Raw genomic sequence first — 57,671 nt, forward strand, 5'->3', positions numbered from 1 at the left:
ATACCGTGTCGAGCACACAGACGCCCTCTCCGATTGCCGACCAAGGGCGGCCTTGAGACTGTTTCACGGACATAAATCTTTGGCTCCAGGTAAGGGAATGGGATTGTAAAAACGGCTCGTGTTTACCAGCCGATCGATTGCCAGAAACCGCACGCAAACATTGCGCCTTCATGGCGTTTGAAAGTCCTCAATGGTTCGGCCGACACGAAACCGTTTCCTCAATTGCTGGCATGCGTGGAGTGACGGACTGAACTGGCCTCAGCGTGAAGGCGGGCAATTCGCCTGGACTTTGCCGACTGATGTTGGTTAGATTGACGTCGATAACCAGCCTTCCCAGGCTTTCCCTGTTTCTCTGAAAGGATTCGCCGCGTGTTTGTTGCCGCTTCGACTTTATGTTGGCCCGATCTTGAACTTCAGGCTGCGATCGAGCTGCTCCAAGATCTCGAATTCACGGCCGTGGAAATTGCCGTTCAAGAGTCCGTCGGCCCGATTCGGCCGGATGAGTTGCTCGAGGACGAAGACCGGGCCGTTCAGATCCTTCGGTCTTCGCACCGGATGGACATCAGCGGCTACCGGCTGGAATTGGCCAGCACGGGGGAGCAGCACTACGAACAGTTTCACGCGATGTGTCGCATCGCCAAAGCCACTAAAGTGGTCAATATTTCTGTCCCCTCGGCCGAGAAGGGGACACCGTTCAACGAGGAAGTCGAGCACCTGCGGAAACTCGTCGCGATCGCCGAGGGCGAAGGCGTTCGATTGAGCGTTCGCTGCATGTTGGGTTGTCTCAGCGAAGATCCCGATACCCTGTTGGTGCTTTGTAACAATGTCGACGGCCTCGGTGTCGCGTTGGATCCGTCGGTTTCGATGGTTGCCGCCGGAGACAATCCCGCGATCGCCAAAGCCATGGCGGTGGGCAAGGGATTCGATCAGCTTTTGAAATTTGTTACCAACGTGCAGTTGCGTGATACGCGCAAAGACCAATTTCAAGTCAGTGTCGGACAAGGCGAAATCGACTACGGTAAAATCGTCACTCAGCTTGAGCGAGAAAAGTACAAGCGAGCTTTGACCGTGGACATGGTCCCGATGGACGACTTCGATCACCGTATTGAACTGCGGAAGCTGCGACGATTGCTCGAGTCGTTGATTTAGTCTTCATCGAAACCCGAAGCGTGAGCGAGGGATACATACAAAGGACTTAATAGCGATGAATCCCTCGCTCACGCTTCGGGTTACGATTAAATCAACACGCGGCTAGTGCCGTCGGCTCACTAAATCAACACGCCGTCACGCGTCGGGTTATGATGCAGACTAAACCAACGGGCCCTCACGCGCCGGGGTTAACCAAACAAAAAACCACGCGAAGCTTGCACCTCGCGTGGTTTCTCTGGGTCGTTGATGAAACAGACCCGAGCGATCAAACGCTCAAGGCCGATTCACTGCTTGAACTAGTTTCCGCAGGTCGTGCAACCGCTGCCGGTTGCTGGGATGACCATCGGAGCCGATTCCATGACCGGGGCACTTTCGTAGCTCACAGCGGCTGGTGCGCTGTAAACGGGAACTTGCACGGTGGTTGGAACTTGCTTGCAAACTTGAACTTGAACTTCCTTCATCGTCGTTACAGGAACGCAGACGGAGTACTCTTCTGGCACTTCTTCGGTGACGGTGTCATAGACGGTTACGTTGTAGGTGCGAGTACGGGTTTCAGGAACACACACGGTGTACGAAACTTCGCGTGAGCGTTGTTGCGTTTCCATGCGGGTCTTGTTGACCGTACGAGTACGCTCTTCGGTCGTCATGGTCGTTTGAGGAACCATACGGGTACGAGTTTCGGTACGGTAGTTCGTGACTTCGTACGAACGCTCGCGGGTTTCCTGACGGCATTTTTGGACCGAGATGGTGCGTGAGCGTTGCTCGGTTACCATTTCGCAATACGGAACTTCGCGGGTGCGGGTTTCCATACGAGTCTTGTTGACAGGAACCATACGGGTCTTGGTTTCTGTCGTCATGGTCGTCACGGGAACTTCGCGGGTGCGGGTTTCCATGCGGGTCTTGGTGACAGGAACTTCGCGGGTGCGTTCTTCGGTGCGGTACTTGGTGACGGTATAGTCACGAGTACGCGTTTCTTGACGGCACTTTTGAACAGCAACCATACGGCTGCGGGTTTCGGTGCGGTACTTGGTCACGTTGACCATGCGCTGACGAGTTTCGGCCCGCATCTTGGTAACCGGAACCATACGGGTCTGCGTTTGGCAGGTGTACGAGGTCACGGTGTAAGAGTAAGGAACTTGCTCGGTGGTACGTTGATACGAGGTCGTTGGGACCTGTTCGGTGACCACGTTAGGAACGTAAACCTTACGATAGGTAACGGCCGGGGCACACGCTGGAGCAGGAGCGGCGCAGCCACAGCTGCTTTCGCATCCGCCACATCCGCCGCAAGGGCTTCCGCAGCTGCTGGTTTCGCAACCACAACCTGAAGCAACCGGAGCGGCCTCAACGGCTTGGCACTGGTAGCTGCCCAAGTCTTTGGTGACCGTTCGCATCGTGGTCACTGGGACGCACTTGCTAACGGTACGGTAAGCGGTCTTGGTTTCTTGAACCGGAACGCGAACGGTGTACGACTGAGCAACTTGCTCGGTGTACGGAACTTGAACGGTGTACGTTTGAGCGACTTGCTCGGTGTAAGGAACGGTCACATTGTACGACTGTTCAACTTGCTCGGTGTACGGAACGTTGACCGTGTACGTTTGCGTTTGAGTTTCCGTGTAAGGAACTTGAACGCTGTACGTTTGGGTCATCGTTTCGGTGTACGGAACCGACACTTCGTAAGTTTGAGTTTGCGTGGTCGTCACAGGAACCTGGACGGTGTAGCTTTGCTCAACTTGCTCGGTGTAAGGAACACAAACTTGGTACGATTCGGTGCGAGTCTTTTGGACGGGCACTTGAACTGTGTAAGTTTGCTCGACTTGCTCGGTGTAAGGAACGTTGACCGTGTAAGACTGAGTCTTGGTCTCGGTGTAAGGAACCGACACGTCGTAGGACTGTTCGACTTCAGTCGTCACAGGAACCTGAACGGTGTAGGTTTCTTCTTCGGTGTAAGGAACCGCGACTTGAACGTCGTAGGTTTCCGTACGAGTTTGAGTTTGAGGAACGTTGACAGTGTACTCTTGTTGTTTGGTTTCAACACGAGCGACCTGTTTGGTCACGCTCTTCATACGGGTCTGGGTTTGACGCTGGTACGAGGTGGTGGGAACCATACGGGTTTCCGTCACGTACTGTGAACGCATGACCGTTTGCGTTTCGTAGCTCACTTGCGGGGCACAACCACCGCCGGAGCCGTAGGCGACTGCGCTACCTTCGGCAGCACATCCGCTGCCGCTGGCGCATCCGCCGCAATCTCCGCATCCTGCGTAAGCTGACACGGCGAACACGATCGTCGCGGTGACGCTTAAAAACATCCTTAATACATTCGACTTCATTGAAAACCCTCCAAAATGCTCACAGCCAGGTGAGGCAACAGAAGAAACACGGGTAAGCTTTAACGGCTGCGTACTTTGGGCAGACATTGCCCACGAGCACAAAAGGTAGATGGTTGGCCCGCAGTGTCAACGATCCGAGGGGGTCCAAATTTCAATTTTTCCTTTATTTTTGTGGGTGTTGTCAGGTCGACTTCACATCAGCCACATCCTTGATGGGGGATCGCTCACAATGATTCGCGAGCACCCAGCGTAAAAATTTTTTTGACTCTGTTTCTCGCGGCGGTTTGATACCGATCCGATGGCAATGGAATCGACGAAGGGCCAACATTGCGACCTTGCGGTGCGGCTCAGGAGGCGATGACGGCATTGCCTCGGCCGGCTCGATATTGTGTGCGGCACTGACGCATTTCTGTCGATGAAAACAGCCGGCGCAATTTGAATGGAGTGCTTGAAAACGGTTATGAATCTGTAACCATAACAAAAAATGCGTCGGTGAATCGCAGGTTTCGCGATGCAGAAATTGTCTTCCTGAGGTGGGGGAATCTTAGCTGTGTCAAGACTGATCTGGGTAGGCGACGCCGCCGACTTTGCTCCCCCGGCTTCGCCCGACATGAGCCTCGGGGAATCTCCGAGCGAGGTACGCTATGGTGCTCCGCCGGAAAACGCACCGTCTCAAGACACCCACCGAGGTGAGGTGATTGAGTGGATTCACGTCGAATCGGTGGAAAAAGCCTTTCCGATGCTCGAGGAGGACGGTATCGACGGAATCTGGCTGAGCCGATCGGCGTTGCCCCAAGTCTCCGAGATTCGTGGCATTGTGCAGAGCGGGATCATGTTGCGAGACATGCCCGAAGGCGTTGCCTTGGTCGATTCCGACCTGCGGATAATCTGGGCCAACCGGAGGTTACTTCAATGGGCGCAGCGCGAAGAGGGCGTGCCGTTGGGCATGACGTTTTACGAACTGTTGCATAATCCGGAAATCATGGGTCCCGATTTTTGCCCTTTTCATACGTCGCTGGCGACCGGCGACCAAAGCCAATCGACGCTTCATAGTGAGAACAATCGATACTTCAAGGTGCACGCCGCGCCGATCCAATCACAGGACATTTCGCGGCAGCTCATCGTTACGGTCAGCGACATTACCGAAGAGATTCTTCAAGAACAAAAGCTGGCGGCGATCCATCAAGCCGGTCGTGAACTGGCCGATTTGCGACCCAACGAAATTTTCATGATGGAGGTGGACGAGCGGATCGATCTGCTCAAGGACAACATCCAACATTACCTCCGCGACTTGTTGAGTTTCGACGTGATCGAGATTCGCGTGCTCGAGCAGACGACGGGAAATCTCCTCCCGTTGCTCAGCGTCGGCATCGACGAGGAGGCATCTGACCGGCGGCTACTTGCACGGATGCACGAGAACGGGATCACCGGTTACGTTGCGGCATCTGGTTTAAGTTACATTTGTCACGACGTCCTGAACGACCCGCTGTTCATTCCCGGTGTGGCGAATGCTCGCAGTTCACTCACTGTGCCGTTGATCTTGCACGATCAAGTGCTGGGTACGATCAACGTGGAAAGTCCCGAGGTGTCGGCGTTCTCAGATAGTGATTTGCAATTCCTTGAGATCTTTGCACGTGACGTCGCTTTCGCCCTGAACACGCTCGAACTGCTTGTCGCGCAGAAAGCGAATACGGCACAACAGAGCTGCGATGCGATCCACAGCGCCGTCGCGATGCCGGTCGACGCGATCCTCAACGATGCGGTCCATGTGATGGAAGGTTACATCGGGCATAGCCCCGAGGTGATGGATCGATTGGGGCGGATTCTGCAAAATTCGCGCGACATCAAACGAACGATCCAGCAAATCGGTGAGAAGATGACGCCGCTCGAAGCGGTTCCGGCCGACGAGAAGTCTCAGCAGCACGGGATGCTTCGAGGAAAGCGAATCTTGGTGGTCGACGAAGACGACCAGGTCCGCGAAGACGCGCACCGTTTACTCGAGCGTTACGGTTGCATTGTCGAAACGGCTCACGAGGGCGACGAGGCCGTGTTGATGGTACGACGTAGCGGCGGCGAGGATTCGTACGACGCGATCATCAGTGACATTCGTTTACCCGATTACAGCGGTTACCAGTTGATGCTCCGTCTTGAGAAGGTGATGGATCATGTGCCGATGATCCTGATGACGGGCTTCGGTTACGATCCAGGCCACTCGATCGTTAAAGCAAAGCAGAACGGCTTGCATCCCAAGGCGGTCTTGTTCAAGCCATTTCGGCTCGATCAGTTGATCGACGTTTTGAAAACAGTCCTCGAAGCCAATCCATCTTCGGTGCCACCGGCGTAATTTGCCGGTGGCACCACAAACGCCGCCAGGCGTTGAATCGGCCTCAAGTAGGCTCGATGGATGAGTCTCCGCGACGAAAACTTGGCAATTGCTGTTCCTGCTTCTTCAAAGTCTAGTTTGAGGGTGGGCCGAACTCGCCAGCGTCGGGCGTCGAGCAATACCCGCCGCTAGCGGAGTGTTGATTTAGTCTTCATCGAAACCCGAAGCGTGAGCGAGGGATACATACAAAGGACTTAATGGCGATGAATCCCTCGCTCACGCTTCGGGTTACGATTAAATCAACACGGCGCTAGCGTCGGGTGTCGAGCAATACCCGCAGCGAATCGCTCACCGCCGCTTCCTGCCGGGTCTCCGCTATCGCTACGACCAGCCTACTAGGTTGCTTCGGACAAACTGTTGGGAGTTAAACCTAACTCGGCCAGCCAACGTCTGCCTTTAGGGGGAACACGGCCGTCGTTTTTCTTCTCTCGCTGGAGTTCTTCGAGTCGTTCTTCGAGCTCTTGTGTGCGTTTGGCGAGTTCTTGACGCTCGCGTGACAACTTGGCTCGTTCCAACGAAGCTTCAATTTCCGTTTGGCGGAACTTGTCTTCCCAGTCGTCCTTGAGCTGTTGCAAGCGGGCTCGTTCTTCGATGACCAAAGGATCGGCATCGATCAAGCCGGCGATCGCAGCGGCTCCGATCGCAATCCCGCTATTGCGAGTCTCCGACTGCCAAGTACTCGATTGGTTTTCGAGCAGATTCTTCAGGTCACGAATTTCTTGATCACGACGGCGGATAATTTCTTCCATCTCGCTAACGCGTCGGGAGAGCGATTCGACGAATTCCAACGGCGTGGGTTCGGTTCCGAATTCGTCTGGATTCTCCGGCTCATCGCTGGAGTGCGATCGTGCGCACGCTTTGGTGCGGTCGGACAGCGAGTTGATGAAGGAATCGGCGTCAAAGGAATCGGTTTCCATTTGCGCCATGATCATTGCTTTGCGATCCTCCCATGACAACGATTCATCCACCCCGATCTTGGATTGAATGGTTTGGCTGGCACTCGCTCGGGCGAGCTGAGCAGTCAAAGTTTCATTGTCGTGACGGAGGTCTTCGTTGCTCCTCCACGCTTCCTCGAGTTCGCTCCGGAGCAAGCGTAATTCTTCGACGTCAGCGATCGAGATTTCGCCTTGTGTCGACAAATCGACTTGTTCAAGGGAGAAGTGATCAAGCCGGTCGTCGAGTCGATCAAACCGATGGAGCAACTCCTCGAGCCGTTGGATGACTTCGGCAGATCCAGCGTCGCTCTCGGCCGAGGTGCCCGTCTCGGTGTGGTCGCTGTCCGTTGTCACCGAATCGATTGAGTCGGCGGTGCGGCAAATATCAGCCGGGCTGTCTGCGTTCGTTATTCCGCTTAAGCTCGCCGGGCTGGGGGTAGCCGATGCCTTTCGTATCGATCGTGATTTGCGGTGAGAGCGGGGCATACCGTGAGTCAGACGTTCAAGTGAGAAGGCTTCGCCACCCGTCGCGGGGTTGGTTCTGTCGCGATCACTGGACGTCGTGCTATACTCCGCCAAGGATCGTCAGTCTCTTCAAACGTAGGTCACGAATCGATCCGGAGCAAATAAGACACGCAAATAAGACACGCAAATAAGACACATCGACGAGTCTGATTGATTGGCTAAAAAGAAAACCAACGCATCCGCGAACGACGACGTTCTTGACGCCAACAACGCTCAGGAAAGCGATGCTCCGATTATCGACGTCCCGGTTGATTTCGAAACTGCCTTGGGCGAGATCGAAAAAATCGTCCGTGCCCTCGAAAGTGGGGAACTGAGCTTGGACGCTTCGCTCAAACAGTACGAATCGGCGGTCGCGAAGATGCGGCAGTGCTATCGGCTGCTCGAAATCGCCGAACGCAAGATCAGTGTATTGGCCGGATTCGATGCCGAGGGCAATCCCGTCACCGAGCCGCTGGAAGAACGATGAGCCTCGTGATCGACTCACAACTCGCCCCGTTTCGGGCTTCGATCGAGGAATCTCTCGCCAAGGCATGTCAATTCGCCGACGGATGCCCGCCCCGATTGGCCGACGCGATCCGTTACTCGGTTTTGGCACCGGGAAAACGGCTACGCCCTGCGCTCGTGATGATGGCCGCTGAGGCCTGCGGCGGTTCGATCGACGACGCCCGTCCGGCCGCTGTTGCCGTCGAAATGATTCACGCGTATTCGTTGATCCATGACGATCTGCCCGCGATGGACGACGATGATCTACGTCGCGGACGGCCGACGACACATATCCAGTTCGGCGAAGCCACCGCGATCTTGGCCGGCGATGCCTTGCAAGCTGAAGCATTCGGCCATTTAGTCCGAAACGTTTCCGATCCGGCGACAGCGGCCCGTTTGATCGGGGAACTCGCCACAGCGGCGGGTGCCTGTGGTCTGGTGGGTGGACAAGAAGACGATCTTGCGGCTGAAAAAATCGGCATCGAAGACTTCGAGTCCCCCCGTTCGGCGAGATTGCATCTAGAATCGATCCATCGTCGAAAAACTGGGGCACTGTTTGTCGCTTGCGTTCGAATGGGCGCAATTTCAGCGAATGCCGGTGCCGAAGTGATCAAAGACTTAGGCCGCTTCGCGGAATTGTTCGGGTTGGCGTTCCAGATTACCGATGATGTACTTGATTTCACCGCCACCGATGAGCAACTTGGTAAGCGGACTCAGAAAGACGCCGGGCGTGGAAAATTGACATTCCCTCACTTAATGGCGGCGGAGCAATCCGCGTTGAGCCAAACGTCGGCTAACCCGGCAACGAGCGAGGTCGATTTTCGTGCCGGTATCGAATTCGCACGGGCGCACGCGGCGTCGCTGATCCGCAACGCGCACGATTCCCTGAAGTTGCTAGGGGCATCGGCCGAACGGTTGCATATAATGGCGGATTACATTTTGGAGCGAACCTCATGAGCCACCCCATCGAACCGACACCGCGACACCCGTTGCTAGCCAGCCTCAGCGATGCCCGCGAGCTTTCGGCGATGTCAGCGGAAACGCTGGCGGACGTGGCCGTTGAAATTCGCGACGTGTTGTGCAACCTATTGGCGACTCGAACGGCCCACTTCGCGTCGAACCTTGGCGTCGTCGAGCTTTGCTTGGCCTTGCACGCGGAATTTGATTTCCTGACCGATCGTTTGATTTGGGACACCGGCCACCAGATTTATCCGCACAAACTGATCACCGGACGCTACTCTCAGTTCGAAAGTATCCGGACCCGGGGCGGCTTGATGGGCTACCCCAATCCGCACGAGAGCGACTACGACCTGTTCATGACCGGGCATGCCGGCAGCAGCGTCAGCACGGCGGTCGGTTTACGCAGCGGTGATATTCTGCGTGATCAACGCGAGCGACGAACCGTTGCGGTTATCGGCGACGGTGCGTTTCCCAGCGGGATCGTGTTCGAGGCGCTCAACAACGCCGGCGAGCTCGGCCAAGACATGACCATCGTGCTCAACGATAACAAAATGTCGATCTGCCATCGCACCGGTGCCGTGGCGAGTTATCTCGATCGCTTGCGCAACAACCCTTTCTACACGGGGCTCAAGACCGAGGTCGTGCGATTGCTCGATCATGTGCCGATGTTTGGTGATCCGGCCGAGCGGCTATTGGCGCAGATGAAAGAAGGCGTCAAAGCCGGACTCCTTGGCGGAATGCTGTTCGAGGAACTCGACATTCGATACATCGGCCCGATCGACGGACACAATATCCCGTTGCTTCGCAAATACCTGCAATTATGCAAGGAGACTTCCGGACCGGTGCTTTTGCATGTCGTGACCGAGAAAGGGCACGGCTATAAACCGGCCGCCGAAGATCCGGTCTTCTTCCACACGCCGCCGGCGTTCGAGGACCGCGGCGGCACGCCGGTGACCCGTCGCAGTGAAGGACGCCCGCCCTACACGACTCACGCCCGCGATGCGATCGGCGAAGCAATGAAGTCGGACCCGCGGGTGACCGTCATCACGGCCGCGATGTGCCAAGGCAATAAGCTCGAGCCGGTCCGAGAAAAGTTCCCGGACCGCTTCTTTGACGTCGGGATCTGCGAGTCGCACGCGGTCGCATTCGCGGCCGGTCAGTGCAAGACCGGCATGCGGCCGATCGTCGATATCTACAGCACATTTTTGCAGCGAAGTTACGATCAGATTTTCCAAGAAGTATCGCTTCAGGACTTGCCGGTCGTCTTCATGATGGATCGCGCCGGTTTGACCGGCCCTGACGGCCCGACGCACCACGGTGTTTATGACATCGGCTACATGCGTTTGTTCCCGAACTTGGCGTTGATGGCCCCGGGTTATGCGGCCGAACTGCCGTTGATGCTGCAGGCCGCGTTGGCTCATCTGCACCCGACCGGAATCCGTTATCCGAAAGCCTCCGCGCTCGAACTCAAACACGTGCCGGCACCGATCGAGATCGGCAAATCGGAGTGGATTCGTCACGGCGAGGACGGCACGATCGTGGCCTACGGAGCGATGCTAGAACAGGCAATCGCCGCAGCCGAAAAGCTCGACGGTGAACTGAGCGTGGGCGTTGTCAATGCAAGGTTCGTCAAACCGATCGACCATGACATGGTTCGCCACTCACTCGAAGGCGGCAAGTTCGTTGTCACATTGGAAGAAGGAACGATCGTCGGCGGATTCGGCTCCGCGTTCCTGGAATCGGCAGTGGACCAAGGTCTGGATACCCGCTTGATTCGGCGCCTGGCCCTTCCGGACGAATTCATCGAACACGGCGACCGCACCGACCTTTTATCGGATCAGCATTTATCGGCCGACGGCATTGTCGGCGTTTGTCGTCAGTCGGCGGCTCGAGTCAGCGTCGGATGACCGGCAAAGCGAACTCGGGAGAGGGCCCCGACTTGAGTTGGTGTGAATGCGGACGCCCGCCTCGCATACTCGTGATCGGGACTCCTGAACGGCAACGGGTTCAATCCGCGTGGAAACGTTTGCGTCCGGTCGTGCTGGCTCATTCAACACTGGTCGCCGAAGATTTCAACTTCACTTATCAATTTGTCGGTGATGATGCTGACCTAGTCATCGTGCTCGGAGGCGATGGTTCCATCCTTCAATCGGCACGGCAAATGGGCGCTCACCAAGTTCCGGTGCTGGGTGTCAACTGCGGCCGTCTGGGGTTCTTGGCCGCGTTGTCGCCCGAAGACTTCTTGGATGCTTGGCCCAAGGTGTGTGGTGGGGATTTTCGGGTCGTCGACCATTTAATGCTGCAAGTCGAGATCGTTCGTGGCGACAAGGTCGTGGCCGAACAGTTGGCACTCAACGAAGCCGCCGTTTTGGGCGGACCGCCGTTTAGCATCCTCGACATCGACTTGTATGCCGACGGTGACTTAGCGACGCAGTATCGTTGCGACGGATTGATTATCTCGACACCGGTCGGTTCGACCGCGCACAACCTGTCGGCCGGCGGCCCGATCGTTCGACGCCATTTGCAAGCGATCGTGATCTCGCCGATCAGTCCCCATACGCTGACGTACCGCCCGCTGGTCGATTCCGCCGATACGCTGATCGAACTCGCCGTGACGGAACCCAATCCGAGTACGAGCATTGTGGTCGACGGCCGAATTCTCGGCTCACTCAAACCTGGCGATCGAGTGCGTGTGCAACGTGCTCCGGTCTCGTTCCGGATGATGCGGGTGCCCGGCCAAAACGACTATCGCACCCTGCGTGAAAAATTGGGCTGGGGTGGTTCGCTGGAGTTGCGACGGTAAAAAGTTGACCGATAAAGCTTTGATCGAGATCGTTTGGCAATCCCGAATCGCCATCGCGGTTGATAAACCAGCTGGCCTGCCAACGACGGCGGCACCCGGCATTGAAAGCGTCGAGACACGTTTGGCGAAGCAGTTGCCGGATCTGGGTTATCTCACGGCGGTGCATCGCTTGGATCGCGACGTCGGCGGCATTCTGTTGCTGGCCAAGACCAAGAAAGCCGCACGTCTGTTATCGGAGCAATTTGCCGCTCGCAAAGTTCGCAAGACGTACTTGGCGTGGGTTGACGGCGAAGCGATCTTCAACAACGACGTCTGGGTCGACTACGTTCGCAAGCTACCCGATCAAGCTAAAGGGGAAATTTGCAGCGAGGTCAATGATGGTGCCAAACGCGCCGAGACGCACGTGCGTTCGATTCGATACGACCGTGAGAGAAACTGCACGCTCTTGGAGCTGTGTCCTCTAACCGGTCGGATGCACCAACTTCGGCTACAGACCGCAGGCCGCCGTCATCCGATTCGCCATGATCCCATTTATGGACCGGCTTCTCTGGAACCGGCAGCTCCGCGCGATGGTCTCATTTGCTTAACGGCTCATCGACTTGAGTTCCGAGATCCGGGAAACGGACAGGTAATCAAGATCGCGACGACACCTGAGGGCTATCAGTAACCGGAGTCGCAAGACTTGGGAATCCAATCGAAAACCATCTGAACTGTTGTGAGTCCAGCTACCCAACTAATCTGAACACCGCTCAAAAGGCAATCACATCAACGATCGCCGCGTTCGGTGTGTTTGAACGCAATGGATACAAGCCCGACGCGCGAGCTCTGAAGTTGTGCTTTTGCCTGTGGCATTGGTTTTTCGTAACCCGCTGCGTAAGCGAGGGATGAGTCGGTAACAATGATCCCTCGCTCACGCAGCGGGTTACAAAAAAACGCAGTCTTCAAAATGCGAAAGCGAGGGATGGGTCGGTAACAATGATCCCTCGCTCACGCTTCGGGTTACGATTAAATCAACACGCAGTTGCGCGTCGGGCTTGTCTGTTTGCGGTGTAGCCGCCTTACGAAAAAAGCACCGACCCGCGCGTGCGAATCGGTGCTTCAATGCGTTTTCAAGAAAACGAAGTCTGCTTGAGACTACTCGTTGTCTTCCTGAGTCGGGATCAACGGTCCGGCACTTCCCAAGCCGCCCTTCAGGTTCCCTTCGTCCATCGTTACCGGCACCGTCGATTCGGCGGCTTCGGCAGCGGCGGCTGATTTCTCTTGCTCTTCGCTCCAACCGACTCGCTTGAGCGACAAGCCGATCTTGCGTTCGTCGGTGTCGACGCGAAGCACTTTGACTTCGATCGAGTCGCCGACCTTAACGACTTCTTCTGGATCATCGACTTTGTCATCGGACAATTCGCTAACGTGAAGGAGACCTTCGAGGCCGTCTTCGAGGCCGATGAAGACGCCGAAGTTGGTGATCTTGGTGACCTCACCCTTGACCAATTGGCCGGGTTGGTATTTGTCAGGAATGTCGCCATCCCACGGATCGTTGTCGAGTTGTTTCAGACCCAACGCGATCCGGCGACGCGATTCGTCGACGCTCAAAATGCGGCATTCGAGTTCTTGGCCCTTTTCGAGCACTTCGCTCGGGTGAGCGATCTTGCGGGTCCACGACATGTCGCTGACGTGCAAGAGTCCGTCGATGCCTTCCTCGAGTTCGATGAAGGCACCGTAGTTGGTAAGGTTGCGAACCTTGCCGGTGACGTCTTTGCCTTCGGGGTACTTTTCGAGGACTTCGTCCCACGGGTTCTTCAGCGTTTGCTTCATACCGAGGGAGAGTTGTTGGCCTTCCGGATCGACACCCAAGATCATGACTTCGATCTTATCGCCGATGTTCACCAATTCGCTGGGGTGGTTGACTCGCTTGGTCCAGCTCATTTCGCTGATGTGGACGAGGCCTTCGATGCCTGGCTCGAGCTTCACGAACGCACCGTAGCTCATCACATTGACGACTTCGCCCGGGTGGGTCGATTCGACCGGGTACTTGCCTTCGATGTTTTCCCATGGGTTGCGGTCTTTTTGCTTCAGACCCAAGGCGATCTTTTGCTTTTCGCGATCGATGTGCAGCACCTTGACTTCGATTTCTTGGTCGATCGAAACCATTTCGGTCGGGTGGCCGATTCGTTCCCACGCCATGTCGGTGATGTGCAACAGACCATCGATGCCGCCCAAGTCGACGAACGCGCCGAAATCGGCGATGTTCTTGACGATCCCGATGCGGACCTGGCCGATTTCCAGTTCCTGCATCAGGTAGGTGCGGTCTTCTTCGCGTTGACGTTCGATCAGGCTGCGGCGGCTGATGACGATGTTGCGGCGGGTGTCGTCGATCTTGAGCACTTCGGCTTGAACGACGCGACCGATGAAGTCGCCGATGTCGCCGGGGCGACGGATGTCAACTTGCGATCCCGGAAGGAACACGTTGACGCCGATATCGACCAACAATCCGCCTTTGATTTTTCGGATAACGGTTCCGGTGACCACTTGGCCCTCGGCAACCGTTTCCATCATCTCTTCCCACTCGATGATCTTTTCGGCTTTTCGCTTCGACAGCGAGATCATGCCGTAAGGATCGTCGGCCGCACCGAGTTCGTCCTCCATCTCTTCGATGAGGACTTTGACCATATCGCCGACTTTAGGCGTGTCTTCATCGGGGCCCCATTCATCGAGCCCGACGGTGCCTTCGCTCTTAAATCCGACGTCGACGAGAGCCCATTCGTCGTTGATTTCGACGATCCGTCCTTCGACGATATTGCCGGAGTTGTAATCCTGCTGTTCAGCAGTGAAGTTTTCGATCATCCATTCTTCGACTTCGTCCTCCGGAGCCATGAGGGCCAAATCGGCTAGGATGTCGTCGTCTTCGAGAGAGCGGATGAGGTTGCGGTTAACCATGAATCAGTACCGGAGGTGAAATCGCGTAGTGGGCACCGGCCACAGCCCACGAGCTTTCACCCCGAGGGGTTGTAGGAGAGAATTGAAAAAGCCGGTCGCTTGCAAGCGCCGTAAGCTACCAAAGACGCCAAGCCGTCACAACGCCGTTGTCCCTAAAAGTCGGGGGCTGGGCACTTTTTCGGGCTGGACACTGGTTTTTCGGGCTGGACATTGGGACGACGGCTAACTTACAAGCCGTTTGTCCTGCAAAGCGAATTGGCGTGAACGCATTCCAACGCTCCCCTTTTTGATATGAAGAACCAAATATGAATTTCAACTTTTTCGATTGGCTTCGTGACGGCGTCCGTCAATCCGTGCTGCTAGGCGTTAGTGATGCGGTCGAACAGATCGGTGCTCCGGACCAAAATTCACAGGTAAACCCAGAAATCGCGGCTTTACTCAACGACGCCCCGGCGCGATCGGGCGGCACGGCGACCGCCAGCCGCAAGCGAGTTGCTCGCAAGGGCGCACCGCAAAAACGCCTCGGAAAATCGCTGCAAGAACTCAATCCGCCCGCCTAGTGCTTTGTCCACCCTTTGACTTAAGGGTTGGCAACATTAGCCGTTTGGGCCTAGCGGGCTGTTGATTTAGTTTTCACCGCAACCCGAAGCGTGAGTTTTGAAGTTGCGCTTTTGGCTGTGGCATTGGTTTTTAGTAACCCGAAGCGTGAGCGAGGGATGAGTCAATATTAATAATCCCTCGCTTACGCAGCGGGTTACGAAAAAAGCGCAACTTCAAAAAGCGTGAGCGAGGGATACCTACAAAGGATTTAAGGGCGTTCAATCCCTCGCTGACGCATCGGGTTACGATTTAATCAACAGCCCGCTAGCGTCAAAACGGCTAATCCTAAGATCAAGTTGGAACAAAGCACTAGCAACAGGGCTTTGCGACAATCCGTCGCGTGGTCGTTTTGCTCGGTTTTCTCTCCTTCGGAGGCGTCTTGCCCTCCCGTAGTGGTAAGCTTCCTGACGTTCCGCTACTCTACGGCGAATCTGAACGACGTTTTCCGCTTGAGTAATTAGACTGAAGCTGCGACACTGCTCCGGCCGTGGCTAAGCTCCGTTTGAGCCTTGGCTGAAAGGGCACCTCGATGGAATCCGGTCACTCGCGCCGTCTTCGTATTCGCGAAGGGTAACTATGCAAATCAAACTCCGCGTTCAATCAGGTAGCCATGCAGGCAAAGAAATCGAAGTCAATCAAGACACGTTCTTGATCGGACGAAGCGATTCGTGCCAGCTGCGTCCCAAGAGTGAATCGGTTAGTCGAAAACACTGTATTCTGGCCATCAAGGACGGTCGAGTCTTGGTCCAGGACCTCAAGAGCCGCAACGGAACCTTTGTCAACGAAAAGCGCTTGCCGCCTGATAAGGCCAAAGTGCTCAAGGATGGCGATATCCTGCGAGTCGGCAAGCTGAGTTTCGGGTTGGTAATCGAGCATGGCCTGCATGCGGCTAAGAAACCAGAAGTGACCAGCGTCGCCGATGCCGCGGTCCGGACGGCCGCTTCGAACTCCGACGATAGCAAGTTTGAAGAGGTCGATGTGAGCTCGTGGTTGGATGAAGCCGACGCCATCGACCGTGTTCGCAAAATGAACGACCCCGAGACTCGTCAATTGACATTGCAGGACCAACCGTCCGCTCCGGGTGATGAAAGCGACGATTTGTCGGTGAGTGAATCGGTTGCCGGCAAAGACGGGAGTGATCCAGGAAGTTCGGCATCCGAAAACGCTGGCGAAGAAGCCAATGATAAAAAAGACCGGAAGATCCCCCCGAAAAAGCAGAAGCCTGGCAAATTGCCCGAAACATTCAAAGCGGCCATGCAGGATAACTCACGTGATGCCGCCGACGATGCTCTCAAGCGATTCTTCAGCGGACGATGAGCGTTTCATCGGATCCAGTTTCGACGTTCGCATGTCACGGTGAATCGACCGCAGTCGCTGAATTGTTCGGCCGGCACCGGGAGATGGTTTATCGAGTCTGCATGAGGTTCCTGGGGCATCACCATGATGCCGAAGATGTCACCCAAGAAACATTTCACCGGGCCGCCGCTTCGATTAATCGCTGGGATCCGCAACGGCCGATCGAACCGTGGTTGGCAACGATCGCCGGAAATCGATGCCGAACCCTGTTGTCGCGTCGTCGTCGCGAGACGAACGTCCAATCGATCGATGAACTTCCCGCCAACCTGTTGCCGATCGGCACGGCCGACTCAACGTCCAGCGAATCGTCCGTCGTATTGGACGAGTGGCTCCACCACGCTCTTGCCGAGCTGCCCGATCACCAACGCCGCGCATTCGAGCTGATTCATCGCGACAACCTGTCCTACCCACAAGCCGCCGACCGTATGGGGCGTTCGACCGGGACGATCAAAACATGGGTCCGTCGCGCCCGGATGCTCGTTCGCGAACGGGGACGTCGTGAAGGCATCGGAATCCTGACCGCGTCGGTCGCGTCGATTCTGTTCGTCGTGTTCGGCTGGTTCACCCCGGAACCGACCGCTGTTACGCAACTACCGGCCGGCCACTTGCTGCACTCGAGCGGCCCGGCGGGCGAGAGCTCGGTCTCCACCGAGGTCGATTGGCAATACGCGTCCCTGCAAGCGTTCAGTGTTGCTGACATTGACTTTGAGTCGATCGAGATGATGCCGGCGGGGGCCATTCCGATCGAACTTTGGATCGAGCAAACTTCGCCCATTCTCGGCGAACTTCAACAAGGCGTCGCACCGGTCGGGCGTACCCTGCGTAATGTCTTCATGCTCTTCACGTATGCTTCGCCAACCGTATACCCGACATCAAATGCCGCTGACACGTCGGACGCGGTTGGCGACTTGGACACGCTTCCAATGTCCGATTTCCGTCAAACCTAATGATCTTCCGGCCCTTCGTCCTCACGTGCAGACATCGGTTGCGCCAACTGGCGACGGCCGCTTGGTTGATAGCAGGTTGTTGGATCGCCGGTCCGGCGGAAGCGGAAAAGCTGATTCCATTGCGAAACGGGCTAACCCTCCGTGGCATCTACCTCGAAGTCGCAACCCTGAACGAAAATGCGTTTTCGCTTGGTGCCGACGGCGGACTACAAAACCGTCCGATTTGGATGGTCGATGACGGTTTGCGGCGGACCTACGTTCATCGCCGAGGCATGATCAACGCCGAACCGGCCGACGTCCCCGATCTAGGATTGCGGATCGAGTTTGTTCAACCCACGCCCGACGGGGGCGATGAAGTTGGTTCGATCGGACAAATTCTCGGCGTGACCCCATTGAACGAATATGGTCGTCGCCAGATCACCGTTCGTGGCGTCGACGGGACGCCGACGGTGCTGCATCAAGGCTTGACCGAACTGACCGCTCGATATGCCAAGCTCGAGGGCCTCAAAGCGGAACGGTCGATCAAATTGGACATGCGGATCGCCACCGAGTCCATCGACACGCCGGCGCTGATGCGGATCTTTCGCAAACGTCTGGACCAAAGCAACCCAGACCAGCGGCTGGAGATGGTCCGGTTTTTCATCGAATCGGAACGCTACGGCGACGCACGACGCGAACTGCAAGCGATCCTGGATCAGTTCCCCGGTGAAGTCGAATTGAAACCGCAACTGACCGCGTTAGTCGAACGTCAAGCCATGCAATTGATCGAACAGGCTCAGATACGTCGCGAATCCGGTCAGCCTCAACTAGCGAGAACCATCTTAGAAAAGTTTCCGCTCGATCGCGTCGGACGCGTGACCCGACTACGAGTCGAAGACGAGTTATCGAAAATCGATCAAGGGACAACGCAACGAAACGAAATCATCGATCGTCTTGGCAAATTGGTCGCCGGTTTGCCTGCCGCTCAATCGGACGCACTCAAGGACATCGTTGCCGAAATCGACGCGAAGCTTACCGTCGATACCCTGCCAAGGTTGAGCGATTTTGTTCGCGCCGGTTCCAACGAGGCCGTCCCCGATCACCAGCGAGTTGCGTTGGCGGTCGCCGGTTGGATCTTGGGCAATGGTTCCGGTGAAACAAACTTAAAGCTGGCGATGTCGTTGATCGAAGTTCGTGACTTGGTTCAGCAGTACTTGGCCCATCCCGATCAGGCGGCCCGCGCTCAAATTCTTGAAAAGTTGGGGCCGCTTGAAGCGGCCCGTGCCGAGAACATCGCCAAACTACTGCCGCTGATTCCGCCTCCGCTGGCGAGCGAACAGGCGATCGAGATCGACCGCAACCTGAACCGCCAGCCAGACAATGCACCGGAGTCACCGACCATCAACGGACATCCGATGCCGCTGGGAGCGGTCGCCGATGATCGCATCGAGGGGATGTTCCATGTCGGGGCCGATTACATCGTGCAATTGCCGCCCGAGTACGACCCGCTGCGACCTTATCCGTGCGTCGTCGCCTTGCACGCCGCCGGTGCTCCTGCGGAAACCCAATTGAATTGGTGGTCGGGAGTCGCGACGGAGCAGTTCCTGCCCCTTGGTTCAAAGGACCAAGGCAACTCAGCAGAGGCTGCGCAACCGGAACCGGCCGAACCCGAGGTCGCCCCGCCACCACAACCCAAAGCGATGCGATTGGGCCAGTCGATTCGGCACGGGTTCATCGTCGTTGCGCCACGCTGGACGCGTCCTGGGCAGCGAGATTACGAATACACCGGGCGCGAACATGACGCGATATTGTCGAGTGTCCGCAGTGCGATGCGGCGTTTCTCGATCGACGCCGATCGATTGTTCATTGCCGGTCACGGTGCCGGAGGGGCGGCCGCCTGGGACGTTGCCTTGTCCCATCCCGATTTATGGGCGGGTATGATTTCGATCAGCGCCGAACCACAAAAGACATTAACGCACTACGACCCCAACGCGGTTCATGTGCCGGTCTACATCGTGATGGGCGAAAAGGACGGCCGGCCGCTCAAACGCAACGGTGCCGTCTACGACGACTACATGTCGTACAAACACGACGCGATGGTGGTCATGTATCGTGGACGGGGGAAGGAGTTTTTCTACGAAGAAAGCGACCGGATTTTTGAGTGGATGTCGACTCCGTTCCATCAACGCGCCAAGATCCCTCAGGAACTGGAACTCGTTTCGATGCGCGCGGGCGATCGATTCTTTTGGTGGTTGGAATGGGACGAATCGTTGCCCAGCGCGATCATGGATCCCATCCTGTGGGATGAAAACCCTCGGATCGCCCACGCGGATATCAAAGCGGTCATCGGAGCCAACAACGAGGTCCGCATCTCTCAAGGGCCAGCGAAAGCGTTCACGGTGTGGCTGACCCCTCAGATACCGCAATTGAATTTCTCTGAACCGATCGCAATCCGCTATGGAACCCGCCGCAACGACTTTCGGTTTGACGGTGAGTTCGCCACGATGCTCGAAGACGTCCGCACCCGCGCCGACCGCACCCGCCCGTTTTGGGGAAAGGTCAGCGTGCCCTAATCGTCCGATGATTTCCCTAGTCTTCCGATGATTGCGGCGGCGGCTCGAAAGCAAACTCCTGCCATTTGATCGCTTTGTCCATCGGCACGATTTGCAGGATCAAGAAGCCGTTCTGATACAAGCGAACCGTGCCGGTCGATTGGCTGACCACGACCGAAACAGCCTTGGACTTGCGAGTGATGGCGGCGGCGGCCCAGTGCCGCGAGCCGAGGCCCTTGGTCATCTTGAGGTCTTCATGGGTGACTTCCAACATTTGTCGACTGCGTTCGATCACGCCATCGGCGGTCACCACGAACGCACCGTCAAGCTGGGCCACTTCTTTGGCGTCTTCCTGGACTTTGGGATCCAGCAAGTTGCGATGTTTCTTGTTGTAACCGCGAAACGGGTCGACGCCGCTGTCATTGGCGTGTTCGAGAACCTTGCGAGTGTCGCCGACAACAAACATGGTGCCGACCGGTTTGCCTTCGCGGCCTTCCCGACCGATCTGCGATGCCAAATCCACAACCGCTTTGATCGTCTTCAGAGGCACGCTGGACTCGAGTGTCTGCAGATCGCGGACGGTAAACCGCCGCATCCGTTCATCGAGTTGCAGGTGACTGATCGAATCCAAACGCCCTTGTTGAAAGCCGCTGTAAACCGCGACGACCTCTCCGTTGGTGCGGATCAATTCGTCCGCAGCGGCTTCGAGCAAGGCTTCCTGCAGCCGTTCCAACAACGGCGCTTTTTCCTTGTTCAAGGCCAGTGGTTTGAGCCCTGCCTCGGCGGCACCGTCGAGGTCCTCGAGCGTATCAACGGCGACGATCACCACATTCTTCCCCGATTCGGCAAGCTCCGAAATGCGTTTCCAATCGGTGCTCCCGTCGAGCAACAGCAAGATCGCGTCCGCTCCCCGGTCCTCTTTCAACGCGACCCCCGCGCGAATCATCGACGCGTTGTGTTTGGTCAATCGTTGAGTCGCCATCAGTCAATTCGATCGGGAAAGAGGAATCTCAAGGTTGGTGTTGCCGTTTCCAGTCTAACCAACGTTCCAAAAAAACGTAGGCCGCAGCGAACCGCTTTACCGCACTTCTGGCTGGAACCTTCCAGAAATCCTCACCGGCGAGCTGCACAACACGCCCGCTCGCCGTTCCGCTAGAATCGAATGCCCCACCGATTCTCCACTCTCCACTCCCCACTCCCCACTCTTCACTCTTCACTCTTCACTCTTCACTCTTCACTCTTCACTCTTCAATTCCCATGCTCGCTCAATTCGAAAACATCAACACCTGGGTACTCGGTGGCGCGCTGGTCGTCTTCGCCGTCTTCCTCGTCATCTTCTTTGTCTTCGCCACCTATTTCGGATTATGGATTCAGTCGCTGCTGACCGGGTCGAACATCGGGTTTTCGAATCTGATCGCGATGACGTTTCGTAAAGTCAATACCCGCGCGATCGTCCGCAGCAAGATCATGGCGACCCAGGCCGGCTTGAACGATCCGGAACTGACGGCGGGGGCATTGGAGGCTCATTACCTCGCCGGTGGTAATGTCCAACAGGTGATCCGAGCCTTGATCGCGGCGAAGAAGGCCAAGACGATTTCGTTGACCTTCCGCGAGGCGACTGCCATCGATTTGGCCGGACGCGACGTTTTGGAGTCGGTGCAGACGAGCGTCTATCCCAAAGTCATCGACTGTCCTCCCCGAGGTGCGACCAAGCCCTCGCTCGACGCCGTCGCAAGGGACGGGATTCAATTAAAGGTCAAGGCTCGCGTAACCGTGCGGGCAAACCTGCAGCAGCTCATCGGCGGGGCAACCGAGGAAACGATCATCGCGCGGGTGGGCGAAGGAATCGTCAGCGCGATCGGTAGCGCGGCCAGCCACAAAGCGGTGCTCGAGAACCCGGACATCATCAGCAAAGCCGTGCTCGCGAAGAAACTGGATTCGCAAACCGCGTTCGAAATCGTTTCGATCGATATTGCCGATATTGACGTCGGTGCCAACATCGGTGCCCGATTGCAAGCCGACCAAGCGGAAGCCGACACCGCCGTCGCTCGGGCCAACGCCGAAAGCAAACGCGCCTCGGCCGTCGCCGAGGAACAGGAAATGCAAGCTAGGATCGAGCAAAGTCGGGCGGAAGTCGTTGAAGCCGAGGCGGCAGTGCCGCGAGCGGTGGCTGAAGCGTTCCGGTCGGGGCGGTTGATGATCATGGACTATTACAAATTGCAAAACGTCGCCGCCGATACCGAAATGCGCAAATCGCTCGCCGGACAAGGTATCGAATCGGCGAACATCAACGCACATCATCACCAAGCATAAGGTGACACCATGCCGCAACCTAATCACACCAACGAACTCGAAGAGTTTCTTCGCAAGACGGCTGAAATTCGCCAACGTAAGACGTTCGCGGAGAGAGTCGAAACCGAGGAGTTGCGACAAAACCAAACGCCGAAGCGACCCGAGTACACCAACGCCCGCCGCGAACGAATGACCGATTCGGATCGTTTTCGACACGACGAAATCGATGCCGTGATCATCGATGCGGACGACGACGAGGATAACATCGCCATTGCGGTCGAAATTATCGACGAGGACGAGCCACGCCTTCGCAGTCGTGACACACCCACGATCGGACACGTGCATAAGGAACATGGCGGACCGAACGCACTGCCGACGAGCCAGGATGTCACGATCGAAACTCTTAAAGCCATGCTCCATAGCCCCACAGGACTACGACAAGCATTTCTTATTCAGGAAATCTTCAAGCGTCCGTTCTAAAGCCGAACCAATCCCACTCGCGTCTTGTTCCAACGTTAAGTTCGGGTTGGCTGTAGTGGATCTTGTTAAAGATCCGACCGCTACAGGATCTTTAACAAGATCCACTACCCTAACTTTTAGCTGTCACAGACCTAGTGCTTTGTCCAACTTTAAATTTAGGGTTAGCCGTTTTGGCGCTAGCCACGGTTCCGTCGCAAAAACCGGGGCTAGCGGGCTGTTGATTTAGTCCTCATCAAAACCCGAAGCGTGAGCGAGGGATACTTACAAAGGAATTAATGGCGATGAATCCCTCGCTCACGCTTCGGGTTACGATTAAATCAACACGCCGCTAGCGCTCAAACGGCTAGTGTTGCCGACCCTAAAGTTGAATCTTGACAAAGCACTAGGGTAGAAGGTTGCTGCCCGCCCGCCGTTAAGGAAGCTATTGTGGCGGGGCGACTTGATGGCAGCTTGCGCAGTGGAGCGCTCCCAATCCCCAAGCGATTTTTTCGCACGGGACGCCTTCGATGCTGACGCCCGGGCAGAGGTCACGCAGAATCCCCAGCGCTTGCTGGTCGCTGGAGCGATGAGCGAAGGTCGGGACGAGGATCCGGTCAGGGCCCAGTCGCAAAAAATTGCAGTAGCTCTGTGGGACATTTTGGCCGTTGATTTGCCTCGGTGGCGGGCCGGGCAGTCGGTGGACGGTAACGGCGGGGGATGTTTCCCGGCCCCAGACCCGGATCTGGCGGTAGTTCGCTTCGAGTTCGCCCGAAAACGGGACGGTCGGGTCCGCGGCGACCGCGACGACGACATTCTCGCGATCAACGAACCTTGCCAGTTGGTCGATGTGCCCATCGGTATCATCGCCGGGTAACAGACCGCCATCGATCCAGGCGATCTCGGTGATTCCTAAGAACTGATGAAACTGCTGGGCGATCTCGTCTTTGGAGATTCCGGCATTTCGATCAGGATCCAAAATGCAGGCGGAGTGAACCATCAGCCGGCCTCCGCCGTCGGTTTCCAGTGCACCGCCTTCGACCGTCAATTCGGTTCGGAGGCAACGCAGACCGGCGACTTTGGCGATCCGGTGTCCGGCGTCGCGATCGAGGTCATAGGGATAATACTTTCCGCCCCAAGCGTTGAAATTCCAATCGATGGCCAACACAGAGTCATTTTCGTGAACAAAGGTCGGGCCGTAATCGCGGATCCAGCAATCGTTGGTAGGGACATCGATCAGCTCAATGTTCTGCATCTTCCCGATCAACCGTCTGGCTTCGTCGGCCAAATCCCGAGCCGCGAGAAGGCGCACGGGGGTGGATTGGGCGACCGTCCGGGCGAAATGAGCGAACGCCTCGGGGATGCCATCGAAATGCCCCGGCCAGGTATCGTGGTTATGGGGCCAAGCCAGCCAAACCGCTTCGCAGGGTTCCCAGTTGGCGGGAAACCGGCGTTGAGGCCGCGCTGGCGACCGCCGCGCACGCTGATCGGGTGAAACCTCGGGATCGGGTGAAAACTCGGGGGGTTCCGGCGTTTCCGCCGGGCGGTCCGGTGAAGTCACTCGGGCTTGATCTCTTCTTTGACCTTTTGGACGAAGTGAGGCGATTTGCCGCCCTTGCTCAGTTCGTCGGCACGCTTGACCGCATCGTCTCGCTGGTCAAACTCGAAGACCGCGACCCGCTTTAAATTTTGACTGAAAACGCCCCAGTATAGACGCAACCGAACGTCGGCGGCCGCTTTCTTGGTTTTGCGTTTGGCAGCTTTTTTACGCTTTGCCTCGGCAGCCAGTTTTTCTGCTGCTTCCGCTTCGGCGGCTTTTTCCTGCCGATTGACGACCTTCCGAGCCATAAATCTCAGCTGTGGGGGTTGGGGGAATACGATGAAGGGGAAATCCAATCCAGAAGGTTATCGCCCCGGTGCGATTTTGTCATGGGGCCCTGTGGTAAATTTGTCAGCGCATCCGAGTTCTCGAGCTAGCGGGTAGGTCCGGTGAAAAGAAATCCATTCAATCGCGGCCAATAACCGTTGGTTTGATCTCCATACCTGATACCTGAGAGTCGACCATCGGGCCGAGTGAAGACACGGCTGAGGGTGGATGAAAAATTGATGCCTGGGATCGCTATACCGCCAGCCAAGATTCCGCTAGGCTTACGCAAGAAGGATTCCGGTCGTTGCCGACCGATTCCGATCGACCCAGCGGCTACTTCTTATGGAACGAGTTTGAATATGCAGGTGAACGTTTCGGCACGTCACGGCTCTTTGCAGCCTGGTGACCAAGAACTGATCGAGGAAAAGACGATTAAGTTGCGTCGATTGTACGACCGCATCAATGCGATCGAAGTCACGATCGATTTGAAGCAACTGGACAAGCCTTCGGTCGAAATTCAGGTCTCCGCCGAGCACGCCGACGACATGGTGGCCCACGCCGAAGCGACTACCGTGATCGCCGCCCTGGATAATGCGATTCCCAAAGTCGAACAGCAACTGCGCAAACTCAAAGCCCGTAAAACAGACCATCGCACGGCCGCCCACAAACACATCGAACTTGTCGAAGTGGACGACGATGAGAGCACTCTTGACGAGTGAAGTCACCTCGGTCCCCTTCATTTTCATCACCACCCATTCCAATCCAAGACAACTCTTTCCATGAAGTTCTCCGATTTTGTCAAAACCGGCGCGATCCGCGCCGATTTGAAAGCGACCTCCAAAGAAGCGGTCATTGATGAATTGGTCCAATCCCTCCTGGATGCCGGCGAAATCGCCGCCGACCAACGCGACGACATCATCGCCGCAATCATGAAACGTGAAGAACTCGGCAGCACCGGCATCGGTCGCGGCGTCGCCGTTCCTCACACGAAACACCCCAGCGTCTCGCAGCTCGTCGGCACCGTTGGTGTCAGCGAACAGGGCGTCGACTTCGATTCCCTCGACGGCGAACGGGTTCAATTGTTCTTTCTGCTGATCAGCCCTCCCGAACGACCCGGCGATCACCTGCGTGCCCTCGAGAATATCTCGCGGCAACTTCGAGACGAATCGTTTTGTCGTTTCCTAAAGCAAAGCAAGACGTCCGAAGATATCCAACAACTTTTGCAAGAAGCCGACGACAACCAGTTCGCCGCCGGCTAGAAACTTGGTGACCTTATGAATTCGACTTCACCGGAGCGACCCGACCATCTTGAGCATACGGTCCGCGTCATCAACCCCCAGGGTTTGCACGCGCGGCCGGCTGATCTGTTGGTGCGCTGCGCCGATGAGTATGAATCCGTCATCCATCTTCAGAAAGGTTCTGAAACCGTCGACTGTCGTAGCATTCTGTCGCTGCTGACGCTCGGCGCGACCGAAGGAACTGATTTGCGAGTCACGGTCCAAGGGGCCGATGCGGTCGAGGCGATGGCGGCCATTTGTGAGTTATTCGAGCGTGGTTTTCATGAGTTGGAGTCGCCCACGCAATCGTCGATCACCGACGCGACGATCGCCGGCGATGGACATTAGCCTCGGCGACCGATCAACGGTCGCCGTGCAAGTGCCTGTCTGAAAAGGGGTCTGAACCTCTTCGGCAAGGCCACAAAACGAGACAAACGATTTGCCTTCCGAGGGTCAGACTCCTTCGGAAATGGGCTCTTATTTTCCATCAACACACAATCATTTCACAGAGAATCAACGGCGTTGTTTTTCTTCGATCCTCGTCCCCATCAAACGTGAGGTTGGTATGCCGATCCTTTGGCACACCGCGTTCATTTCATTCGCTCATCCCTGACGTCCTGATGGATCGGGCTCCCTTCTAAATCGTTCTTGGCAAACGGCGTCGACGGGAATCGAAAAAAACAAGCATCGACTACGATGCTCGAATTACAAGGCATTCCGGTTTCACCGGGGGTCGCAATCGCGTCAGCGCTCGTGCTCGACGCAGATGGTTATCGAATCCCGCGGTGCATCGTTCCGGCGTCGGACGTCGACGGGGAGTTCGCGCGACTGCACGTCGCGGTCGATGTCGTCAGCGAGCAGCTTGAACAAAGCCGTTTGGAGACGACCGCGCAAGCGGGACGTCAAACCGGCGATATCTTCGCCGCCCAGTTGCAGATGCTGCACGATCCGCGTTTGCATTCCGAATTGGAAAAACGCATCGGAGACGATCGCCAGTCGGCCGCTTTCGCCGTTAGCGCCGTGCTGCACAACTACGCCACGGCCCTGCGAAAGTTGGAGAACCCGTTGTTGGCCGACCGGGCCCAAGACGTGCTCGACATCGAACGTCAGTTATTAACCCAGCTCGGTGCTGTCACCCGACAACCTCTCGCCGATTTGACCGAACCGGTCATCGTGCTCTCGCGGATGCTGACGCCCAGCGAAACGGCAAGCCTCGATCGGCGTTTCGTCAAAGGTTTCTGCACCGAAATCGGTGGCGCGGGCGGTCACACCGCGATCGTCGCCAAAGGCTTGGAGATTCCTGCGGTCGTCGGAATCGGCGAGTTCCTGCCCATCATTGCCGGAGCCGATCGGGTCATCGTTGACGGCGATCGCGGGCGATTGATCATCGACCCCGATGATGAAACGATCGCTCATTACGAAGAACGTGCCGAATACCGTCGCTCGCTCGCAGCGAAGTTGGCAAAGCAGAGCCAATTGCCCGCCGAAACCCTCGACGGCACCCGCATCGCGCTGAATGCGAACATCGAGTTCCCGCACGAAACCGCCGCGTGTCTCGCTCGCGGGGCCGACGGGATCGGCCTGTATCGCACCGAGTTTTTGTACCTTTCGTCCGACGAGGAACCCAGCGAAGAAGATCACTATCAAGCGTATGCCGAAGTGATCAAACAAATGGAAGGCCGCCCGGTCGTGATCCGCACGCTGGACCTCGGGGCCGACAAAATGGGCCGAGGTAAACTGGCCCACCAAGAGAATAATCCGTTCTTGGGACTGCGCAGCATTCGCTTGTCTCTCAGAAACCTCGACTTGTTTCGGCCTCAACTTCGAGCCGTGTTGAGGGCGGCGGTGCTGGGAGACGTCCGGGTGATGTTCCCCTTGGTGACCACGCTCGGCGAACTGCGTCAGGCGCGGATGCTACTCAACGTCGTTGCGGAGGATTTGGCCGATTCGGACATTCCCTATCGTAGCGATCTGCCGGTCGGCATGATGGTCGAAGTGCCCGCTGCCGTGATGATGCTCGATCACTTTGCCCGTGAAGTCGATTTTTTCAGCATCGGCACGAACGACTTGGCGCAGTACACATTGGCCGTCGATCGGTCCAACGAATACGTTGCTGACCTTTATCAATCCAGCGATCCGGCGGTTCTGCGTTTGATCCAAGCCAGTATCGACATCTCCGACGCGAACCAAATTCCGATCAGCGTTTGCGGCGAGATGAGCAGCAACCCGGCGCGAGCGTTGTTGTTGTTAGGCATGGGCGTTCGCAATTTGAGCGTTCCGCCGTCGGCATTGCCGCGAGTCAAAAAGGCGATTCGAAACGTCTCGATCGAGCAATGCCAAGCGATCGCCGAACGCGTTCGCAAACTTGAATCGGCTCGCGACGTGGACTTGTACTTGCTCGACCGCTTGGCCGAATTGGCTCCGGAGTTGGTGATGCAATGAGTTACCCCTCCTCGTCTTCGTCGCCGTCTCGATCGACTCAACCAACCGCCTCAACGAATTCCAGCTCGTCGACTCATTCAGCGTCGTCAGCCAAATCTTCGGACACGCGGGAGCCTCAAAAGCGAACTCGCAAATCACGGATTTCCCCCAACTTGCATCCCGCCGGAACGCTTCGAGTTCGATACCGGGTTCGGTTTGCTAAGACGGACTTGTTGCGATGGATCAGCCACCGCGACTTGGCCAACTTGTGGGAACGAATCGGACGGCGAGCCGGGTTGCCATTTTCGATGACCGAAGGATTCCATCCCAAGCCGCGATTGATGTTTCCTTCCGCGCTGCCCTTGGGCGTCGAGAGCCTAGACGAAGTTGTCGACCTCGAACTCAATGAAGTGTGGGATGAAGATCAACTGCTGTCGGCCCTTCGCGACGACCGCCAGCCGGGACTGACCATCCATGACGCCACTCGTGTCGACCTGAGTGACGGCAAAGCTCAACTCGCCGGACGCCAATACCGTGTCACCTTGCCTGACGACTTCAGCGAACCGGAAGCCCGGCAAGTCAACGAACAAATCAAGAAACTGAAGCAGAACGAAACCATCACAACGGATCGAAACGGAAAAGAGATCGTCACGCATGTGCCGACTCAGATCCCGGTCCTTGAACTTGAACCTGAACCATTGCCCGAACAGTTGGTCGTGCGATTGATCAATTCCGAAGCGGCGTCATTGAAAATTCACGACGTCTTGGAATTGCTCAACATCGGCGACTGGCCGCAGCGAGGTGCGACGCTCATTCGCACTCACACCTTTCTGCAGGGCGAACTCGAACACTCGTAACTTCGGCGTCCATGCGGTCACCCTTGGAGGACCCGCATCTAGCCGATTTCAACACCAACGCCCGTCACAACATAAACAAGGCTGAATTAGATTATGAAACGTGAAATGTTAATCAACGTTCTTCAACCCGAAGAAAGCCGCATCGCGGTGGTCGAAGATCGTGTCTTGGAAGAACTCTACGTCGAACGAAAAAGCGTGGAGGCGTTTGCGGGGAATATCTACCGCGGCAAAATCGTTAATTTGGAACCCTCGATCCAGGCAGCATTCGTCGACTTCGGCGTCGGCCGCAACGGGTTTCTACATATCAGCGATGTCGAGCCACAATACTTCCGACAAGGCGGCTACGACCCCGAAGAGATCATGCGGGAAAGCGACGAAATGGCCGCCGCTTCGGCCGCCCGTAACCGCGAATCCGGACGTGGCAGCTCGCGGGTCTTCAAAGGCGGTCGCCCCCGTATCAAGCCTCCGATCCAAGAGATCTTCAAACGCGGCGACGAAGTCCTCGTGCAGGTCATTAAAGAAGGCATCGGCACCAAAGGGCCGACGCTGAGTACGTATATTTCGATCCCGGGACGTTACTTGGTCTTAATGCCCAACCTGTCCCGCGTCGGTGTCAGTCGCAAGATCGAAGACGAAGACGACCGCAAGCGTTTGAAGCGTTGCTTGAACTCGCTCAATCCACCCAAGGGATTGGGCTTTATCGTGCGGACCGCCGGTGCCGGTCGCAACGAAGATGAGTTGCAACACGACATGGATTACTTGCTGCGTTTGTGGAAAGCGATCGCTCGCCGCGTCAAGACGACGACCGAGCCGGGTGAGATCTACGAAGAAAGCGATCTGATCATCCGCACGATTCGCGATATCTACAGCGACGACATTGATCAAATCCTGATCGACGAAGTAGAGTCGTTCAACAAAGCTCGCGACTTCCTCAAGAACGTCATGCCGCATGTCGTCGATCGCTTGAAGCTTTACGACGGCGATTCCCCGCTGTTCCACAAGTACAACCTTGAGGAAGAAATCGTCAAAATCAACCAACGCCAAGTTCACTTGAAAGACGGCGGTTCGATCGTGATCGACCCGACCGAAGCCTTGGTCGCGATCGACGTCAACAGCGGCAACTTCCGCGGCAACGCCTCGGCCGACGAAAACGCGTTTCGTCTGAACGTGGCCGCAGCCAAAGAGATCGCGCGGCAATTGCGGTTGCGTGACTTGGGTGGCGTGATCGTCAATGACTTCATCGACATGCGAAAAGAAAGCTATCGCCGCAAAGTCGAACGAGTCTTGCGTGACGCGATGGCCAAAGACCGTGCCCGCACCAAGATTCTGCGAACGAGCCCGTTCGGCTTGATCGAAATGACTCGGCAGCGAATTCGCCCGAGTTTGAAGCGCAGCATCTACCAGGATTGCCCGTGTTGCAAAGGCCGTGGTTTGGTCAAGACTCCCGAAAGCATGTCAATCGAAGTCGTGCGGACGCTGGCCCTCGCGGTGAAGAACCATCACATCGTTCGCGTGACCGTGCGCGTCAACGACGCCGTCGCCGCGTTCTTGAATAACAAGAAACGCCGCGCCGTGACGGAGATGGAAGATGCGGGCAACATGACCGTGCAAATTCTCGGCAGCGAGGGTTTGTTCCCCGAGCACCTCGAAGTCGATTGCCGCGACAAACACGGCGAACGAGTCGAGATCGACTCTTAACGCATCGGCCAAATACCAATGATTGCCGTGTTTCACTTGATCGGAACGCGATCGATACAAGCCCGACGGGTTTCGTTGAAACGCTTACCTTTTTTGAAAGCCATCTGATGCCTGTCCGATTTGTTGTTGTCGTTCTTGTTTTTCTCGCATCGAGCATCGGCGCGGCAAACGCGTTCGGTGACCCAGGTTGGGATCAATGGCGGGGGCCGACTCGCGACGGGCACGTCACCGACGCCGAGTGGCCCGATCGGCTCAATGGGCCGTTGCAATTGCAATGGAAAAAAACACTCGGACCGAGCTATAGCGGTCCCGTCGTGATGGGCGACTTGTTGTTCACGACCGAGACCGTGGACCAAAAGTTTGAACGCGTCACGGCGATGAATCGAACCAGCGGCGAAGTCGTCTGGACGAGCCAGTGGGAAGGTTCGATGGCGGTTCCGTTTTTTGCGGCCGCCAACGGCAATTGGATCCGCTCAACCCCCGCCTGCACGGCCGAAGCGTTAGTGGTTTTGGGCATGCGCGATGTCTTGGTTTGCTTCGATCCGAAGACGGGTGCGGAACGTTGGCGGATTGATTTCCCGGCCAAGTATCAAACGCCGCTTCAGTCTTTCGGTGCGGTCTGTTCACCGCTCATCATGGACGACGCAGTCTACGTGCAACTCGGCGGCGGATTGACCAAGATCAACTTGGCCGACGGCGAAGTGGTTTGGCGAACGCTTCAGGGCGGCGACAACATGATGTCCAGCGGTGCGTTCTCGAGTCCTTCGGTGGCGACGATCGCGGGCGTCGAACAACTGCTCGTTCAAACACGCGACGAACTTTGTGGCGTCACGCCGGATCGCGGCGAAGTGCTTTGGAAGGAACCGATCGAAGCCTTCCGAGGGATGAATATCTTGACGCCGCTGGCGATCGGCGATCGTATTTTCACCGCCGCTCACAGCGGCAAGAGCCAATTGTTTGAAATTCAATCGACGGGCGACGGGATGCAAGTCAACGAAGTGTGGAACCAAAAAACACAGGGCTACATGTCCTCGCCGGTGGTGATCGATGGTTCGATCTACTTGCATCTCAAGAACGAGCGATTGACCTGTCTTGCCGTCGACGACGGCGCGATCCGTTGGACCAGCCCGCCGGTGGGCAAGTACTGGAGTATGATCCACAACGGCAATCGGATCTTATCGTTGTCAAGCGACGGATTGCTTCGTTTGATCGACGCCAACCCCGAGCAATATCAAGTAATCGATGAGATCAAAGTCGCCGAGGACAGTTGGGCGTACCTTGCCAAAGACGGGGATCAGGTCATCATTCGAGCACTCGACTCGATCCAGGTTTACACCTGGAAGCCATAACAACGTCACTTGTCAGTGCTTCATCAAGATTCAGTCTCAGGCTAGCAAAACCCGCCAAGAGTTTCGGCCTGGACTATCATTCAGCGAACGCGCCGGTTTGTGAATTTCACGCCCCGTGTGATCGTGTGATGGTTGTTTAAAACCACTTCGATAGCGTTCATCGACAGCGAGGGCCAAAAACCGGAATGCACCGTTTACGATAAAGCCACTTGGTGACACCATCGTTGCCCAGTTTGTTGTCGAACCGCCGAATCTTTCGAGTTTTTTCCATGGTTTCTTCCAGCATCCTTGCGTTAGACGTTCAACAACTCGACCAGGATTGGGAGTGGTTACTAGGAGCGCTCGCCAAGGTGCTTCGTCGGGGCGGCGATTCGGCATTGGCGGACCTTTTGCCGATGCCGGGCGTCACGTTGTCCGATCGGCCCACGCCCAACGACAGCGTGCAGTTGACGCAGGCCTATTCGATCGCGTTTCAATTGTTGAGCATGGCCGAACAAAGTTCCGCCGCCCGGTTCCGCGACCGGATCGAATCGGAATCGCATATGGATCAATTGCCGGCGCTTTGGGCCGATAGCCTGCGGCAACTCATCGACGAGGGCTGGACCGCCACGCAGATCGCGCAGCGACTGTCCTCGGTCCGCGTCGAGTTGGTCTTAACGGCACACCCGACCGAGGCCAAGCGTGCGACCGTCTTGGCCCATCATCGTCGGTTGTTCGATCGGTTTCAGCTTCGGCACGATCCTGACCTGCCGCCGTGGAAACGGGACGAGAACGAGAACGCGATCGAAGCCATTTTGAATGTCCTTTGGAGAACCGGCGAAATTTATCTCGACAAGCCGGACCTGCAGTCCGAACGTCGCAACTTGATGGACTACCTCAAACATGTTTTCCCGCGATCACTTCGACCGTTGGACCTGCGTTTGCGTCAGGCTTGGCGTGAAGTCGGTCTGGATCCGGCCGCGATCAGCGATCCCCTCTCGTTGCCTCGGCTAACCTTTGGTACCTGGGTTGGTGGCGACCGTGACGGGCATCCGTTGGTGACACCCGAAGTGACCGCCGAAACGCTGATGCAACTTCGCAGCGGTGCGATCGGTTTGTTGCGATCGGAACTGACTCAACTGGCTCGCTTGATTAGTTTATCGGCGTACTGGTTACCGCCTTCGAATCAGTTTCTCTCTCAGATTGCTTCCAAAGCCGAATCAATGGGCTGCGTCGGACAAGCGGCGCTTTCCCGCAATCCGAATGAACCGTGGCGTCAGTTCATCAACTTGATGATCGCCAAGTTGCCCGTCGAACAGTCATCCTCAAACGCAAGTCGAAATTGCCCCTCCTATCAAGTCGCCGACGAATTGCTTGCCGACTTGCGGACGTTGCACCGCAGTCTCGTGGCAGTCGACATGAACGACACGGCGACACACGCCGTCGCCCCTGTCATGCGAATTGCTCAAACGTTCGGGTTTCATTTGGCAGTCTTAGACATTCGACAAAACAGCAGCAAGCACGACGCCGCGATCGAGCAACTGTTGCAATCGGCGGGTTTCCAAGACACGCATTTCTCTCAATGGAACGAAGCCAAACGGATCGAATTCTTGGAACAAGAACTCAAGAGTTCTCGCCCGATGGTTCATCCCGATTTCACCGCCGGCAACGACGCCCAAGCGGTACTCGGCGCGCTGCGCGTCGTGAAAGAGCATTCGATCGAACATGGAATCGATGGCTTGGGGGCGTTGATCGTTAGCATGACCCGGAACACCTCCGATCTGCTCGCCGTCTATTTGTTGGCCCGCGAGGTCGGATTGTTGCAACCGACCGACGACGGACCGGTTTGCCCATTGCCCGTCGTGCCGTTGTTCGAAACGATCGACGATTTGGAAAAGTCGCCGGAAATCTACGATCGATTCCTCAGCCATCCGATCACCCAACGCAGCATGGCCGCAATTGCTAACCGCCGCGCCGCCTCACAAACGCTCGTCGCCGGCCAACCCGACAAGTCAGGCAAACAAGTCGATCCGAATGCCCTGAACATTGACGACGCGAAAGTCGGTCAGGTGATGATCGGTTACAGCGACAGCAACAAAGACGGTGGCATCTTGGCCAGTCTTGTCGGGCTTCGCCACGCTCAGCGCAGGTTGACCCAGACGGGACTTCGCCACGGTGTCCGAGTTCGCTTTTTTCACGGCCGTGGCGGCACGATCAGCCGCGGTGCCGGACCGACTCATCGGTTTATCAAGAGCCTTCCCGACGGAACGATCGCCGGCGACATTCGCTTGACCGAGCAAGGTGAAACGATCGCTCAAAAGTACGCTCACGAACCGACCGCAATTTATAACCTGGAACTCTTCTTGGCGGGCGCGACCCGCAAGACGCTCAGCGATTCACGTGAAGGCGATGGGCCCCATCCGCTCGAGAACACGTTGGTCGACTTGGCGTCGTGGGCTCGTTCGGCCTATCACGACCTCTTGCATTCGGACGGTTTTGTCGAGTTCTTTCGGTCGGCCACACCGATCGATGCGATCGAACAAAGTCGAATCGGATCACGTCCGGCGCGGCGGACCGGACAACAAACACTCGACGACCTCCGAGCGATCCCTTGGGTCTTCAGTTGGGGACAAGCGAGATGCTATTTATCGGGTTGGTATGGTGTCGGCACAGCGCTCGCGAAGTTGAAAGCCGAACGTCCGGAGCGGTTTCAAGATGTCATCGATTGTTTACGCGATTGGGCACCCCTGCACTATCTGATCAGCAACGTCGCGACGAGTGTTTCGGCGGTTGATATTGAGGTGATGAAGGATTACGCCGGCTTGGTCGAGAATGAGCCGCTGCGAGAACACTTCGTCACCGAGATCGAATCGGAATGGCGATTGGCGACGCGAATGGTGGAAGAGGTTTATGGCGGCGAACTGGAGTCGCAACGTCCCAACGTGCAACGCATGATCCAGCTTCGCAGCGAGGGATTGCGACTGCTACATCGACAACAGATTTCGTTACTGCGTCGTTGGCGAAGCTATCGCAAGATGGGCGAACAGCAGCAAGCCGACCAGTTACTGCCGGGCTTGTTGTTGAGCGTTAATGCGATCGCATCGGGACTAGGAACGACCGGCTAACGGGCTGTTGATTTAATCGTAACCCGAAGCGTCAGCGAGGGATTGAGCGCCATTAATTCTCTTTTAAGTGTCCCTCGCTCACCGGGCTGTTGATTTAGTCCTCATCGAAACCCGAAGCGTGAGCGAGGGATACATACAAAGGACTTATTGGCGCTCAATCCCTCGCTGACGCTTCGGGTTTCGATGAGAACTAAATCAACACGCCGTCACGCTTCGGGTTACGAAGAATACTAAATCAACAGCCCGCTAGCCTCCAAAGCAATCAAGCCTTGCAAAACTGGAACAGTCTACTTAGCGAGTTGGCCGACCTTTTCGTCACCGCGTGTGTAAGGAGGTCGATCAAACGCATCGCCTTCACCCTGGACGCGAGGGTCACCACTGCCGGTCAATTCACGGATCAATTGCGAACGAAGCTTTCCGGCAATTACCTGATGCGATTGGCTGTCGATTAAATTGTTCATTTGATCGGGGTCTGCTTGAACGTCATAAAGCTCTTCGGCCGGGCGTCGTGCGAAACCCAGATCCCAGGCTTGGCGAATGTCTTCGGAACCCTCGTGTTCGACAAAGAACGTACGCGTCGGCCCGAAGTCGATGTCCATGCGTCGTCCACCGTTTTTCTTCTTGGTTGCCGTTTGCAGCGCGGCCGACAACGGCGGTTCGGCGACGGGCCAGCGATCCGGAGCGAAGTTCTTAATGAACAAGTACTGTTCATTGCGAATCGCACGGATCGGGTAGGGCAATCCACCCGGTCTGGATTCATCGACATGGTTTTCACGGCCCATCAAGACCCACCCACGCATTCGCTTGACCGCATCCGGATCGGCGGATCGCAACACCGGCAAGAGACTTTCACCGTCCATCGGTTGACTCGCGGGTACGCCGACAACATCAAGAAACGTCGGTGCCAAGTCAACGAGGCTGACAGGAGTTGCCACACGGTGCACCGGATTTTGTTGTTGGCTCGGCTGCATGGATTGCGGGAGACGAATCGCAAGCGGGACGCGTGTGCCGAAGTCGTATAGATTGCATTTACCTCGCGGGAATCCCGGTGCCCCGTGATCGCCGCTGATGACGAACATGGTATTTTCCCATTGTCCGCTCGACTTGAGTTTCTCGATCAGGACCCCCACGGCGGCGTCGAACGCCATCGCTTCACCGAGATAGTCGGCGAAGTCTTCTCGAATGATATCGTTGTCCGGCAAGAATTTCGGCAATCGACCCTTTAAGTCATCGGGATTGAGGCCCCATAGCTCTTTGCCGGATCCTCGCACCCAATCACGGTGTGTGTTGGTCGGGTTGAACCAATAGAAAAACGGTTGGTCGTCTTGGCGATCACTCAAAAACGCGTCAAAGTTTCCCCGAACCTCGTCGAGCAACTTGGTTTTCGCGGCTTCGTGATCTTCCGCCGCGCTGACTTTCTGGCTGAACAGGTTGAACGCTTTTCCCGCGACCGTGTAATTGCGATTTTTGCCACCCATGCGGTCTTCACTCAAGTGCATCTTGTACGACCATCCGATGTGGTAGCCCGCGTCGTCGAGCATCAGCCCCATGCCACGAACATTTTCCCATGGATCAATCGGAGGAGCGCCGTCGACGGCCGACACATGCCACGGATGATGCAGTTGACTGTGGCTTCCGTTGCGGAAGAAATGCCGCCCGGTCAAGAACGCCGCTCGCGAGGGCGTACAGGAGGGGACGCTAACAAACGCGTTTTCAAACAAGACGCCTTCGGCGGCGACCGAATCAAAATGTGGCGTTCGAATGAGATCATTGGGAGAACGATGATCCGCATCGGCATAAGCACTGGCGTAACGACCGAGATCGTCAGCGAATGCAAAAACGATATTGTATTTCGGTGGTGTGTCGTCGCTAAAGACGGTGTTCGTAAAAGGACAGCTCAATAACAACGTGAACGTAATAACAACCGCCAACGAAACAAACTTCATGGGAACCAAGCTCAAAAGAGAAAAAAGTACGGGAAGTCGCATTGTAAACCGAATCGCCCGAACTCGCACGCGCTCGGTCGGGTTCAGCGTGGTGTGAACCAGTGGTTACGAGCAAACCCACGAAACCCCGCACCCGCCGATCGCTCGGCGCTGTCCGCGATTGAACCTTTTGCTCTTCAGCCGATCTGGTGGCGGGGAATCGAAGCAAATCTTGCCGGGTAGATTGGGCTTCTTGTGTGTCATCAATTTCTTGGCTTTGACGACCCGAGTTGCAAACCGAAGCCTTTGGAGAATTCAGTGACGTCGTGGTATCCGATCATTTCGATTTCATCGCTGTGGTCTCGAAACAGACGGCGTAGTTGCGAAAGACTTTCTCGTCGCCAATGATCGTTGTCTGCTCTTTGTGCAGCAAGATCGGAAACAGGGTGGTCGTCTTCGGTCAATTCGACTCGCAGGTAATATGCATCGCCAACATGAAGTAGCCAGCGGTCGCCCTGCTGAATTGCTACGCCGCAGTGACCAAGGGTGTGACCGAACAGTGGGATCAACAAGATTTCCGATGAAAACCCTGTTTGGACGGTTCGAGCTTCCAAGCCGTACCAATTCTGATTGCTTGCTTCGTGGGGCATCCATTTGGGGCTATGTTCGAATTGCTTTGCCACGTACCGCCAATGACCAGACTGCACGTGCGACAATTCTTCTTTGCCGACATGAACTTGGGCATTGGGGAAATCAGCTAACCCGCCCGTGTGATCCGGGTCGCAGTGCGTGAGAACAATGTGTCGCAATTGATCTGGTTGCAATCCGAGGTTTTCGATTTGCCGGATTGCCGTATCCGACTCATTGAACTGAAACCCGCCAAGATCGATCAACTCTTGTCCGAGACGATCAACAGGATCCCGCACATCGAGTAGACCGATGCCCGTATCGATCAAAGCCAAACCGCAATCATCTTCCAAGAGAAGACAATGACAAACAGCCGTGGGATAGCCGGGCACAACAAGTGTCCCGCAATTGATGTGGTGAACCTCGCTCATGGTCTACTTCCTTTGTATTGAACAGTCTTGGCCACTTCACCAGTCTGATCGAAGATACTCCACTGACCGACCAGTTTGCCACTGTTGTATGTTCCAGTCGATTGAAAATTTCCATTTGCGAAAAGAACTTCCAATGCCCTGTTCTTTCGCCATCGACGAACTTGCCGACCGAACAAACCTCACCACCTTTGTAACGGTCGGTGAATTGGCCATTCTTCAGGTTGCCGACAACGCCGCACAAGCACGATATCGCCTCGATCGTTGCCGTACCAGTGTCGAGCGATGGGAGTATCGATCCCGCTCGACTGAACAACGAGCTTCATGACTAATCGCTGTTCAGCGGTAGAAGTCGATCCAGCTTACCGAGATCGATTTCGGATTGATTTCAAACAAGGCTTTGGGCATCTGTATCTCGAAGTAGCCGTCCTTCAGCGGAATCGTTTTCACTGGCCTCCCATCCATGCCGACCATGCGAATCTCCAACCAGTATGGATGCTTCAAATCCAATTGCGAATCCTCGTTGCCTTCCTTCCATACGAACAACTTCTATAACAAGCGTGGAGTGTTCGTTCCCACCGATGGTGCGTACCTGTCCGAACTCAAGACAGGAGCGAACCACCACGATTGCGACAACGCTCACATTGTCGTTGGCAACATTCAGCAGTTCGCTGGAGAAAACAACCGCTGGTATGAACAGTTCGACCCTGACTACTTCCGCATGATCCTTGTGGATGAGGGACATCACAATGTTGCCGACACTTGGCAACGGCTCTTTGAATACTTCGGGAGCGCCAAGCTATCTCACTCATGCCATGCCGAGTCGGTCAAGCAAACGATTCCAACGCGACAATCGGACATCGCCAATTAGTTGTTCGCCTCGAAGAAAACGCACGATCTCGCTTCCGAGGCACTTCGCATAGCGATACTTTGCAAGACGTCGTTTTCCTATCGCCGCTGTGCCAAAACGCTTTGCTACTCGTTGGGGCTAGGCGACTGCGGCTCAGATTGGCTGCTTGAAGTTTGGCGATTGTCCACTGGTGTTCTCGCAGTCGAATTGGTTGGCTGGGAACTGTGAACCAAAATATTCCGCTTCCAACTGGGCCAAGTCTGAACTTCAGCCGTTGCCCGCGCAATTTGTTGGCGGATTTCCTTGTCAGTCATGACGCGCCTCCGTTTTCGGTTTTCATCGCTGCCTTCTTGCCAAACGCTTCACAGGCAAGAAGTTCCAGTCCCAAGTAGGAAAGTGGTTTCATTTGTAAACGAAGCTGGGCTTCTTCGATACGCCACTCTTTGGTCTCTCCAGTGTCTCTATTTTTTCGGATCAATGGGTAGCTGGACCCCAAGTTCATTGAAAAAAGTTCAAAGAATCGGCGTGGCCCTACACCCACGAATGGCTCGAAAACCACCATTGACTCTGCCGTTTTACCGGCCTTTTCCGCTTGAACAATCGAGTCATCGTGAAATTCGAGCGCCTTGCTCTTCGAGTACGGCTCGACGTAGACAACCCGCACCACCCCCGCCGCGACGATGTGTTTGGCGCAATTGTGGCAAGGGAAAGTAGTGCAAAGAAGCGTTGTTCCACGCGTCGAAATTCCGTTCCTGCCACAACTTAGCAACGCCTCCATCTCCGCATGCACGACTCGTCCAAATTCGGTCAAGTCTCGAATGCCGCTCTCACGCAGCACCGACAACAACGTGTCGCCATCGAAGTCGGGTTTCACGGATTTTGTTTCATCGATGATTCGCTTGATGATATTGAGCTGCTCGATGCGATTGGAATCACCCTCGCGAGTGTAGTCTCGCCCACGTTTCGCGTCTTCGATGCATCCCGTCTGAGGGTTACGTTCTGCCCAATATAAGCCTCCTCTCGCTGACGGGCATTCGTTCGCACCGGTCGCCAAAATCTCTTTCTCTCGCGTGATCACTGCGCCAACTTGGCGAGACAAGTCGGCCGAGCGAAGTGCGGCTGAAAAGGCCATGAACATGGCATACTCATCGAACGTCGGCGTGACAAACGGATCGCCAAACCAAAGACCGACAAGGCGGCGAATATCACACCGCAGTCGATCATGGTTGTCCGTCACTTGAACAAAGAAGTCGGCAAGGTGAAATGTCGAGTTCACTCGCTGGCCGTGCTTGCGATCGCCCTCTTGCCGATCTCGCTCAATTAGCTTGTTGGCTTCATCTTCCGACATGCCTTTGTTATCGATTAAGTGTTTCGTACGCCGATCGACCTCAGCGTGTATGCCTAGCAAAACAAAACCCGACGGATAAATGATCCGCAGCTTCTCAACCTCCTCCGGCCGTTTTAGCGAATCGATGATGAACGCGGTTTTCGGCAACGGCTCCGGTTCACCATCAAGATCTCGCTGTTCCACCTGGCGGCGTTCAGTATTTAGTTGAGTTCGCCGAGCAGCGATGTGCGTTGCGACGCCCAAAGCGAGAACAGCGTCGTCTGGATGTGTTTCCGCATCCTCGCTCTGTTCCTTCGAAAGTCCCATTTCACGACATTTGTTACCTGCATCCATCAGGTCGGAATAGCGTTTGTACTGACTCGTTCCGGGGTCTTCGACATCCACGAGTTGTCGAATCACGTGGGAAGAAACCTTGACGACTTCAACACTGTAGCCAACCCTGCCGAGGCGTTCTCGGAGCAGATCAATGACCAACCCTGTTTCCGTTCCAACTGCACAAACAAGACCGATTACTAGTTCTGAATCGAGTTCTTCGTTATTCAGATAATCGCTCATCACGCTTGCTCGTCTTAGAAATTTGATTTGCGATCTTCTTTGTGACCGCTGCGTTGCATTGCAATTCTACTGGTGAGCGTATGTAGCCCCCGTGACACGTTTGGTCATGGGGGCAAATTATCCGCGTTATTTGCAATTGCTGTCAATTAGTGGCAAAGCAACAAGAAGAGCCGGATACCTTTCGACGTCCGGCCTTCGGTTTGGCCGATTTCGAGTAAACGTTCATGGTTCGAGCGGGCGAGCCTCGATTTTCGCCAGCCGCACAAGCAACGCGTTGACCTTGTTTTTCGCTAGCTCGAACTTCACATTTAGGTCCGCCAGGATGCGTTCATGCTCCTCGACTTGGAACATGTGGCGGTTCGCTTTTTGACGGAAAGGTGTCGCTTTGGTCTTCTCTCTGTCTTGGCTTGCCCAGCTTTCGCGTTTGGTGATCGCCTAGTCCAGGCGGGCTAGTTCTTACTGAGCTTCGTTGAACTGCTCGATGACTTCGTCGTACTTGGCGACCAGTTCGCGGGGTTGCCTCAGAGTCATGCGGGGCCGGTTTGCTCGTTTGCGGATGGCGGCGATCTCGTTTCGGCGTCGGAGCTTTCGTTTGACATGGGAAGCCCCGCTCGTCACCCCGACAAACTCCGGCTTGTTCGTGCCTCACTAACGCCGAAGATTGCCCGTGTGCCAGCGTTTCAAGGCTTCGTTTATGCTCCGCCGCCTCGACACGTGGCCTGCGTTCGTTCCTCACTCCGGTCACGTCAAACGACGGCTACGCAATTTATTTGCACATGAAGAAAATTTGGTCCGGCAGTGATTTTCGCGAAAGCTATCCGCTGACGCCAGCGGCGGCAAATTAACTACGATTGTGGGATACGAGAAAATTCCAATTTCACGCGGAGGTTCATTTCCTCACTCCCCACATCGGGAAGGATTTCAACTGCCATTTGCCAAAAACGAAACAAGCCCCCTCCAAGGAGGGCGAGCGGGTGCCCTTATTCAGAAAAGCTTGCGGGATGGCTTTGGCAATCGTGGCAAGAGGCCGCGTCAACGGAACGTTGTCGGAGACCCTCCAGCGGGCTGATCCGCCCGCCCCATTTCGGTATCTCAACTCGGTCAAGCTGTAATCAAACGACCGCATAATATGGGCGGACACAATTACCGGTGAGAGAGTGTACCCAAAAATTCTGGGTACACTTCCGATGGAGAATCGACGTAAGTCGAGTACACCCCAGAGGATTCGAACCTCTAACCTTCGGTTCCGTAGACCGATGCTCTATCCAATTGAGCTAGGGGTGCTGGTGGGTTGAGAGGTTAAGGATTTTCCAGAGTGTTGGCAAGGGCTGTGGAGAGATTTTTCGCTGCTCAGGCCGCTCCGGAGAGTGGGTTCGCTTTTTTGCCTTTTATTCCTGAGGCTTGGACAGATGCCCCCTGGGTTACGAAAATCAAGATCGTTGAGACACCCAAAATTGGTCAACACGCCTTATCACATGTTACCTGCACTCTGTCACCTGTCGCCCATCGCCCGTCGCCCGTCACCCTTTCGCCTGCAGTCTGGAACAGGAAGCATTTGATGGACCAAATTCGGGGGACGGCTTGACGTTTTTTGGGGTTTGTCGATATTCTTGAGCCATCTTAACCGTGTTCATTCGTCTTGGTTGAGTGCCAGCGTAGCTTCAATTGGCAGAGCATCGCATTCGTAATGCGAGGGTTGCGGGTTCAAATCCCGCCGCTGGCTTTTTCTGTCGCCTCCCGCGTGCCGTTTCTTCCGCATGCCACTCCTCTAGGATGCCCACTTATGAGCGAAGTCGATCTCGATGTGCTCGATTTGAAGCAGTTGGTCCTCAACAGCAACTCGTTCGGTCCTAATGACGTCGCCGAAATCCGCCGTGCCATTACCGAAAACTATGGCCATTTCGGCGAGCTCCGTGATGCTGTTCAAGAAATGGAACAGGATTCCGGTCAGTCACCCGCTAACCGTACCAAAATGGGCGTTTGCCAGTTTTTGCTCGGTCGGTTCAGGGACTCGCTCGAAACGCTGTCGGCCGCCGACGGCAGCGCGATGGCGTTGTTTTATGCTGCTCGTTGCCGGTTCGAACTAGGCCAGTACGCGGAAGCGATCGAGGCATATCAGTCCGCAAAGACTTCGGGCTATAACGAAGATCGATGCAAGATCGGAATCGCCGAAGCGAAACGCTATTCAGGCGAAATCGAAGAGGCAATGGCGATCCTCGATGATATCTTCGGCCCGGCCGAACAGACGGCCGATTACATGTACCAGCGGGCCGCCACGGCGGCGCTGATCGGTGGCCGCATGGAAGAGGCGATCAACCTTTACCAGCGTGCCGTTTCGACCGACGAAAATCATGCGGGTGCGTTGTTCGGACTGGCACTCGAAAACGATCGTCTCGGTAATGACGAAGAGGCCTTGCATCTGTACGAACGTGCGGCCAAGGCGTTCCCGACCGGGATCGGTGCTTTGACCAACTTGGGCGTGATGTACGAGGACCGCAACGAGTACGACAAGGCTCAGCTTTGCTACAAGCGGATCCTGGACTGCTTCCCCGCCCACCCGCGGACTCAGCTTTACATGAAGGACGCGTCGGCGACGGGCAATATGCTCTACGACGAAGAAGCCCAGCGCCGCAACGATCGCTTGGCTCAAATCCTCAACATGCCGGTCACGAATTTCGAACTGAGTGTTCGAAGCCGCAACTGCTTGCAAAAGATGGGGATCGAAACGATCGGCGAACTGACCCGTCACACCGAACAAGAGTTGCTCAGCAGCAAGAACTTCGGCGAAACGAGCTTGGTCGAGATCCGCGAGATGCTCAACCAGAAAGGCTTGTCGCTCGGTCAATTCGCGGGCGAGAAGAAGAGCAGCGATCCGCCGATCGACACGTCGCACATGTCACCGGACGAACAAGCGTTGCTCGAACGTCCGATCGCGGATTTGAACTTGTCGGTTCGTGCCCGCAAGTGCATGACTCGTTTGCAGATCAACACGATCGGCGAGTTGATTCGCAAGACCGGCGACGACATGCTCGAGTGCAAGAACTTCGGCGTGACGAGCTTGAACGAAGTTCGTGAAAAGCTCGGCGACTTGGGCCTGAAGATGCGTGGCGATTGACGCCGAGTGTCTTCGTTCTCCTTTGATTTACTTCGCACGTCCCCGCTCAGCGACGCACGCTTGGGTGTATTCCATACGCCTCATGGGCTCGTGCGAACGCCGGGCTTCATGCCGGTCGGAACGCAGGGGACGGTGAAGGGTCTGACCATCGATCAGGTCGCGTCGACGGGCGCTGACATGATCTTAGGGAACACGTACCACCTGCGTCTGCGGCCAGGGCATGAAACGGTCGCGAGACTCGGCGGGCTGCACGCGATGAGCGGGTGGGACGGGCCGATCCTGACCGATTCGGGCGGCTTCCAGGTCTTCTCGCTCGGTTCGCTCAACCAAGTCACTGAACAGGCGGCGACGTTTCGGTCCCACATCGACGGCGCGATCGTGGTGCTGACTCCGGAGCACTCGATTGAAATTCAAGAGGCACTTGGCAGTGACGTGGCGATGGTGCTCGATCACGTGATCGCCTTGCCGGCACCTCAAGCGGAGGTCGAAGACGCGTTGGCCCGTTCGATCCGCTGGGCCGCACGTTGTCGCGCCGCGTCGACGCGGTCGGATCAAGCGTTGTTCGCGATCGTTCAGGGTGGCTTGGATGCTCAATTGCGTCGGCAATGTGCGACGGAGTTGGCGGCCATGCCGTTTGAAGGTTATGCCGTGGGTGGCTTGAGCGTGGGAGAAACTCCCGAAGAAATGTACGCGACGGCGGCGATCACGACGCCGCACTTGCCGGTCGACAAGCCTCGCTACCTGATGGGCGTGGGCACGCCACGCGACCTGATCGAAAACGTCGCTCGCGGGATCGATCTGTTTGACTGCGTGATGCCGACTCGCAACGGCCGCAACGGTCTCGCGTTCACCGACGAAGGGCCACTGAAGCTGCGAAACGCGACCCATCGTGAGGACCAGCGGCCTCTGATGCAGGATTGTGAGTGCTTAGCATGTCGTCACAGTCGCGGGTACTTGCGGCATCTGTTCAACGCCAAAGAGATGTTGGGCCCGACGCTGTTGTCGCACCACAACCTGACTTATTACGGTCGGTTGATGAGCGAAGTCCGGACGGCGCTCGAACAGGGGCGTTTTGAGGAATACGCGGCCGGCAAGTTGAGGGGATGGGGCTATGAACCGATTCCGCTCGGCTGATCCTACGCCGTTTGCGGGCGGTTGATTTGGTTCACATCGAAACCCGATGCGTGAGTTTTGAAGTTCCGCAATGCAAACGAAGGGGCAGGTAACTCGCATTAAACCAGACTCTCGTACTCGACCGTGTGTTTCGAGTACGAGTACCATTTCATTGAGTACGGGTACGCTTGACCCGCAATTGGCGCGAATTCAAAATGCGTTAGCTAGGGGAACCTAAAAAGGATTTAATGGCGCTCAATCCCTTGCTCACGGGCGTGTTGATTTAATCGTAACCCGAAGCGTGAGCGAGGGATTCATCGCCATTAAGTCCTTTGTATGTATCCCTCGCTCACGCTTCGGGTTTCGATGATGACTAGATCAACAGCCCGTCACGCTTCGGGTTACGATTCAACCAAGACGCCGCTGGCCAATGCATTGACTTGACTCACCACTAGATGTTCCGATTGAGTGACGTTTTCTCGTGGCTCGATTCGGTCAATTCGTAGGGTAGCGAAACTCGACAAGAGTTTCGGCTTGGACTGCCAATCACCGAAAGTCTTGGCGACTTTCGCTACGCACGACCTGGCGACTTTCGTTAAGCTCCGTAGTCTTGAAGCTCCAGCCTGCACATGGCGCTGGGGCGAATTGACGCATTGGCGCGAGCGGCTTGGGTGTGCACACTCGCACTCGTTACACTAGGTGTGCGTTTCCGCTCGCGGTTCATGGCGGTCCGATCCGAGGCACAAGGTTTTTTTTCTGCTAAAAACCTTAGCGTTTTAGGGATTTCCGAGATTGCTTGACTTCGGCGAGTCGATCGAACCGCTTTTGGCACTGCGGGTGTACTAAGGAGAGCAACCCAGCGTGGTAGCGCGCCGAGGCTCTCCATCCGCACACGTTGAATTCAACCGTTTTAAACAAGACTAGAGGGACAAGATGGCGACAGTGACGTCGACCGACACTCCGAACTCCGACGGCCACGGCGCTTTGGCGGCTAGCGAAGCCGGTCGGATGGAACAATTTACTTACGACGATGGCATCGTGCGAATGTTTGCGACGGCAACGATCGTGTGGGGCATCGTGGCTACGTTGGCGGGGTTGATCGTCGCCGTGCTGTTGATCGTGCCGGCGCTCACCGGCGGATTGCAGTGGCTTTCGTTCGCTCGGCTGCGCCCGCTGCACACCAATGCGGCGATTTTCGCGTTCGCGGGCAACGCGATTTTCGCGGCGATCTATTACAGCACACAGCGATTGTGCAAGGCTCGCATGTGGAGCGACGTGTTGAGCCGTATGCACTTTTGGGGATGGCAACTGATTATCGTTTCGGCGGCGGTAACGCTTCCGTTGGGCATCACGCAGAGCAAGGAATACGCCGAATTGCAATGGCCGATCGATTTGGCGATCGCGGTCGTGTGGTTGTTCATTTTCGGCGGTAACTTCTTGATGACGTTGATCCATCGTCGCGAGCGGCACATGTACGTGGCGTTGTGGTTCTACATCGCGACGATCGTGACGGTGGCGTTGTTGCACGTGTTCAACAACCTTGTCGTACCGATCGGTGCGTTCGCGAGTATTCCGATTTACGCTGGTGTGCAAGACGCGTTCATGCAGTGGTGGTATGGCCACAACGCGGTCGCGTTTTTCTTAACGACGCCGTTTTTGGGATTGATGTACTACTTTCTTCCCAAGGCCGCCGACCGTCCCGTGTTCAGTTATCGCTTGAGCATCATCCACTTTTGGTCGTTGGTGTTCATCTACATTTGGGCGGGGCCGCACCACTTGCATTACACGGCGCTTCCGGAATGGGCGAGCACGTTGGGAATGTTATTTAGTTTGATGCTGTGGATGCCGAGTTGGGGCGGGATGATCAACGGCTTGTTGACCCTACGCGGTGCGTGGCACAAGGTCGCCGCTGACCCGGTGTTAAAGTTCTTCGTCGTCGGGATCACGTTCTACGGGATGAGCACGTTCGAAGGGCCCATGTTGTCGATCAAAGCGATCAACGCGTTCACTCACTACACCGACTGGACGATCGCACACGTTCACTCCGGTGCACTGGGTTGGAACGGGTTCATGGCGTTCGGAATGTTGTATTGGTTGTTGCCGCGGCTTTATCAGACCAAGCTGTGGAGCGACAAGTTGATGAGCTTGCACTTTTGGACCGGAACGATCGGTATTTTGTTGTACATCATTCCGATTTACGCTGCCGGTTTGATGCAAGGTTGGATGTGGCGTGCGATGGACGACACCGGTCACTTGATGTACCCGGACTTCATCGAAACGACTCAATCAATCGTGCCGCTTTGGTGGTTGCGGGTCGTTGGCGGTTTGTTGTATGTCAGCGGCGCCGTGATGCTGGGTATCAACGCTCTGATGACGTGGTTGAATCGTCCATCGGTTTACGACGTTCCCGTTCAAACGGCACCCCGACTGACCAAAGAATACAACGTCGTCGAGGCGAAGACCAAGAGCCAACTCGAAGGCGCACCGGTGTTGGAGTTGAGCAAGAAGTTGGATCTATTCGGACGGATGGGATGGCACCGTCGGTGGGAGCGTTTGCCGGTCAAGTTCACGGTTTTGGTGACTTTGTCGGTGGTGATTGCGACGTTGTTCGAAGTCATTCCGACGTTCTTGATCCGCACGAACGTCCCGACGATCGCGACGGTCAAGCCGTACACCCCGTTGGAACTGGCCGGTCGTCACATCTTCGTTTCGGAGGGCTGTTACAACTGTCACTCGCAAATGATCCGTCCGATGGTTGCCGAAACGAAACGTTATGGCGAATACAGCAAGCCGGGTGAGTTCATCTACGACCGACCGTTCCAGTGGGGCAGTCGTCGGATCGGTCCCGACTTGGCTCGCGAAGGCGGCAAGCAAAGTAGCTTTTGGCATTGGACGCACTTCGAAAATCCGGAAAACGTGTCGCCGGGCAGTGTGATGCCGGCGTACGAGCACTTGCTCGCCGAAGACATGAAGTACGACGCGATCGCGCCGCACGTCAAAGCCGCCGCGTTCTTGGGGGCTCCGTACACCGACGAAGAGCTCAACAACACGGCCGAAGTGGCGATGAAGCAGGCCGAGCGAATCGCGGCGGAGATCGTTGAACAGGGTGGTCCGGCGAAGACGTATGAGAAACAGGCCGTCGCATTGATCGCTTACTTGCAACGAGTCGGCATCGACCTGTTCGCCGAAGAAGAAAAGCCCGCCGAAGCGGTACCGGCCGCTGACGAAGCGGCACCGACCGAAGCCGACGCCGAAGTCGCACGAACGTCCTCGCAACTCGAAGGGAACTCTTGAGATGATTAAAGATTTGGTGTGTGCGTTGGACTACTCGGCGTGTGCCGAATGGGCACTGGCGCTGTTCGTGGTGGCGTTCGCCACGATCACTTATGGAACCTTGAAACTCAGCCAAGAAGCGTCGGATCGATTTGCGTCGATTCCGTTGACCGACAATGTGGAGGATCCCCGTCAATGAGTATGGGAAGAATGGACAATAAACCGGCCAGTGATTCTCCAAGAGTCGATGAATCTCCCAAGACCGATCATGCCTACGACGGAATCGAAGAGTTCGACAATCCGTTGCCCGGTTGGTGGAAATGGTTGTTCGTCGCGACGATCGTGTTCAGCCCGTTCTATTACCTCTATTACCACGGCGGGACCCCCGGCCGTTCGATCGAGGAAGGCTATGGTGTGGCGTTGGCCGCGAATACGCGATTGCAATTTGAAGAGATCGGTGAACTGCAACCCGACGCGACCACGTTGGTCAACTACATGGAAAAGGACAACTGGATGCGGGTTGGCAAGATCGTCTTTCAAACGCACTGCGTGTCCTGTCACGGCCGCGAAGGCGAAGGCAAGGTCGGCCCTAACTTGACCGACGAACATTACAAGAACGTCAAAACGATCGAAGACATCGCCCACGTGGTCAATAACGGCGCGGCCGCCGGCGCGATGCCGAAATGGTCCAACCGTTTGCATCCCAACGAGGTCGTGTTGGTGTCGTCGTACGTCGCCACGATGCGTGGCAAGATGCTCGAAGGACCACGCGGTGCCGAGGGCAATGTGATCGCCCCGTGGCCCGAAGCGACTGCCGAATCCGAAACGACCACTGAAAATGATTCGAACAAGGAATGAACGAATGAATGACTTGAACCCCATCGCTACGGACGGCAGCACTCACTCGCACGGGCACTCGCATGATCGTTTGCCGGACCAGTTGAGCGCTCCGGCACCGGGAATCCTTCCGATCCGCAGCGGCGGATGCGGCAAGTGTGCCAATTGCACTTGCGATTCCGACAAGACCGAAACAAGCGAATCGCCCCAGGAAAAATAGGTGGTGGAGACCTTTTCCACATCACTCGAAAGAACATGGATACCTCATCCAACGACGCCCTTTTGGCTCCCGAAGAACACGTCCTCAGCACGCTCGAACGTGACGGCAGTCGCCGTTGGTTATGGCCGAAACTGGCGATGGGAACTTGGTGGAAACGTCGTCGCGTTGTGGCGTACGTGTTGATGGTGGTGTTTGTCGTAATCCCGCACCTGCGGATCGGCGGCAAACCGGTGGTGTTGTTGGACTTTGTCTCACGCCAATTGACGTTGCTCGGCAAAACCTTCTACCCGACCGACACGTTGATCTTGGCGTTGTTCATATTGACCGTGTTCGTCACGATCGTGCTGGTCACGGCGATCGCCGGTCGCGCGTGGTGCGGATGGGCGTGCCCGCAAACCGTTTACATGGAATTCTTGTTCCGCCCGATCGATCGTTTTTTCGAAGGCACGGTGGGTAAGGGCGGTAGGCCTCGTGGGGGCATCCCTGGTTTTTGGTGGGTTGCCAGAATTCTTGTCTACTTGATCCTGTGCATGTTTTTGGCTCACACGTTCTTGGCGTATTTCGTCGGAACCGACACGTTGGCGAGATGGGTACGTTCGTCACCGTTGGAACACCCGTCGGCTTTTGTCGTGATGGCAGGAACGACGCTCGCGATGATGTTCGATTTTTTGTACTTTCGCGAACAGATGTGTTTGATCGCGTGCCCTTATGGGCGCTTTCAATCGGTGATGTTGGACGAGCAGTCCAAAATCGTCGGCTACGACCCGGTCCGTGGCGAACCACGCCGAAAGGGCAAACGGACCGAGGTCGAGCCGGCCGGCGATTGTGTCGATTGCAATCAATGCGTCGTCGTGTGCCCGACCGGCATCGATATCCGCAAGGGATTGCAAATGGAATGCATTAATTGCACGCAGTGCATCGATGCGTGCGACAGTGTGATGGCGAAAGTCGGATTGCCGCCGGGTTTGATTCGATACAGTTCGCAAGATGAGTTGGCACGCAAGCCCAAGAAGCTCTTCCGCGCCCGCACGATCGCTTATCCGATCATCTTGCTAGCCGTTTCGACCGGGTTCTTTTTCGCGGTAATGAGCAAGGTCGGCTTCGACGCCCGGTTGCTGCGCGGCAAGGGAGCACCGTTTTCGATTTCCAATGCAGGGATGGTCGGGAACTCATTCAAGTTGCGGTTAGTCAATCGTACCGACTCGGACCAGGTTTACACGATCTCGGTCGCTCAGCCCGAAGGCGTGACGCTAGAAGTCATTCAGAAAGAGCTACTGTCGTTGCCATCAGGTGGTAACGTGTTGGTGCCGCTGAGCGTCGAGTTCGCCCCCACGATCACGCGTGGAGTGGGAAACCGTCCGGCAACCTTGAAGGTCGCCGACGACAGCGACCACGAAACCGAAATCGAATTCAAATTATTAGGCCCGCGGTAGTGGATCTCACTGCGAATGACAACCCGAGACGTGAGCGAGGGATCGCTGGTAGTCGGACAAAGGTGAAGTATCCCTCGCTCACGTGTTTTGATTTAATCGTTTAACGGTAAGCCGCAGGCGACAGAGTTTGAAAACGCAGGCGCCTGCGGCTTGCCGTTAAACGAAAACGCCCAAACGTGCACTAAATCAACACGCCGTCACGCATCGGGTTCTCCATCGTCCCAGCATGACCAGCTAGCACTCTTCACTCTTCAATCTTCAATCTTCAATCTTCAATCCCATGCCCCAACGCCCACCCGCCCATAAAACGCCCCTCGAAGTCCAATCCGAGCGTAAGGCCAAACGGTTTTACATCGGTTTGGTGTTGTTGCTGTTCGCGATCCAGTGCACGATCTTAGGCACGGCGATCAAGCTGGCGATCGGTGATCCGTCACTGGCCGTCGTGCCGGACTATCACCAAGCGGCGCTGCACTGGGACGACGCTCAAACTGCCGCCCGGGCGGCCGATAAGATGGGTTGGGATTGGAAGTTAGATGTTTCCGATGTCGCCGACGGAAAAGGATTGCGTGCGATCGAGTTTCGCGTTCTTGATCGCGACGGTAAGCCGATGTCGGACTTGACCGTCCAAGGCAAGGTTTATCACCACACGCAAGCCGATCAGGTCGATCGGTTCGAGTTCCAAAACGTCGGCGAAGGACGATACATGGCGATGCCTCCGATGTCCAAAGACGGCTTGTGGCAAATCGAGTTGGATCTGAACAACGCCGGCGAGCCGATGTCGTTCAAGCGGACGGTCGAGTTACAAGGTTAGTGAGATCGAATCGAACATGTGGATCCTAATCACCGCCGTCGTCACCGCGAGTTTACTCGGCAGCATGCACTGCGTCGGCATGTGCGGGCCGCTCGCGATTTGGGCCAGTGGCGCGGGCGAGAAAGCGCCGCGGCGTCAGATCATCACGTCGACGACCTTGTATCATCTGGGCCGTTTGATCACGTACACCATCGCCGGGTTGATCGCCGGCGGGATCGGCAGTCTCGTCGATGTCGGTGGTCAAACGCTCGGGTTCCAACTCGCCGCAGCACGGGTCGTCGGTTCGATCATGGTTCTGATCGGTGCTTGGAAGTTGTTTTCGATGTGGTTACCTCGCACGACGACGACTTCCGGACCGGTTCCCTCGCGGATCGGGGGATTGCTCGTCAAGTTGCGTCCGTATGTGTTCCGATTGCCGCCGAGCGGCCGAGCATTGGCGACAGGTTTGCTGACCACGTTGCTGCCGTGCGGATGGTTGTATCTGTTCGCTCTCGTCGCGGCGGGAACGGGCAATCCGTTCTCTGGCGCGATTACGATGGCGGCGTTTTGGATCGGCACGGTCCCGGCATTGACCGCGTTGATTGCGGGCACGCAAACCTTGTCGCGCAAGTTCGTCCAGATCGTTCCGACGGCGGCGGCGGTGTTGTTGATCGTGACCGGATGCGTGACCGCGTCCGGCCGGGGATTTGCGAAGCTGAGTTCGTTGACCGAGATCGCCAACCCGGTGGCTTTTTCCATATCGAGCGATAACGGCGGTGCGGCACCGACGAGTGACGCGATCGATGAGTTGGTTAAGACGCCGCTACCGTGCTGTGCCGCTCGCATCGAAGCGGAAGCCGGTCGAGAGGCTCATCAAGAAATCAGCGACAAAACCGACGCGGAGCCGCAGTCCAGTTTGATTGCTGCGGAGGCGTTAGAGCAGTGACACGGGGCAATACAGTATCCGATCGCGTTCCTACCGATCGCCTACCTTCGGATCGATCACATCGTGTCGTTCGGCCTTGCATTCATTGCAACGAGCCCACCGACAGCACAGCAGATCAAGCGGCCGAAGAGGTCTTTTGCTGCAACGGTTGTCGTGGTGCGTACGAGTTGATCCACGGCTGGGGGCTGGAAGGGTTTTATGGTCTGCGTGATCAGCTCGCGTCTGGACCGGCGACTCGTGTCCGAGACGGTGGCGGCCGGTACGATGTATTCGATAGCGACGATTTTCTAGGCCCGTCGACGCCGGTGGTGCAAGCGGACGGGTTGATGTGTGCGGAGCTGGCCGTTCATGGATTGCACTGTGCCGCGTGCGCTTGGTTGATCGAGAACGCCGCGATGCGGACGCCGGGTTGGAACGTCGCCCGTGTCAAGATGAGCGACCATACGTTGAGGGTCGTGTTCGATCCTGAAAAGACCAAGCTTAGCCGGATCGCCGGTTTGCTCGACCGACTCGGTTACGAACTCGCGCCCGTGTCCAAACAGCGCGACGAGCATTTTCAAAACGAGAGTCGGCGGCATTTGATTCAGATCGCGATCGCCGGTTTCTTTGCCGCCAACGCGATGTGGATCGCCGTCGCCTTGTACGCCGGCGAAGCCTACGGGGTCGCCGCCGATCATCGTTTCTTTTTGCGGATGATCGGAACGGCACTCGGGGTGGCGGCGGTGATGCTACCCGGGCGAACGTTTTTCGTGGGGGCTTGGGCGTCGCTTCGCAACCGTGTCCCGCACATGGACTTGCCCGTGGCCCTCGGGTTGGCGGTCGGGACGTTGGTCGGCACCGTTAATGCGATCACCGGTTACGGGCATTTGTATTTTGATTCACTCGCGGTGCTCGTGTTCTTGTTGCTGATCGGGCGTTGGATTCAATTCCATCAACAACACCGGGCGGCCAAGGCGGTCGATCTGCTATTGCGAATCACGCCGCGTCACGCCAGTCGGGTGAACGAAAACGACGGCACGGATTCGGTTCTCGTCGACGCCTTGCTAATCGGTGATGTCATCCGCGTCGGCGCGAACGAAAACATTCCCGCCGACGGTGAGATCGTTCGTGGCGAATCGATGATCGACCGATCACTGTTGACCGGCGAGAGTTTGCCGGTGGGCGTGCAGCCCGGCGATGCGGTCTCGGCGGGCACGTTGAACTTGCAACGGGTGATCGACGTTCGAGTCGAAGCGACCGGACGTGACAGCCGCATCGGCAAGGTGATGCAATCGGTCGAAGAAGCCACCAGCGAGAAAACGCCGATCGTTCAATTCGCCGATTCGGTGGGGGGTGTGTTTGTGGTCGTGGTATCGTTGCTCGCCGTCGGAGCGTTCGCGTGGTGGTTGCCGGTGGGATGGTCGATCGCGGCTTCGCATGCGACGTCGTTGTTGATCGTCGCCTGTCCCTGTGCGTTGGCATTGGCCACTCCTTTGGCGATCGCCGTGTCACTCGGTCGAGCCGCGAAGCACAAGGTCTTGATCCGCGACGGCAGCACGTTGCAACTGCTCGCCCGAGGCGGTCAGATTTGGTTTGACAAGACCGGCACTTTAACAACCGGCCGCCCTGATGCGGAGTTGGTTTGGGGTGACATCACGGCGGTCGCCATGGCGGCGGCGGTCGAACAGGATTGTCAGCATCCGGTCGCCGAAGCGATCCGGCGGTTTGCCGGCCGACATGGTTTGATTACTCCTGAGGGAAGCTTGGTCGAAGTCCAACGAACCGGTGTGATCGGACGTGTCGGCGGCGTGAAGGTCTTTGTCGGAAACGAGTCGTTCGTCCGCGAACATGGGATCGACATTGGGGGCGAAGTGCTCGCGGTCGTCGAGCAATGCGCCAACGACATGGCAAGTCCGATCTTGGTCGCCGTTGGTGGAGTGGTCGAAGCGGTGTTGGCGATCTCCGATCCGTTGCGGCCAGGAGTGGCAAGCACGATCGCGAACCTCAAGCGACGAGGTTGGAAGGTCGGCATTTTGTCGGGCGACCATCCTACGATCGTCAATCATGTCGCGGCGCAAGTTGGGATCGACTCCGGATCGGCACGAGGCGGGATGAGTCCGGAAGAAAAGCTCGCGACCGTTCGACGCTGTCGAGCGAACCGCCGGGCGGCGACGACCGTGATGGTCGGCGACGGTGCCAACGACGCGGCCGCGCTCGCCGCCGCCGACGTGGGCGTGGCGGTCCGCGGTGGCGCGGAGGTTAGCTTGCAGGCGGCGCCGGTGTTCATCGCCAGTGGCGAGATCGAACAGGTCGATCAGATGATTCATTCGGCGGGGCGCACCGATTGGTTGATCCGGACGGCTTTTGCGGTTTCCTTGACGTATAATTTGGTCGCCGTCGGATTGGCGATGATGGGCAAGATCAGTCCCTTGATCGCGGCCGTCTTGATGCCGATCAGCAGCGTCAGTGTGTTGGCGTTGACGTTAGCTTGGCCGACCTATCCTTCTGCCGAAGACAATCATTCTCGCTCTGAAGAAAAATTGGGGACCGAATCGTGAGCGTTCTGTTCATCGCATTGCCGATCGCGTTGCTACTCGGCGGTGGCGGAATGTGGGCGTGCATCGTGTGTATCCGAGCGGGCCAATACGACGATTTGGACACTCCCGCGGTGCGGATGTTGATCGACGACCAAGCGACGCCGCAGGTGGACGATCACGACGTGAACTGAACGCAAGAGCAGGCCCCTGAACTTGACGGACTGGAAAGACTATCCTGTAGGAAATTTCCCCCAGTCTACGAGACTTCCACCTTCCGCGAGGTTTTTGCCATGAAGTTCCAAGCTACCGCTATCGTTGCCTTTGCTTTTTTGTTGTCCGTGGCGGTTTCGCCAAGTCGCGTGTGGTCCGATCAAGCCGTCGCCGAATCCACCGCTGAAATCGACGTTTTCGGCGAAGGCAAGCTCGTCGTTCCCGCTCAATTCAAGAAATCAGAAGCTCAAAGCCGAATCATCGAACACGAATTCTCCGCGACCGCTGGCGAAGGCGACGACGCTCCGATGGCCCGCGTGACGATGATGCGAGCCGGTGGCGGTGTCGAAGCCAATATCGATCGTTGGAAAGGCCAATTCGGTGGCAGCGACAAGAAAATCGGAGAAACCGAGGTTGTCGAGAGTGGCAAATTGAAAGTTCATACCGTCAAGGTCACCGGTGAGTACACCGAAACCATGGGCGGCGGACCGTTTTCGGGTGGCAAGAAAGTGAAACGTCCGGACTACGCGATGTTGGGTTCGATCCTGGTCGATTCCAACGGTCGGCAATACTTCGTCAAGATGATCGGCCCCGCCGCCGTGATCGAGGCTCATGAAGCCGCGTTTAAGAAAATGGTTCATTCGGCCGGCAAGTAGATCGGTTTTGAGCGTCTATCCGAAAAGGGGTCTGACCCTTTCGGAGGCGAGTCGATTCCCATTGCGTTGATGGCCTCGCCGGAGAGGGTCAGACCCCTCTTCGGATAGGCGGCCAGAGTCCGGCCGGGCCATTTAGGATATCTCACGTGAACACTCAATCGTTCTTGGAACATCACGGCATCATTCGCAATCCCTTTGCCGAGGAAGACGCGCAGACTGATCCGGTGTTCAAGCAACACTGCATTCGCAACGCCTACCATCCCGCTTGGGACAAGGTTTATGGTGACCCGACCGAACCGGCGACGGCGATCATTTTTGGTCCCAAAGGATCCGGCAAAACGGCGATGCGATTGCAAGTCGATCAGCATCTGATTCAGTTCAATGAACAGAACCCTGAAGATCGTGTTTACATCATTCGTTACGACGACTTCAATCCGTTTCTGGATCATTTTTGCGAACGATTGGGCAAACGAGCGGCGCGGAAGCCTGAAAAGGCACTCGATGCGTGGCGATTATGGGATCACATGGACGCGATCCTGTGTCTCGGTGTGACCGAACTGGTCGATCAGGTTCTTGCCGATCCGGCGGCGGGCCGCAAGACGCGCGTCGACGGCAACCAAATCGATCCGTCTCGGATCGACAAGCTTGACCGCAATGACGCCCGAGATTTGCTGTTGCTCGCGGCCTGTTATGATCAATCCACCACATCGACGTTCACCGGACGATTCGAACAACTGCGTAAGCGGCTGCACTTTCAGAACTGGACCGCGTCGATTGACTTTTGGTTTGCGTCCATTTGGACGGTCTTGGTCGTCGTCGTGATCGGATGGATGTTTTACAACTCCGCCGACGAAGAAGGCGTGCGGACGTGGAATCTACTGTGGTTGATTCCGATCTTGGCATTTCTTGGAAAGCTGCCTTATTTGATTCGATGGACGAAGTGCCAACTCGCGGCGATGGGCATCCACCGTCACATGCGAGTCGGTAAGCGAGAAACCGGAGCGGTACGAAAAGTCTTGTTGCAGTTTCCCGCCAAGGAACTCGAAAGCCAACCCGTCCCACGATACGACCGAACCGATGATCGATATGAATTGTTGCGAAAGTTCCAAGGGCTACTCGCGCAACTCGGCTTCGGCGGAATGATCGTCTTGATGGACCGTGTCGATGAACCACACATGACCGGTGGTAAACCGGAGTTAATGCGGCGGTTCGTGTGGCCGATGCTCGATAACAAACTACTCAAGCATCCCGGCCTCGGATTCAAGATGATGCTACCCGAGGAACTTCATCGCGATACCGAACGGGAGACTCGAGAATTTCACGAACGAGCACGATTGGACAAGCAAAACGTGATCCCCTCGTTCCAGTGGACCGGCGAATCGCTCTACGACGTCACGCGGTCACGAATGATGGCATGCGCCGCTGAAGGCCGAACGCCGCAACCGAAGGATCTATTCGAAGACGACGTCTCGTACGACAAGATGCTGGCCGCGTTCGAATCGCTCCGCGTGCCACGACACTTGTTCCGGTTCCTGTACCGAGTCGTCTCGGAACATTGCAACCAGTTCACCGACA

The 57,671-nt window shown here is 56.3% G+C and carries 45 protein-coding genes, 2 tRNA genes and 1 pseudogene (2 of these 48 running past the window's edge); 37 read left to right on the plus strand and 11 right to left on the minus strand.

All coding sequences use genetic code 11. The features are described from left to right. Positions 1 to 67: the start of a PDZ domain-containing protein gene (locus Pla100_RS13850; protein WP_197167930.1), read on the minus strand. It extends 299 nt beyond the left edge of the window; only the first 67 of its 366 coding nucleotides appear in the window; it begins with the start codon at positions 65 to 67; the stop codon falls past the left edge of the window. A gap of 302 nt (positions 68 to 369) precedes the next feature. On the opposite strand from Pla100_RS13850, the gene Pla100_RS13855 reads away from it, so the two are divergent. Then, positions 370 to 1,149, plus strand: coding sequence for a sugar phosphate isomerase/epimerase family protein (locus tag Pla100_RS13855; RefSeq protein WP_146578299.1), 780 nt, complete (start codon positions 370 to 372; stop codon positions 1,147 to 1,149). A gap of 296 nt (positions 1,150 to 1,445) precedes the next feature. Here the strand turns inward: Pla100_RS13855 and Pla100_RS13860 are convergent, their stop codons facing one another. After that, positions 1,446 to 3,455: a hypothetical protein gene (locus Pla100_RS13860; protein WP_146578497.1), complete on the minus strand. Its 2,010-nt coding sequence runs from the start codon at positions 3,453 to 3,455 to the stop codon at positions 1,446 to 1,448. A 571-nt stretch (positions 3,456 to 4,026) separates the two neighbouring features. Between Pla100_RS13860 and Pla100_RS13865 the strand changes: the two genes are divergently transcribed. Further along, positions 4,027 to 5,820: a hybrid sensor histidine kinase/response regulator gene (locus Pla100_RS13865; protein WP_231603043.1), complete on the plus strand. Its 1,794-nt coding sequence runs from the start codon at positions 4,027 to 4,029 to the stop codon at positions 5,818 to 5,820. Positions 5,821 to 6,194: 374 nt separating this feature from the next. Here the strand turns inward: Pla100_RS13865 and Pla100_RS13870 are convergent, their stop codons facing one another. Continuing rightward, a complete protein-coding gene (locus Pla100_RS13870; RefSeq protein ID WP_146578300.1) occupies positions 6,195 to 7,148 on the minus strand; it encodes a hypothetical protein in 954 nt (317 codons plus the stop codon). A 325-nt stretch (positions 7,149 to 7,473) separates the two neighbouring features. Here Pla100_RS13870 and xseB point away from each other — a divergent pair. The 5 genes and pseudogenes from xseB to Pla100_RS13895 form a co-directional block, all read left to right on the plus strand. Beyond that, positions 7,474 to 7,776 (plus strand): annotated as a pseudogene (xseB, locus tag Pla100_RS13875) (exodeoxyribonuclease VII small subunit); the annotation flags it as partial. 5 nt (positions 7,777 to 7,781) lie between these two features. Further along, positions 7,782 to 8,759 carry a polyprenyl synthetase family protein gene (locus tag Pla100_RS13880; protein ID WP_146578302.1) on the plus strand — a complete coding sequence of 326 codons (978 nt, stop codon included), beginning with the start codon at positions 7,782 to 7,784 and terminating at the stop codon, positions 8,757 to 8,759. Further along, positions 8,756 to 10,669, plus strand: coding sequence for a 1-deoxy-D-xylulose-5-phosphate synthase (dxs, locus tag Pla100_RS13885; RefSeq protein ID WP_146578303.1), 1,914 nt, complete (start codon positions 8,756 to 8,758; stop codon positions 10,667 to 10,669). Before Pla100_RS13880 ends, dxs begins: the two co-directional genes overlap by 4 nt. Further along, complete coding sequence (locus tag Pla100_RS13890; protein WP_146578304.1) at positions 10,666 to 11,565, plus strand: NAD(+)/NADH kinase; 900 nt, start codon at positions 10,666 to 10,668, stop codon at positions 11,563 to 11,565. Before dxs ends, Pla100_RS13890 begins: the two co-directional genes overlap by 4 nt. Positions 11,566 to 11,569: 4 nt before the next feature. Then, positions 11,570 to 12,232 (plus strand): RluA family pseudouridine synthase, encoded by a 663-nt coding sequence (locus Pla100_RS13895; RefSeq protein WP_231603044.1) that lies wholly within the window; start codon positions 11,570 to 11,572, stop codon positions 12,230 to 12,232. A gap of 467 nt (positions 12,233 to 12,699) precedes the next feature. Here Pla100_RS13895 and Pla100_RS13900 read toward each other — a convergent pair whose 3' ends face one another. Further along, positions 12,700 to 14,499, minus strand: a complete 1,800-nt coding sequence (locus Pla100_RS13900; protein ID WP_146578305.1) for a 30S ribosomal protein S1 — start codon at positions 14,497 to 14,499, stop codon at positions 12,700 to 12,702. A 305-nt stretch (positions 14,500 to 14,804) separates the two neighbouring features. Here Pla100_RS13900 and Pla100_RS13905 point away from each other — a divergent pair, with 305 nt between their 5' ends. The 4 genes from Pla100_RS13905 to Pla100_RS13920 all read left to right on the plus strand — a co-directional run bounded on the left by Pla100_RS13905 (position 14,805) and on the right by Pla100_RS13920 (position 19,954). Continuing rightward, on the plus strand, positions 14,805 to 15,059 hold the full coding sequence (locus Pla100_RS13905; RefSeq protein ID WP_146578306.1) for a hypothetical protein: 255 nt from the start codon (positions 14,805 to 14,807) through the stop codon (positions 15,057 to 15,059). 616 nt (positions 15,060 to 15,675) lie between these two features. Then, positions 15,676 to 16,416: an FHA domain-containing protein gene (locus Pla100_RS13910; RefSeq protein ID WP_146578307.1), complete on the plus strand. Its 741-nt coding sequence runs from the start codon at positions 15,676 to 15,678 to the stop codon at positions 16,414 to 16,416. Continuing rightward, positions 16,413 to 17,402: an RNA polymerase sigma factor gene (locus Pla100_RS13915; protein ID WP_146578308.1), complete on the plus strand. Its 990-nt coding sequence runs from the start codon at positions 16,413 to 16,415 to the stop codon at positions 17,400 to 17,402. Before Pla100_RS13910 ends, Pla100_RS13915 begins: the two co-directional genes overlap by 4 nt. Positions 17,403 to 17,467: 65 nt before the next feature. Further along, entirely contained in the window at positions 17,468 to 19,954 is a 2,487-nt protein-coding gene (locus tag Pla100_RS13920; RefSeq protein ID WP_231603045.1) for an alpha/beta hydrolase, read from the plus strand. 16 nt (positions 19,955 to 19,970) lie between these two features. Here the strand turns inward: Pla100_RS13920 and Pla100_RS13925 are convergent, their stop codons facing one another. Then, complete coding sequence (locus tag Pla100_RS13925; protein WP_146578310.1) at positions 19,971 to 20,915, minus strand: DNA integrity scanning protein DisA nucleotide-binding domain protein; 945 nt, start codon at positions 20,913 to 20,915, stop codon at positions 19,971 to 19,973. 275 nt (positions 20,916 to 21,190) lie between these two features. Here Pla100_RS13925 and floA point away from each other — a divergent pair, with 275 nt between their 5' ends. Next, on the plus strand, positions 21,191 to 22,246 hold the full coding sequence (gene floA, locus Pla100_RS13930) for a flotillin-like protein FloA (RefSeq protein WP_146578311.1): 1,056 nt from the start codon (positions 21,191 to 21,193) through the stop codon (positions 22,244 to 22,246). A 9-nt stretch (positions 22,247 to 22,255) separates the two neighbouring features. Further along, complete coding sequence (locus tag Pla100_RS13935; RefSeq protein ID WP_146578312.1) at positions 22,256 to 22,705, plus strand: hypothetical protein; 450 nt, start codon at positions 22,256 to 22,258, stop codon at positions 22,703 to 22,705. Between the two features lie 421 nt (positions 22,706 to 23,126). Here the strand turns inward: Pla100_RS13935 and Pla100_RS13940 are convergent, their stop codons facing one another. Together Pla100_RS13940 and Pla100_RS13945 are read right to left on the minus strand one after the other, a co-directional pair. After that, on the minus strand, positions 23,127 to 24,242 hold the full coding sequence (locus Pla100_RS13940) for an agmatine deiminase family protein (protein WP_146578313.1): 1,116 nt from the start codon (positions 24,240 to 24,242) through the stop codon (positions 23,127 to 23,129). Further along, on the minus strand, positions 24,239 to 24,529 hold the full coding sequence (locus tag Pla100_RS13945; protein WP_146578314.1) for a hypothetical protein: 291 nt from the start codon (positions 24,527 to 24,529) through the stop codon (positions 24,239 to 24,241). The genes Pla100_RS13940 and Pla100_RS13945 overlap by 4 nt, the downstream gene beginning before the upstream one ends. Before the next feature lie 258 nt (positions 24,530 to 24,787). Between Pla100_RS13945 and hpf the strand changes: the two genes are divergently transcribed. The 8 genes from hpf to Pla100_RS13985 all read left to right on the plus strand — a co-directional run bounded on the left by hpf (position 24,788) and on the right by Pla100_RS13985 (position 35,254). After that, positions 24,788 to 25,267 carry a ribosome hibernation-promoting factor, HPF/YfiA family gene (gene hpf, locus Pla100_RS13950; RefSeq protein WP_231603046.1) on the plus strand — a complete coding sequence of 160 codons (480 nt, stop codon included), beginning with the start codon at positions 24,788 to 24,790 and terminating at the stop codon, positions 25,265 to 25,267. Positions 25,268 to 25,327: 60 nt separating this feature from the next. After that, positions 25,328 to 25,807 (plus strand): PTS sugar transporter subunit IIA, encoded by a 480-nt coding sequence (locus Pla100_RS13955; RefSeq protein ID WP_146578315.1) that lies wholly within the window; start codon positions 25,328 to 25,330, stop codon positions 25,805 to 25,807. Between the two features lie 15 nt (positions 25,808 to 25,822). Next, a complete protein-coding gene (locus Pla100_RS13960; RefSeq protein WP_146578316.1) occupies positions 25,823 to 26,173 on the plus strand; it encodes an HPr family phosphocarrier protein in 351 nt (116 codons plus the stop codon). A 348-nt stretch (positions 26,174 to 26,521) separates the two neighbouring features. Then, entirely contained in the window at positions 26,522 to 28,267 is a 1,746-nt protein-coding gene (gene ptsP, locus Pla100_RS13965) for a phosphoenolpyruvate--protein phosphotransferase (RefSeq protein WP_146578317.1), read from the plus strand. A gap of 152 nt (positions 28,268 to 28,419) precedes the next feature. After that, entirely contained in the window at positions 28,420 to 29,103 is a 684-nt protein-coding gene (locus Pla100_RS13970; protein WP_231603047.1) for a TIGR03936 family radical SAM-associated protein, read from the plus strand. Between the two features lie 93 nt (positions 29,104 to 29,196). Continuing rightward, the gene (locus tag Pla100_RS13975; RefSeq protein ID WP_146578319.1) at positions 29,197 to 30,801 is read left to right on the plus strand and encodes an Rne/Rng family ribonuclease; all 1,605 of its coding nucleotides are present in this window, start codon (positions 29,197 to 29,199) and stop codon (positions 30,799 to 30,801) included. A gap of 107 nt (positions 30,802 to 30,908) precedes the next feature. Further along, entirely contained in the window at positions 30,909 to 32,150 is a 1,242-nt protein-coding gene (locus Pla100_RS13980) for a PQQ-binding-like beta-propeller repeat protein (RefSeq protein ID WP_146578320.1), read from the plus strand. Positions 32,151 to 32,419: 269 nt separating this feature from the next. Then, positions 32,420 to 35,254 (plus strand): phosphoenolpyruvate carboxylase, encoded by a 2,835-nt coding sequence (locus tag Pla100_RS13985; protein ID WP_146578321.1) that lies wholly within the window; start codon positions 32,420 to 32,422, stop codon positions 35,252 to 35,254. A gap of 287 nt (positions 35,255 to 35,541) precedes the next feature. On the opposite strand, the gene Pla100_RS13990 is transcribed toward Pla100_RS13985, so the two are convergent. Both Pla100_RS13990 and Pla100_RS13995 read right to left on the minus strand, forming a co-directional pair. Continuing rightward, on the minus strand, positions 35,542 to 37,200 hold the full coding sequence (locus tag Pla100_RS13990; RefSeq protein ID WP_146578322.1) for a sulfatase family protein: 1,659 nt from the start codon (positions 37,198 to 37,200) through the stop codon (positions 35,542 to 35,544). Between the two features lie 242 nt (positions 37,201 to 37,442). Continuing rightward, the gene (locus Pla100_RS13995; RefSeq protein ID WP_146578323.1) at positions 37,443 to 38,237 is read right to left on the minus strand and encodes an MBL fold metallo-hydrolase; all 795 of its coding nucleotides are present in this window, start codon (positions 38,235 to 38,237) and stop codon (positions 37,443 to 37,445) included. Positions 38,238 to 38,370: 133 nt separating this feature from the next. Between Pla100_RS13995 and Pla100_RS14000 the strand changes: the two genes are divergently transcribed. Continuing rightward, entirely contained in the window at positions 38,371 to 38,562 is a 192-nt protein-coding gene (locus Pla100_RS14000) for a hypothetical protein (RefSeq protein ID WP_146578324.1), read from the plus strand. 144 nt (positions 38,563 to 38,706) lie between these two features. Then, positions 38,707 to 39,105 (plus strand): DEAD/DEAH box helicase family protein, encoded by a 399-nt coding sequence (locus Pla100_RS14005; protein WP_197167931.1) that lies wholly within the window; start codon positions 38,707 to 38,709, stop codon positions 39,103 to 39,105. Between the two features lie 289 nt (positions 39,106 to 39,394). Here the strand turns inward: Pla100_RS14005 and Pla100_RS14010 are convergent, their stop codons facing one another. Together Pla100_RS14010 and Pla100_RS14015 are read right to left on the minus strand one after the other, a co-directional pair. After that, the gene (locus tag Pla100_RS14010; RefSeq protein WP_146578326.1) at positions 39,395 to 40,987 is read right to left on the minus strand and encodes an anti-phage dCTP deaminase; all 1,593 of its coding nucleotides are present in this window, start codon (positions 40,985 to 40,987) and stop codon (positions 39,395 to 39,397) included. Positions 40,988 to 42,197: 1,210 nt separating this feature from the next. After that, a tRNA-Arg gene (locus tag Pla100_RS14015) sits at positions 42,198 to 42,271 on the minus strand. A gap of 365 nt (positions 42,272 to 42,636) precedes the next feature. Between Pla100_RS14015 and Pla100_RS14020 the strand changes: the two genes are divergently transcribed. From Pla100_RS14020 to Pla100_RS14085, 14 genes are all read left to right on the plus strand, one after another. After that, positions 42,637 to 42,710 (plus strand) — tRNA-Thr (locus tag Pla100_RS14020). Between the two features lie 60 nt (positions 42,711 to 42,770). Then, positions 42,771 to 44,102, plus strand: coding sequence for a tetratricopeptide repeat protein (locus tag Pla100_RS14025; protein WP_146578327.1), 1,332 nt, complete (start codon positions 42,771 to 42,773; stop codon positions 44,100 to 44,102). A gap of 6 nt (positions 44,103 to 44,108) precedes the next feature. After that, positions 44,109 to 45,236 carry a tRNA guanosine(34) transglycosylase Tgt gene (gene tgt, locus Pla100_RS14030; RefSeq protein WP_146578328.1) on the plus strand — a complete coding sequence of 376 codons (1,128 nt, stop codon included), beginning with the start codon at positions 44,109 to 44,111 and terminating at the stop codon, positions 45,234 to 45,236. Positions 45,237 to 46,148: 912 nt separating this feature from the next. Continuing rightward, positions 46,149 to 48,509, plus strand: coding sequence for a cytochrome-c oxidase, cbb3-type subunit I (gene ccoN, locus Pla100_RS14040; RefSeq protein ID WP_146578330.1), 2,361 nt, complete (start codon positions 46,149 to 46,151; stop codon positions 48,507 to 48,509). A gap of 1 nt (position 48,510) precedes the next feature. Then, positions 48,511 to 48,687 (plus strand): hypothetical protein, encoded by a 177-nt coding sequence (locus tag Pla100_RS30785; RefSeq protein WP_197167932.1) that lies wholly within the window; start codon positions 48,511 to 48,513, stop codon positions 48,685 to 48,687. A gap of 11 nt (positions 48,688 to 48,698) precedes the next feature. After that, positions 48,699 to 49,346, plus strand: a complete 648-nt coding sequence (locus Pla100_RS14045; RefSeq protein WP_146578331.1) for a cbb3-type cytochrome c oxidase N-terminal domain-containing protein — start codon at positions 48,699 to 48,701, stop codon at positions 49,344 to 49,346. Between the two features lie 4 nt (positions 49,347 to 49,350). Next, entirely contained in the window at positions 49,351 to 49,545 is a 195-nt protein-coding gene (locus Pla100_RS14050; RefSeq protein ID WP_146578332.1) for a hypothetical protein, read from the plus strand. 35 nt (positions 49,546 to 49,580) lie between these two features. Beyond that, positions 49,581 to 50,978 (plus strand): cytochrome c oxidase accessory protein CcoG, encoded by a 1,398-nt coding sequence (ccoG, locus tag Pla100_RS14055; protein WP_146578333.1) that lies wholly within the window; start codon positions 49,581 to 49,583, stop codon positions 50,976 to 50,978. A 280-nt stretch (positions 50,979 to 51,258) separates the two neighbouring features. Beyond that, on the plus strand, positions 51,259 to 51,789 hold the full coding sequence (locus Pla100_RS14060; RefSeq protein WP_146578334.1) for a FixH family protein: 531 nt from the start codon (positions 51,259 to 51,261) through the stop codon (positions 51,787 to 51,789). Between the two features lie 16 nt (positions 51,790 to 51,805). Further along, positions 51,806 to 52,714 (plus strand): sulfite exporter TauE/SafE family protein, encoded by a 909-nt coding sequence (locus tag Pla100_RS14065; RefSeq protein ID WP_146578335.1) that lies wholly within the window; start codon positions 51,806 to 51,808, stop codon positions 52,712 to 52,714. Further along, entirely contained in the window at positions 52,711 to 55,251 is a 2,541-nt protein-coding gene (locus tag Pla100_RS14070; protein WP_146578336.1) for a heavy metal translocating P-type ATPase, read from the plus strand. The genes Pla100_RS14065 and Pla100_RS14070 overlap by 4 nt, the downstream gene beginning before the upstream one ends. Beyond that, complete coding sequence (ccoS, locus tag Pla100_RS14075) at positions 55,248 to 55,421, plus strand: cbb3-type cytochrome oxidase assembly protein CcoS (RefSeq protein WP_146578337.1); 174 nt, start codon at positions 55,248 to 55,250, stop codon at positions 55,419 to 55,421. The genes Pla100_RS14070 and ccoS overlap by 4 nt, the downstream gene beginning before the upstream one ends. A gap of 99 nt (positions 55,422 to 55,520) precedes the next feature. After that, the gene (locus tag Pla100_RS14080) at positions 55,521 to 56,096 is read left to right on the plus strand and encodes a hypothetical protein (protein WP_146578338.1); all 576 of its coding nucleotides are present in this window, start codon (positions 55,521 to 55,523) and stop codon (positions 56,094 to 56,096) included. 146 nt (positions 56,097 to 56,242) lie between these two features. Continuing rightward, positions 56,243 to 57,671 carry the 5' portion of a hypothetical protein gene (locus Pla100_RS14085; RefSeq protein WP_146578339.1) on the plus strand. 80 nt of this gene lie beyond the right edge of the window, so only the first 1,429 of its 1,509 coding nucleotides appear in the window; the start codon lies at positions 56,243 to 56,245; the stop codon falls past the right edge of the window.

Source organism: Neorhodopirellula pilleata, assembly GCF_007859915.1.
Lineage (GTDB): Bacteria > Planctomycetota > Planctomycetia > Pirellulales > Pirellulaceae > Rhodopirellula > Rhodopirellula pilleata.

What these genes read in the sequence shown, in the direction of transcription:
- Pla100_RS13860 (WP_146578497.1), bottom strand. Translation starts at nt 3,455, where the DNA reads ATGTTTTTAAGCGTCACCGCGACGATCGTGTTCGCCGTGTCAGCTTAC.
- Pla100_RS13880 (WP_146578302.1), top strand. Translation starts at nt 7,782, where the DNA reads ATGAGCCTCGTGATCGACTCACAACTCGCCCCGTTTCGGGCTTCGATC.
- dxs (WP_146578303.1), top strand. Translation starts at nt 8,756, where the DNA reads ATGAGCCACCCCATCGAACCGACACCGCGACACCCGTTGCTAGCCAGC.
- Pla100_RS13890 (WP_146578304.1), top strand. Translation starts at nt 10,666, where the DNA reads ATGACCGGCAAAGCGAACTCGGGAGAGGGCCCCGACTTGAGTTGGTGT.
- Pla100_RS13900 (WP_146578305.1), bottom strand. Translation starts at nt 14,499, where the DNA reads ATGGTTAACCGCAACCTCATCCGCTCTCTCGAAGACGACGACATCCTA.
- Pla100_RS13905 (WP_146578306.1), top strand. Translation starts at nt 14,805, where the DNA reads ATGAATTTCAACTTTTTCGATTGGCTTCGTGACGGCGTCCGTCAATCC.
- Pla100_RS13910 (WP_146578307.1), top strand. Translation starts at nt 15,676, where the DNA reads ATGCAAATCAAACTCCGCGTTCAATCAGGTAGCCATGCAGGCAAAGAA.
- Pla100_RS13915 (WP_146578308.1), top strand. Translation starts at nt 16,413, where the DNA reads ATGAGCGTTTCATCGGATCCAGTTTCGACGTTCGCATGTCACGGTGAA.
- Pla100_RS13925 (WP_146578310.1), bottom strand. Translation starts at nt 20,915, where the DNA reads ATGGCGACTCAACGATTGACCAAACACAACGCGTCGATGATTCGCGCG.
- floA (WP_146578311.1), top strand. Translation starts at nt 21,191, where the DNA reads ATGCTCGCTCAATTCGAAAACATCAACACCTGGGTACTCGGTGGCGCG.
- Pla100_RS13935 (WP_146578312.1), top strand. Translation starts at nt 22,256, where the DNA reads ATGCCGCAACCTAATCACACCAACGAACTCGAAGAGTTTCTTCGCAAG.
- Pla100_RS13945 (WP_146578314.1), bottom strand. Translation starts at nt 24,529, where the DNA reads ATGGCTCGGAAGGTCGTCAATCGGCAGGAAAAAGCCGCCGAAGCGGAA.
- hpf (WP_231603046.1), top strand. Translation starts at nt 24,788, where the DNA reads ATGCCTGGGATCGCTATACCGCCAGCCAAGATTCCGCTAGGCTTACGC.
- Pla100_RS13955 (WP_146578315.1), top strand. Translation starts at nt 25,328, where the DNA reads ATGAAGTTCTCCGATTTTGTCAAAACCGGCGCGATCCGCGCCGATTTG.
- Pla100_RS13960 (WP_146578316.1), top strand. Translation starts at nt 25,823, where the DNA reads ATGAATTCGACTTCACCGGAGCGACCCGACCATCTTGAGCATACGGTC.
- ptsP (WP_146578317.1), top strand. Translation starts at nt 26,522, where the DNA reads ATGCTCGAATTACAAGGCATTCCGGTTTCACCGGGGGTCGCAATCGCG.
- Pla100_RS13975 (WP_146578319.1), top strand. Translation starts at nt 29,197, where the DNA reads ATGAAACGTGAAATGTTAATCAACGTTCTTCAACCCGAAGAAAGCCGC.
- Pla100_RS13980 (WP_146578320.1), top strand. Translation starts at nt 30,909, where the DNA reads ATGCCTGTCCGATTTGTTGTTGTCGTTCTTGTTTTTCTCGCATCGAGC.
- Pla100_RS13985 (WP_146578321.1), top strand. Translation starts at nt 32,420, where the DNA reads ATGGTTTCTTCCAGCATCCTTGCGTTAGACGTTCAACAACTCGACCAG.
- Pla100_RS13990 (WP_146578322.1), bottom strand. Translation starts at nt 37,200, where the DNA reads ATGAAGTTTGTTTCGTTGGCGGTTGTTATTACGTTCACGTTGTTATTG.
- Pla100_RS13995 (WP_146578323.1), bottom strand. Translation starts at nt 38,237, where the DNA reads ATGAGCGAGGTTCACCACATCAATTGCGGGACACTTGTTGTGCCCGGC.
- Pla100_RS14000 (WP_146578324.1), top strand. Translation starts at nt 38,371, where the DNA reads ATGCCCTGTTCTTTCGCCATCGACGAACTTGCCGACCGAACAAACCTC.
- Pla100_RS14005 (WP_197167931.1), top strand. Translation starts at nt 38,707, where the DNA reads ATGCGAATCTCCAACCAGTATGGATGCTTCAAATCCAATTGCGAATCC.
- Pla100_RS14010 (WP_146578326.1), bottom strand. Translation starts at nt 40,987, where the DNA reads ATGAGCGATTATCTGAATAACGAAGAACTCGATTCAGAACTAGTAATC.
- Pla100_RS14025 (WP_146578327.1), top strand. Translation starts at nt 42,771, where the DNA reads ATGAGCGAAGTCGATCTCGATGTGCTCGATTTGAAGCAGTTGGTCCTC.
- ccoN (WP_146578330.1), top strand. Translation starts at nt 46,149, where the DNA reads ATGGCGACAGTGACGTCGACCGACACTCCGAACTCCGACGGCCACGGC.
- Pla100_RS30785 (WP_197167932.1), top strand. Translation starts at nt 48,511, where the DNA reads ATGATTAAAGATTTGGTGTGTGCGTTGGACTACTCGGCGTGTGCCGAA.
- Pla100_RS14045 (WP_146578331.1), top strand. Translation starts at nt 48,699, where the DNA reads ATGGACAATAAACCGGCCAGTGATTCTCCAAGAGTCGATGAATCTCCC.
- Pla100_RS14050 (WP_146578332.1), top strand. Translation starts at nt 49,351, where the DNA reads ATGAATGACTTGAACCCCATCGCTACGGACGGCAGCACTCACTCGCAC.
- ccoG (WP_146578333.1), top strand. Translation starts at nt 49,581, where the DNA reads ATGGATACCTCATCCAACGACGCCCTTTTGGCTCCCGAAGAACACGTC.
- Pla100_RS14060 (WP_146578334.1), top strand. Translation starts at nt 51,259, where the DNA reads ATGCCCCAACGCCCACCCGCCCATAAAACGCCCCTCGAAGTCCAATCC.
- Pla100_RS14065 (WP_146578335.1), top strand. Translation starts at nt 51,806, where the DNA reads ATGTGGATCCTAATCACCGCCGTCGTCACCGCGAGTTTACTCGGCAGC.
- Pla100_RS14080 (WP_146578338.1), top strand. Translation starts at nt 55,521, where the DNA reads ATGAAGTTCCAAGCTACCGCTATCGTTGCCTTTGCTTTTTTGTTGTCC.